Origin of the sequence: Pseudoxanthomonas putridarboris (assembly GCF_038321125.1) — a bacterium.
GTDB lineage: Bacteria > Pseudomonadota > Gammaproteobacteria > Xanthomonadales > Xanthomonadaceae > Pseudoxanthomonas_A > Pseudoxanthomonas_A putridarboris.
The window spans coordinates 635,199-692,869 of the sequence record NZ_JBBWWT010000002.1 but is presented as its reverse complement, the minus strand read 5'-3'; the positions used below and the strand labels follow the sequence as shown (position 1 = coordinate 692,869).

The following is a 57,671-nucleotide window of genomic DNA, read 5'->3' as shown; positions in this document are numbered from 1 at the left end:
CGCCAGCACGCCGAACTCCGACGCCAGCGGTTCCAGCACTTCGGCCAACGGGAAATCGCGCGGCTCGGGCACCAGTCCGCCCGCCTCCAGCCGCGACATGTCCAGCAGGCCGGTCAGCAGGTCGGTGGTGGAATCCAGCGCGCCGCGCACCTGCGCCACCGATTCTCGCTGGCGCGGTTCGGCCAGTTGCTGCGACAGCGCGTCGGTGAACAACTGCGCGGCATGCAGCGGTTGCAGCAGGTCGTGGCCGATGGCGGTCAGGAAGCGGCTCTTGGCGTCGTTGGCGTGCTCGGCCTCGCGCTTGGCGGTTTCCAGCAGCGCGGTGCGTTCGGCCACGCGCTGTTCCAGCGTTTCGTTGGCCTGCTTGAGTTCGCGCTCGGCCCGGCGCGAGGCGGTGACATCGGTGTAGGTGGCGACGAATCCGCCGCCGGGCATCGGGTTGCCCTGGATTTCCACGATGCTGCCATCGGGGAAGACGCGCTCGGTCAGGTGCGGGGTACCGGCCCGCATGAAGGCCAGGCGGCGGTCCAGCGCGCGTTCGTCGTGGCCGCGCTGCGGCATGCGCTGCAGCGCCCAGCGGGTGAGGTCGGCGATCGGCCGGCCCACCTGCAGCAGTTCGGGCGGGAAATCGAACATCTGTTCGTAGCGGCGGTTCCAGGCCACCAGCCGCTGGTCGCGATCGACCACGCTGATGCCCTGGCTCATGTTCTGCAAGGCGGCCTCCAGCACCTGCTGGTTGAAGCGCAGGTCCTGCGAGACCTCGCCGACGATGGCCGCCACGGTCTCGAGATCCCCGCTCTCGCGCCGCGCCGCGTCCAGCAGCAGGCGCGCCGACGCCGAGCCCAGCACGGCCGACAGCTCGCGCTCCAGCCGCGCCTCGATGGCGGCCGGCACGGTGCCGCTGCGCGGCGCGTCGGCCAGCAGTTCCTCCACCCGCTCGCGCGGGAGGAAACGGCGGCCCGCGTCGCGCAACGTCTGCGCATCGAAACCGCGGCTGTCGTGGCGCCGCGGCGCCGCGCCACGCCAGTTGGCCGCCAGCAGGGTCACCACCGTGCCCAGGAACAGGCTCACCCCGACCGCGCGGCCCAGGCGGCTCCAGCCGGTCAGGCCGAAGAAGCCGTCCGGCGACAATCCGGCGATGCCGAATGGCCCGCTCTGCAGCCAGCCCGGCGCCACGCCGCGCGCATCCATCGTCACCGGCAGCAGCAGCAGCCAGGCCCACACCAGGAAACCCGCCACGATGCCGGCGATCACCGCACGCGGCGACGTCTGCGGACGCCAGATCGCGAACGCCAACGCCGGCGCCAGCGTGGCCAATGCCGAGAACGACACCGCGCCCACGTCGGCCAGCGCATCGTTGCCGGCGATCAGGCGGCTGTAGGCCCACGCCAGCAGCATCACCGCGACGATGCCCACGCGCCGCTGCGCCAGCACCGCGCCACGCAGGTCGCCTCCCGTGCCGCGCAGCCAGCCGCCACGCAACAGGCCCGGCGCCAGCCAGTGGTTGCCGATCATCAGGCTCAGCGTCAGCGTGCTGACCACCACCATGCCGGTGGCCGCGCTCAGTCCGCCCAGGAACGCCAGCAGGGCCAGGCCGTGCTGGCCCTGCGACAACGGCAGCGCCAGCACGTACAGGTCGGACGGCACGGTATCGCCGAACATCGCGCCGCCGGCACGCGCCAACGGCAGCAGCGGCGCGGCCATCAGCACCATGTACAGCGGGAACAGCCAGCGCGCCGTGCGCACGTGCTGCTCGTCGCGGCACTCGACCACGCCCACGTGCACCTGGTGCGGCAGCGTGAACATCGCCAGCACGCCCAGCGCCACCAGCGGCAGGAAACCATAGGTGGTCGATGCCGGCGCGGGCGGCGGTGGCGCGGCCACCACGTCCGGCAGACCGAACCAGACGAACAGCCCCAGCGCCAGCATCGCCGCCAGCTTGAACAGCGACTCGAACGCCATCGCCAGCACCAGCCCGCGGTTGTGCTCCGCCGCGCTGGCCCGGCGCGTGCCGAACAGCATGGCGAACACCGCCATCGCCAGCGCCACGTAGAGCGCGCTGTCCTGCCAGGCCGGCAGCGCCTCGTTGCCCGGCGAGCGCGTCAGCAGCGCGAAGCTCATCGCCACCGCCTTCAGCTGCAGGGCGATATAGGGAATCAGGCCCAGCGCCGCCACCAGCGTGACGGTGGCGGCCAGCCAGCCGTCCTTGCCCAGCCGCGTGGCGATCAGGTCGGCCAGCGAGGTGGCGTTGGACTCGCGCGCCATCCGCACCATCCGCACCAGCAGCACCGCGCCGAACGCATACAGCAGGATGGTGCCGACGAAGGTGGGCGGCAGCGGCCAGCCGTAGCGCGCGGCCTGCGTCACCGTGCCGAAGAACGTCCACGACGTGCAGTACACCGCCAGCGACAGCGCGTAGATGTAGGGCCACTGGATGGCCAGCACGCGCGGGTGGCGCTCGGCGTACAGCGCCGAACCGAACAGCACGCCCAGCCACAGCAGCGCGGCCAGCACGACGACGCCGACGCTCAGCATGGCGTCCCCTGCGGGAGCGATGCCTGTGGGAGCGGCTTCAGCCGCGACAGAAAACTCTCCGGGCCATCGCGGCCGAGGCCGCTACCCACGCCTGTAGGAGCGGCCTCGGCCGCGATGCTTTTGGCGGGGCGTTCGGGAAGAGCATCGCAGCCAAGGCCGCCCCCACAGGGGAACACGGTCTTTCCTATCGCTTCACCGGAGCACGCGGATACGGGCATCGGATCAGCATAACGCAGCAACGGCGGGCTTTCGCCCGCCGTTGCCGGTCCGTCCCTGTCCGCGGTCAAGGCACTCAGAAATCGTAGCGCGCGGTCAGGCTGTACTGGCGCGGCGGACCGTAGAAGCCGGTCAGCACGCCGTAGGCGGCGATGTTGTAGCCGGTGGTGCGGTATTCCTTGTCGGTCAGGTTGGTGCCCTGCAAGGAGAACGACCAGGCATCGTTGGCGCGCCAGATCACGCCCGCGCCGAGCAGGCCGTAGCCTTCCTGCTTGATCAGCGGGCTCAGGTCGGTGGTCGGCCAGACCGCGGACTGGTACGAATAGCCCACCCGCGCCGACAGGTTGCCGCCGTTGGCCAGATCGGTACGGTATTCCACGTTCAGCGCACCGGAAAATTCGGGCGCGTTGGTGAATTCCTGGCTGTCGGCGATGTTGACCCCGGCGTCGATGAACTCGTCGTACTTGGCGTCCAGCCAGGCCAGGTTGCCGCTGATCAGCCAGTTGGCGGTCGGCAGGAACTGGTACTCCACTTCCACGCCCTGCACCGTGCCCTTGCCGGCATTGGTGAAGTCGCCGAAGAAGCTGGAACTGCCGTCGGGCAACGTGTACGAGGTGAACACCGACAGCTGGATGTCCTCGTACTTGTTGTAGAAGTACGCCAGGTTCAGGAACATGCGCTGGTCCAGGAACGACATCTTGCTGCCGATTTCGTAGCTGTCGACCTTCTCGTCGTCGAACGGCTCGCCAGAGCGCGGCACCGAGGTGGTGTTGGCCCGGATGTTGTAGCCGCCGGACTTGAAGCCGCGCGAGGCCAGGCCATAGACCATGATGTCCGGGGTGATCTGATAGTCCAGCGAGATCTTCGGCGAGACGTTCTTGAAGTTGACCGTCTTGTCGAAGTTCGCCGCCGTGCCCCACGATGTGTCGTAGTCCAGACCGGTGTAGAACCGGTTCAGCGCGACGGCATGCTTGTCCTCGTCGGTGTAGCGCGCGCCGACGTTCAGCGCGAGCCGGTCGGTCAGGTCGAACGTCCAGTCGGCATAGACCGCGATGCTCTCGGTGTTGACCACGCCCTGGGTATCGCCGAACAGCGGATTGGTCAGGCTGGGGGCCAGCAGCGGGTTGTAGAAATGGTTCAGCACCTGGCCGCCGGCATCGCCGTTGAACCAGTAGAGGCCCATCACGCCGCGCGCGCGGCCGCCGCCATCGAAGTTGGCCTGCAGTTCCTGGCTCACCTGGTTGTCGTGGTAGAACGCGCGCACGTCCACCAGCGTCAGCGGCGTGACGTCGAAGTCGATGCTGGTTTCCGTGTCGGACTCCCGCTTGGCGATGATGTACTTGAAGGCCCAGTCCTCGTTCGGACGCCAGTTGACGGTGGCCGAGGCACCCTTCATCTCGGTGTCGTTGACGTTCCTCATGGCGCTGCGGATGTCGTAGCGGTCGCTGGTGGGCGGGTATGCCGGGGCCAGCGGATTGGGCGCGAGCATCTTGGCGCCGCGCACGCCGGACTGGTCGTCCAGGTAGTCGAAGGCGAACTGCACGTCGAAGTCGTCCTGCGAGTACGCGCCCAGTTGCAGGCGGGCGGCGTTGATTTCCTTGTCGCTGACGTCCTGGCCGGTGTAGGTGTTCTTGCCGAAGCCGTCGCGGTTCATGCTGGCCACCGAGACGCGCCCGCGCAGGCCGCTGTCCGGGCCGCCGATGGAGCCGCCGAGCGCGGCCTTGACGTCGAGCTGGTTGTAGTTGCCCACCGTGACCGAGGCGAAGCCCTCGGTTTCGGTCGGCAGGCCGCGCGAGATGTACTTGATCGCGCCGCCGATGGTGTTCTTGCCGTACAGCGTGCCCTGCGGGCCGCGCAGCACTTCGATGCGCTCCACGTCGAACACGTCCAGCAGCGCGCCCTGCGGGCGGGCGATGTAGACATCGTCCAGGTAGATGCCCACGCCCGGGTCCACGCCCCACAGCGGATCGGCCTGGCCCACGCCGCGGATATAGGCGGTGACCGTGCTGGTGGAACCGCGCGCGGCGTAGATGGTCAGGTTGGGCACCTGCGCGCCCAGATCGCCCAGGTCCTTGATGTTGAGCTTGTCCAGCGTTTCGGGGGTGAACGCGGTGACGGCGACGGGCACATCCTGCAGGGTTTCCTCGCGCTTGCGCGCGGTGACCTTGACCGAGTCCAGCGTGGTGGCGGAACTGGCTGGCTGGTCGCCGGCTCCGGCCTGCTCCTGCGCCGATGCCAACGGCATGGACGACAACAGGACACAGCCGATCGCCAGGCTCAAATGCTTGCGCTTCATGGGTCTCCCCTCCTCCCGGGTATGACATGGCGGCGGACGGATGCCGCCGATTGCAGCGAACGTTAGGCCCCGGGCCGCGCCGGCGGCATCGTACCTTCGTACAGTGGGACGGCCGGCGTGCCGCTGCGGATACTCGCCGCACCTGCAACCGGCGCTGGCCGAGGAGTCGCGGATGTTAAGGAGTAGCGGATGTCGTTCCTGATCGTGCTGGCCGCGCTGTGCTTCCTGATGTTCGTGGCCTACCGCGGCTACAGCGTCATCCTGTTCGCGCCCATCGCGGCGCTGGGCGCGGTGCTGCTGACCGACCCGTCGCTGGTGGCGCCGATGTTCACCGGCCTGTTCATGGACAAGATGGTCGGCTTCCTCAAGCTGTACTTCCCGGTGTTCCTGCTGGGCGCGGTGTTCGGCAAGCTGATCGAGATCTCCGGCTTCTCCAAGGCGATCGTGGCGGCCACGATCAAGGTGGTCGGCGCGCAACGGGCGATGCTGTCCATCGTGCTGGTCTGCGCGCTGCTGACCTATGGCGGCGTGTCGCTGTTCGTGGTGGTGTTCGCGGTGTACCCGTTCGCGGCGGAACTGTTCCGCCAGAGCGACATTCCCAAGCGGCTGGTGCCGGGCACCATCGCGCTGGGCGCCTTCACCTTCACCATGGACGCGCTGCCGGGCACGCCGCAGATCCAGAACATCATCCCCACCTCGTTCTTCGGCACCACCGGCTGGGCGGCGCCGGTGCTGGGCACGATCGGCGGCGTCTTCATCCTGCTGGCGGGCATGAGCTACCTGGAATGGCGCCGCCGCGTGGCCGCGCGCAACGGCGAGGGCTACGCCGGCATGGAGGAACTGCGCAACGAGCCGGAACCCTTCCGCGGCGACAAGCTGGCGCACCCGCTGGTCGCGATCCTGCCGCTGGTGCTGGTGGGGGTGGCGAACTTCCTGTTCACCCGCTGGATCCCCGGCTTCTACGGCGAGAGCCAGTCGTTCGTGCCGGCGGTGATCGGCAATCCCGCGCCGGTGGTGCAGGAGGTGTCCAAGGTGGCCGCCATCTGGGCCGTGCAGGGCGCGCTGCTGGTCGGCATCGTGGCGGTGATCGCGTTCGCCTGGAAGCCGGTGTTCGCCAGTTTCGCCGAGGGCACCAGGAGCGCCATCGGCGGCGCGCTGCTGGCCTCGATGAACACGGCGTCCGAATACGGCTTCGGCGCGGTCATCGCCGCCCTGCCCGGTTTCCTGGTGGTGGCCAACGCCTTGCAGGCCATCCCCAACCCGCTGGTCAACGAGGCGATCTCGGTCACCGCGCTGGCCGGCATCACCGGCTCGGCCTCCGGCGGCATGAGCATCGCGCTGGCGGCGATGGCCGACAGCTTCATCGCCAACGCCAACGCGGCCGGCATCCCGATGGAGGTGCTGCACCGGGTCGCCTCGATGGCGTCCGGCGGCATGGATACCCTGCCCCACAACGGCGCGGTGATCACCCTGCTGGCGGTGACCGGGCTGACCCACCGGCAGTCCTACAAGGACGTCTTCGCCATCACCCTGATCAAGACCATGGCCGTGTTCGTCATCATCGGCGTGTTCTACGCCACAGGTTGGGTCTGAAAGCCGGGGCCTGTTGACCGGCCTGTGCACGCCGTCGCATTCCCGCCATCGCGCTTCGCCAATACTCTGCGCTCATCGGGGAGAATCGGGGCAACAGCATGGCGCGACATACGGTCCTGTGGCGGCGGGTGAAACCGCGCGGCCCGGTCAGGCGCACGTCCGGTCCGTTGGTCCAACGCAGCGACGGCATCGGCACGGCCGATGGCACGCCTACCAAGCCCACGGCCGCCGCGCCGGACCTGCCCGCGCAGGTGCGCGCACGGCTCAACCGGCTGTACGGCTGGAAAGGCGGCGAGCGCCCCAGCCCCAAGGACACCACGCCCGCCCCGGCGCCCGAGGAAACGGCCGTGGCCGCCGCTGGCCGCGTGATGATGGGGCAATCCAACCCGCGCCTGCTGACGCTGGCCAAGCCGCCGTTCGCAGTGCAGATACTCAACCACCTCAGCTACGGCGCCACGCCCACCACCATCGCCGAGTTCAACGCGCTGGGCGGCACCGACAAGCAGCGCCTGGCCAACTACGTGGACTGGCAGCTGGACTGGAACAACATCAGCGATGCCGCCGTGGAAAGCCGCCTGAGCGCCGCCGGCTACACCACCCTGGGCAAGTCGCTGCCGCAGCTGTGGGCCGACCACGTGGTGCCGGACCCGGAATACAGCATCCGCATCCGTCCGGCCAACGAGGTGCAACGCGCCGCGTACGTGCGCGCGGTGTACTCGCGCCGGCAGCTGCGCGAGGTGCTGGTCAATTTCTGGCACGACCACTTCAACGTGCTGGGCAACGACTTCAGCGTCGGCCCGGTGTTCGTGCACTACGACCGCGACGTGATCCGCGCCCACGCCAAGGGCAATTTCCGCACCATGCTGGAGGAGGTGGCCAAGAGCACGGCGATGCTCTACTACCTGGACAACCTCAACAACTCGCGCTCCGGCCCCAACGAGAACTTCGCCCGCGAACTGCTGGAACTGCACACGCTGGGCGCGGAGAACTACCTGGGCTTCATGGATCCTTTCCAGGTGCCGCCCTGCCCCGAGGATCCCAGCTATCCCATCGGCTACACCGATATCGACGTGTACGAGACCTCGGCCGCCTTCACGGGCTGGTCGGCGAAGGTCGGCCACTGGCAGTTCCCCACCGAGAACGACGGCACCTTCGTCTACCGCCAGTCCTGGCACGACGCCGGGCCGAAGTTCCTGCTGGGCAAGCTGTTCTATCCGGAACAGCCGGCGATGAAGGACGGCCGCGACGTGCTGGACCGCCTGGCCAGCCACCCGCGCGTGGCCAAGTTCATCTGCAGGAAGCTGATCCGCCGCTTCATCAGCGATACGCCCAACCAACGGCTGGTCGACAGCGCGGCAGCGATCTTCCGTGCCAACTGGCAGCAGCCCAACCAGATCGAGGTGACCCTGCGGCACATCCTCAACTCGGACGATCTTTACAACAGCTGGGGCCAGAAGAACCGCCGCCCGTTCGAGGCCACCGTCGCCGCGATGCGCGTGCTGGGCCACGACTGGACGCTGCGGCTGGGCCACGCCAAGAGCGACGAGTTCATGTGGCGCTACGGCTTCACCGGCCACACGCCGTACAACTGGCCGGCGCCGAACGGCTACCCCGACACCGGCCTGGCGTGGTCGGGTTCCAACTCGTTCGCGATGACCTGGAAGCTGCTCAACTGGCTGACCGACACCACGGACGGCACGGTCCCGCTCAGCCCGATCCTGGACATCACCCGCAGCGGCGTGCCGGTCGCCAACTGGACGGCCAACAACCTGGTGACGTTCTGGTGCACGCGCATCCTGGGCTACCAGCCGGACGCGGCGCGCAAGCAGGTGCTGGTCGGCTTCATGGCGCAGAACGGCGACCCCAACAGCTACGTGATCCTCGACAACGACGTATGGCAGCAGGGCGACCTGAAACGGCACTACAACCACCAGCGCCTGCGCAGCCTGGTGTCGCTGATCCTGATGTCCCCCGAATTCCTGAGCCGCTGAGGAGCCCGACGTGAGCGATTTCAGACTGACCCGCCGGGAATTCGTCAAGGGCTGCAGCGCCGCCGCGGTGGTCGGCGCCGCCGGCGGCAGCATGCTGTTCGCCGAAGACGTCGGCGCCGCCGCCAACGCCTACGACACCGTGGTGCACCTGTTCCTGCGCGGCGGCATCGACGGCCTGAACCTGGTGGTGCCGACCAGCGGCGCGGACCGCACGCATTACGAGGAAGCCCGCCCCAACCTGCAGATCGCCGCCAGCGGCGCCTACGGCGCGTTGCCGCTGACGCTGGCCAACGGCACCGACACCCGCTTCGGCCTGCATCCGTCCGCCACCGGCCTGCGCGACCTGTGGAACGACGGCAAGCTGGCCATCGTGCATGCGTGCGGCATGGCGACCACGGTGACGCGCAGCCATTTCGATGCGCAGCTGTACATAGACCTGGGCACGCCGGGCAAATACGGCTCGGCTACCGGCTGGATGACGCGTGCCTGGGAAACCCGCGCGGGCAGCACGCCCGCGGCCTCCCTGCCCGCGCTGGGCGTCAGCGGCACGCAGCCGGCCGGCCTGATGGGCGCGGTGGATGCGCTGACGATGAGCAGCCCGTCGGACTTCGCGCTCAACGCCGGTTCGTACGCCTGGCAGATGTTCCGTTCCGGCGCGCCGGCCGGTTTCCGCGGCGTCAACGAAACGCTGGCCGACCTGTGGAATGGCCGGACCGGGGTGGAAAGCACCGGCCGCCGCGCCGATGGCGCGCTGCGCCTGGTCAACCAGCAGGGCTATGCCAACCTGCCGGCCGGTTGGCCGGACAACAATTTCTCCCGGCAGTTGTGGACCATCGCCCAGACCATCCGCTTCAACCTGGGCCTGCGCTACGCCACGCTGGACCTGGGCGGCTGGGACACGCACGAGGGCCAGGGCACGGCCGGCACGGGTTACCACTACTACCAGAACAAGATCAACGAACTGTCCGCGGCGCTGTACGCGTTCTTCAACGAACTCAACGGCACCGGGCAGATGGCGCGCACCACGGTGATCGTGCAGTCGGAGTTCGGCCGCCGCGTGCGCGCCAACGCCAACGGCGGCACCGACCACGGCTACGGCAATCCGCTGCTGGTGCTGGGCGGCGCGGTCAACGGCCGGCGCTTCTATGGCCAGTGGCTGGGGCTGGACCCCACCGTGCTGTCGCCCACCTTCGGCGACATCCCGGTGACCACCGACTACCGCCGCGTGTTCTCGGAAATCCTGATCCGCCGCATGGGCAACCCCAACCTCAGCCAGATCTTCCCCGGCTACACCGGCTACGCCCCGCTGGGCATCGTGCAAGGCACCGACATCACCGCGCAATCGCAACCGCAGGTGGCGCCTTCGATCCCCACGCTGGAAGTCCCGGCATCCACGACGGCCCCGGATGCGGGTGGAAGCCCTGCAGTGCCGCAACGCGCCGTGCCCGACTGGCAGCGCCGCGGACCGGTGGACCGGACGATCCTGCGGCGGGAGCGTTGAGCAAAAGCCTCTGCAGGAGCGGCTTCAGCCGCGACGACCGCGCGCTCGAGTCTCCGGAAATCCCGGGGCGGTTCAGGGAGTCGCCTCCAGGAAGCTGTCCAACCTCCGCAAGTGCTCATCGAGTGCCGCCTCGTCCAGGAACGCCCCGAGAAAGCTGTTCCGTGCGACCTGCGCCAGGCGGTCCCGTCCCAGCAGCGGGGCGACGGCGAGATAGTTATCGTTGATGTACCCGCCAAAGTAGGCGGGATCGTCCGAATTGATGGTGGCGCGAAGCCCCTGCTGCAGCATGTGCGGTATGGGATGCCTTGCCACGTCTTCGACGATGCGCAGTTTCAGATTTGACAGCGGGCAGACCGTCAACGTCATGGCTTCCCGTGCAAGCCGCGCAACCAGCAAGGGGTCTTCCATGGCGCGATTCCCGTGGTCGATCCGGTCGACCTGCAACAGGTCCAGCGCCTCCCGTACGTAATCCGGCGGCCCCTCTTCGCCGGCATGCGCTACCCGCATGAGGCCCATCTGGCCGGCACGCGAGAACACGCGCGTGAATTTTCCCGGCGGATGTCCGACCTCCGATGAATCCAGGCCGACCCCGATGATGCGGTCCAGCCAAGGCTCGGCCTCGGCCAAAGTACGACTGGCGGAATCTTCGTCCAGATGGCGGAGGAAACACATGATCAGGCTGGACGTCATGCCGTGCCGCTGCCGCGCATGGGCGATGCCAGCGAGCAACCCCTCGACGGCGACCGAGAACGGGACCCCGCGTGCCGTGTGTGTCTGCGGATCGAAGAATATCTCCGCATGGCGTACGCCATCGGCCGCGGCGCGGTCGAAATACGCAACGGCCAGGTCGCGGAAATCCTCTTCCGTCCTCAGCACATCCGCGCCTTGGTAATAGATATCGAGGAAGTCCTGCAGTCCGGAAAAGCGGTAGGCCGCACGTACTTGTTCGACGCTGGCGAAAGGAAGTTCCACCCCATTGCGTTTGGCAAGCGCAAACATCATGTCCGGCTCGAGGCTGCCCTCGATGTGCATGTGCAATTCGGCCTTCGGCAGGCTGGCGACGAAATCCGCCAAGGATTCTCTTGAATCGGTCACGGGCGTTCTCCACTTGCATCGATGGAGGCGGTGCGATCCCGGCCCCGGATGGCGGTCCGCTCCTGCAACATCCGATGGGCGGCCCCGATGCCATGGGCGACTGCGTCCAAGGGATCCGTTCCGCCAGCAACAAGACGCGCCAGCGTCGCGCCGGCGAGGGTATCCCCGGCACCCGTCGCATCCAGCACGTCGAGCGGTCTGGCCGGCAGCAGCTCGCGGCCACCGGGCCACTCGACCAGAGCGCCGTCGGCGCCGCGTGTCTCCACGACCGTCTGGCGCGCAACCGATTCCTGTGTGCGGAACTCATCGACCAGGTCGCGTTCCCCCCGATTGCAGAAGATGACGTCGGCACGACGGGCCAAGTCCTTGCGCAGTCCGTCCGGAAAGCTGTGTCCATCGCGCTTGGCGATCCAGGCCAGGCGCTGCTGCGGGTGCAGTTCCATCAACACCGATTGCGTTGTCGCTGGAGCGGCGGCGGCGATCACGACGAATTCGGCCATGTGCAGCAGGCCTTTCTGGGATGCCGTCAATGCCGCCTGTGCCCCGGCGCCGGGATCGAGCAGGCAGGTGTGGTTTCCATCGCGGTGATACGCCAGCACGCAGACCGGAGTCCGTGCGTCGCGGTATTGCACGATGCCCTCGACGGCGAGACCCGCCTGTTCGCATTGCCGCAGATACTCGATCCCGTGTGCATCCGTGCCCACCGTTACGATCGGCGCCGCGAAGTGCCCGGCGGCGGCGATCTGGCGGGCCGCATACAAGGCGGCGCCCCCGGCACGAGGCCAGCCATCGGCGACGATGCGTCCGGAGCAGGTTCCCGAAATGCCGTCGCCGGATGCCTGCGTGACCATGACGTAGTCCAGCGTCGCGAATCCGCTCAGGACGACGCGCTTGACGGTCCCATGCGCCCCTTGGGCACTCATCGGCAACCCGTTGCGGATCATGGCGCGTCCTCTCCCGGGCAATGCGTCCGCAGCCACGCCTCGTCCCGGGCACGCGAACTGGCCAGCAACACGAAAACCGTGCCGTCGTTCGGGTCGAAGTTGTTGTCCGAAACCAGCAGCAACGTCGCACGGCCATCGTCCAGCACCGGGCCCCAGGCCATGCCTTCGAAGTTGGCTTGCGGGACGTCGGGCAACTGCGCCAGGTCCAGCATCAGACGCTTGCTGGCAGGCCGAACGGCTCTCCCCGCGAGCGTAGGCACCCGCGAGATCTCCTGACCAGCGTCCACTGACGCGCAGTACAGGCGCACATGGAACCGGAACCCGCCGGATTCCCGCTGCACGCCCGAACGCTCCATGACGAGCAGTTGCCCGCCCCCCAGATCGAGGATTTCGCTTACCCCGTTGTCGGCCAATCGGCCTGGCGGATGTTCCGGCACCGGATCGGTCCGGTAGGCACGCTGCATCAGCAGGGCGCCATCGCGCGAAAGCAGGCTGAAACGCACCAGTGCGCCCTCGCGAGTGTCGGCCAAGGGCCCGTCCTGCAGCAGCGGCGCTTCCATGGCCAGCCAGAGTCCCTTGCCATCCGCGCTCCAGTCCAATCCCTCAAACGACAGATTCGGCCTTGCGCCCGACGACAGCGCCGGGTTCAGCACCAGCATCCGTGTGAGCGACACTTCTCCCCGCCAGTAGCCATCCGGTGCCATCCGGCGCAACGCCGGGCTGGCCATCGAACTCGCATCCCCTTCCGTCGTCCACCACAGTTCGCCCGATGCCGGATCGAATCGGATGGCTTCGGCGTCGATGGCCTCTGCCCCGCTGCCGGGTGATGGATAGAGAGCGCCTGCCCGGGTCCGGATCGGTATCGCCTTGCGAACCCGGATTTCCGCTATCCCGTTGCGATCCAGATCGATGTCTCCGACATGGAATCGGGCCGGCGCATGCTCGGACCGGTCATCGCTGACCAGGAACCAGTCCCCCGTTCGGGGATCGCGGTCGATCCCCGAAATGCCGCCGAAGAGCGTTCCCTCCACCTCGTGGGTCGGAGGCAATTGCGTATATCCCAACACCTCGAAAGCGAGCGCAGGCGATGCCGGCGAACGCATCGTTGCCGTCTGGCTGCAAGCCGTCAGGATTGCCGCTGCGGCCATGACCGCCAGCAATCCGCGTTGGTGTCCCCCCAACGCCATCATGCCGTTCACATGCCCCATGACCGCATGCCGGATACGGATGCCTGCATCGTGTTGTCGACGATGCGGCCGCAATACATCGATACCACGCTGGCGGCATCGACGCCGACGCAGATCCGCTGCACAGGCGCCTCGTCCGAAGGGCCTGCGATGGATCGGCGGTCTTCCGGCCTGAATACCGTCTGGCCGATGGCGACGCCTTCCGTCGTCGCGCGGATGTGGCCCGAAGCGATATCGAACAGTTCCGGGGCGACCGCATAAGCCACTGCGGCGACGTCGTGCAGGCAACTGCCGGCGAGCCCATCCTGCTCGCGGTAGATGGCCTCGTAGCGCCGGGAAATCTCGTACAGGAAGCGGGCATCGCCGCCGAACTCCCGCGCCAGCCTTTCCGCGATACCGGCATCCAGGACGCAGTCCAGGGTGACGTCCAGACCGACCACGGTCATCGGCCAGGAAGCGCCGAACACGATATCCGCGGCATGCGGGTCGTTCCAGACGTTGGCTTCGGCCACCGGGGTCACGTTGCCGGAACGCCCATGCCGCCCGAACGCGCCGCCCATCACGACGACTTGCCCGATCAGTCCTGCGATACTTGGGTCGATCGCCAGTGCCGCCGCGAGGTTGGTCAATGGCGCCAATGCGAGAATGCTTATCTCGCCCGGATGCGTGCGGGCCATCCGCACGATCGCCTCTGCCGCGCCCTCGCCCGCCGGGACGTCCGCGCGCGATGCGGCGATGCCGCCCGCATCTCCCAGTCCATCCACGCCATGGACATGGACGGGGCTGGGCCGGCGCTGCATCGCCAGCGGTTTCGCCGCGCCGGCATGCACCGGCGCCCGGATGCCGAAACGCCGGCACAACGCCAGCGCATTGCGCGTGGTCGTGCCGACATCCGCATTGCCGAAGCAGGTGGTGACCGCAACGATGTCGAGTTCCGGGCTGGAGGCAGCGAACCTCAGCGCCATCGCGTCGTCGATCCCCGGGTCCGTATCGACGATGAACCTCATGCCGGTGTCCTTGCCGTCGCGCTTATCCATACACCGCCCGGCAGACCGCTTCGCACTTGTCCAGATCGAACCGTCCGCCACTGCGCACGCCCGATTCCATGTCGATCCAGTACAGCGTCCCCTCCGGGGCGGCAATCCTTTCCAGCACGGTCGCGACGTTATCCGGCGCAATGCCGCCCGAATATCCGCAGAACGGTCCGTCTTGCGGAATCCGCGGCCAACTCGCGGGAGCAACACCGGTTCCGAAGGAAACGTCGAACAGCCAGTCGACCCGCATGTCCCGTGGAAAGCCGTCGGAGCACTGCAACATGCTGCGAACGCCGTGCCGGCGCCCGAACCATGCCGTGTTGCCGATCTGCTCCGGCGTGCTGCCTGTCGTGCCGTGGTTCACCTGCACCCGGGTGACGCCGGCGATGTCCACCGTCGCGGCGACCGGATGGTTGGCGATCAGGCGTGCCTGTTCGCCGCAGACGTGCGCAGCCCAGCGCAGCCCCGGTCTTGCGAGCAACCGGGCGCGCGCGTCTGCATCCGGAAACAACGGCAGATGCGTCTGCGCGTCGTCGACCAGCAGCCCCCATTCGATCGGGTAGCGCGTCGATAGCAACGTCATGCCGTCCAGCAGGCCTGGATCGTCAACGCCGGTGAATGCGATGAATGCGGGTAATTGCAGCATGGTCTGTCGCTAGATGAGGGAATGAAGAATGCCGATGACGGTCGCCGTGGTGCACGAGGTCAGGAACGCGGCGGCCAGCGCCTTGAATCCGAGGCGCACGACCACGCCGGCCTTCTCCGGCGCGAGCGAAGTCAGCGTTCCGATCAGGATCGCGACGCTGCCGATGTTGCCGAAGCTGCACAGCGCATAGGTCATCATCAACGTCGACTTGTCGGTCATCGCGCCTTGCGGCATGCCCGCCAGCTGGACATAGGCAACGACCTCGTTGAAGGCGATCTTCGTCCCCAGCAGCGTTCCCGCTTCCTGCAGGTCCGGCAACGGGATACCCATCAACCAGGCGATCGGCGAGAACAGCCAGCCGAACAGCGTCGCCAGCGTGAGCGGGGCGCCCGTGTGCGGCAGCCAGCCCAGGAACCGGTCCACCAGTGCGACCATGCCCACGAACACGATCAGCAGGGCCGCGATGTTCACGACCATCCTGACCGCCTTGAGCGTTCCGCTGGTCAAGGCGTCCAGGCTGCTCTTGTATTCGTTGTGAAGCTCCAGCGGCTGCGCCGCCATCGCCGGGTCGGAAGGCACGATGGCCCGCGCCATGCCGATCGCCAACGGCGTGCTGATCAGCGACGCGATCAACAGGTGCGAGAACGCATCGGGCATGCGCGAGGCCAGCACCGAGGCCAGCACGATCATCATCGAGCCTGCGATGACGGACATGCCGTGCACCATGAGGATGAACAGGTCGCCCCGCGACATCTGCGGCACCAGGGGGCGCACCAACATCGGCGCCTCGACCATGCCCAGGAAGATGCAGGCCGACGTGGAAACCCCCACGGGGCCGCTGACCCCGAACAGACGGCCGAACACCCGGCCCGAAACCCGCACGAGGATGCGCAGCACGTTCCAGTGCCACAGCAGCGCGGCCAAGGCACTGACCAGCAGCAACGCCGGCAGAGCCTGGAACGCAAAGATGAAGATGCGATCGCCATGCGGATGCGAGATCTCGAAGGGCTGCGCGCCGCCTGCTAGATAGCCGAAGACGAAAGCCGCGCCGTCCACCGCACTGGCCTGCACCGCGTCCACCGCATGGGCCAGGACGCCCAATGCCTGCGTGATCGCGGGAATGCGGGTCAGAATCAGCCCCAGCACAACCTGGCATAACAGGCCCACCAGGATTGGCCGATAGGGAAACCCGCGCTTCCTCTCCGAAAGCAGCCAGGCGAACCCGACAAAGGCGAGCAAGCCGATGCAGGCGCGGATCAGTTCCCAGTTGCCCATGCTCGGCTTGCTCCTGGTGCGCGGGTGTCCGATAGTGTGGCCGGAATATATATGAAACGTTTCACTTTGGCAATTTCCTACGCGTCCAGCGTAAGTGTCTTCTTCCTTGCCCCGATATGTCGGCCCCACCTGCGGACAGGCAAGCCATTGCGGAGGTGTCCAGCCTGCGACGAGGCTTGCCGGTCACCCACGTTTCCTCTTCTGCGGATGAAACGTTACGCTACCGCGACAATTCCGCTCGCAGAACGGCGGCCAACGGATACATGACCGACACCCACAGCAAGCGCCCGACGCTCAAGGACCTCGCCAAGGCGGCGAGCGTGTCCCTGGCCAGTGCGTCCTACGCGATCAACGGTACCGGCTCCCTCGGCGAACAGACCCGGCAGCATGTCCTGCGCGTGGCCGAGGACATCGGCTACCGGCAGAACCTCAACGCCCGGGCCATGCGAACCGGTCGCACCAGGGCGATCGGCCTGGTACTCCCGGACCTGAGCAATCCCTTCTTCCCCAGCCTTGCGCAATCGGTGATCCAGACGGCGCGACGGTGGGGCTTCAGCGTCTACGTCACCGATACCGAAGGCTCCGAGGAACTGGAACGCGACACGCTCAAGGAACTCGTCGGCCGAAACGTCGATGGGCTGATCTGGTTCCCCATTCGCGACGTCGATACCGCCGGCCCGCTTATCGGCAACGTGCCGACCATCGTGCTGGACCGTTCGCTTCCCGGCTTTGAATGCATCCAGGCGGACTATGCGCTGGGCGGCCAGCGCGCGGTCGAGCATTTGCTCGCCGCGGGACACCGCCGCATCGGCATCGTATCCGGCCCGACCGACATCGCCAGCATGCGCCAGCGTTGCGAGGCCGCCGCCGCCCAGATCGGCCGTCATGGAGAACTCGCTTTCCAGGTGTCCAATGCCTTTTCCACGGATCTGGAGCCGGCGGTGGCGGCGGCCATCGACAACCGTGCGGCCACCGCGGTCTTCGTCGGAGCTGATGTGATCGCCATGGGCATCCTCGGCCATGCGCAGACGCATGGCCTCAAGGTTCCCGATGATTTGTCCATCGTCGGTTTCGACGACATTCCCTGGGCGAATTTTTCGTCTCCCCCGCTGACCACCATCGAGATGCCGCTCGAACAGATGGCCAGCGAGGCCGTCGAGGCGTTGGCGCAACGCATCGACGGCAACCCCAGAGCGTCCCGCCGCATCATTCTGGATACCCCGCTCATTTCGCGCCGCTCGGTGGCTCGGCCTGCCGCCGCCTGAGCCTGACCGCTCGAACCCTTCCATCCCGATCTTCGCCGGAAGTGAATCCAGGTGATGCCATGGGCATTGGCCCGTTCGGGACTCGAGTCTTGGGTGAAGCGCCAACGCATGCCCGGTTTCACTGGATGCGTTCGATCCTGAGGTGTTTTACCGCACGAAGCGACGGCCGAAGATCGATTCAATAAAAATCGTTTCATTTTCACAAAAATCCCGTTGACAGCATGTTTTTAGGCACTGTATAACTTGCCGCGTCGGGCCTGCGCCCTTTTTTTGGTGAAATTAAATGAAACGTTTCACTTGTATGAAAATGGCGTTACTGCCTTATGTCATTGGTATGTCACTGCAGGCTGCGGCGCAGGAACCGGATGGCGCCGATGCCGGACAATCGGTCCAGGAACTGGACAAGGTCACGGTCACGGCCCAGAAATTCGGTATCGGCCAGGCGCGCGCCGCGTTCGAGGTCGGCAAGGAGGAGATCGAGCAGCGCCCGATGGGAGCGGATATCTCCCAGAGCCTCGCCAGGGTCCCCGGGGTGCAGGTTTCCACCGGCGATGCGCGCGGCGGCAGCTTCTCGTTCGAGATGTACATGCGTGGCCTGACGGACGAGCAGATCGGCCTGACGCTGGACGGCATCCCCACCGGCGACTCCCGTTTCAACGGCGGTTCGCCGCCGGCCAGGTTCATCGAGAGCAGCAACATCTCGCGGATCGAGGTATCGCAAAGCTCCGGCGAGATCGGTGCGCCGTCGCGCTTCGCACTGGGCGGCTTCATCAACTTCATGACCGACGACCCGGCGACGGAGTTCGGCGGCACGACCGAATTCGGCATCGGCCAGTACGGTTTCCGCCGCGCCTTCGCTCGGCTGGACACCGGGGAAAGCCAGAGCGGCTGGTCCGCCTATCTGACCGCGTCCAGGCAGGAGAGCGACAACTGGGCCGGCCCCGACAGCCGCTCGTCCGAGCGGGATCATTTCGAACTGAAGGTCCTCAAGACGTTCTACAGCGGCTCCCGGATCAGCGCGCGCGTGTCCTACAACGACCAGCGGGACAACGACTACAACATCGTCACCAAGGGCGAGTTCGAGAACAATCCGAATACGGACCGGGCGACGGACGCCATCAGCGGCATCCCCGCCATCGACGTGGACTACGGCGGCGCGCTGGGAGGCGAACGCAAGGACTGGCTGGCCTACGTGAACGGCGACTTCCTGCTGGGGGAAAACGTCACCCTGAAGGTCAACCCCTACTTCCAGTCGCTGAAGGGCGAGTCGTACCGCTACCAGGACCGTTCCAGAATCCTGTCCGGTGGCGACCCGCGCGCCGTGCTCGGCTACAACGCCAATGGCGGCGCGATACGCCCCAGCCTGACCACGCTCCGGGACAGCAATGCCTATGGGGGCCCGGCCGACATGCGGGTCACGCCGCGCGACCGCGACCGTTATGGCGTGACGGCGGAAGTGGTCCTCGACGACATCATCCAAGGGCACAGCTTCCGCCTCGGCGGTTGGTACGAAGACAGCAAATCCTCCGAAAGGCGCAACTTCCATCCCTTGTCGAACCCGGCCACCAGTGTGGCGTACGACCGTGGCCTGTTGAACTACGTCGAGTACGAACGCCATGCGAACCTGGATACGACCATGTTCTATCTCCAGGACCGGATGCGGTTCCTGGACGAACGGCTGAAGGTGGACCTGGGCGCGACCTATTACGACGTGGGCTACGAAGCATGGTCGCCGCTGGAGTATTCGTCGCGGTTGAGGTTCAACCAGACTTCGGGCCTGAACGCGAAGCTGGGGACCGCATACGAACTGTCCGACGGACTGGAACTGTTCGGCGGTTATGCGCAGAACTTTTCCGGCATCCCGGAAGACGCCTTCCTGGGATCCACCGCGATCATCAATCCGGGGACGCTCAAGGCGCTGGAATCGGAGAATGTGGATCTCGGCCTGCGCTACGCCAAGGACGACTACGCCTTCTCGGTCCAGCTCTACCAGGTGAAGCTCAAGAACGGCGTCGGCATCGTGCCGAGGGCGACCGCTGATGAGATCGAACCGGACGAGATCGTGCGCGGCAACGTGGCCACGGAGGCGGTCAACACCGCGGGCCAGCGCAATCGCGGCGTCGAACTGACCGGCTTCGCGGATTGGGGCGCACTCGATCTCTATGCCTCGTACGCCTACCAGGATGCGAAGCACGACGATCCGCCGGTCGGCAGCGAGGCGCGCAAGCGACTGGCGGCAATAGGCATCATCGGCGGGGCGCGGGTCCGGGATATCCCCCGGCACAGCGTGTTTACCCAACTGGGCTGGGAGCCGGGCGAGCACCTGCGCTTCGATCTGAACGCCAGCTACGTGGGCAAGCGTGTCGGCGGCCATATCATCCACCCGACCACCTTCGAGGAAGTGGCCATCGAGAACCTGGACAGCCACGTCGTGGTCGGCTTGGGAGCGCGCTATGCGATACGCCGCGAAGGATGGCCCGAAACGGACATCGTGCTGAATGTCGACAACCTGTTCGACAAGGACTACCTCGGCTCGGTAAGCGGCGCCACCGCGACCCAGCCGGAATTCGGACTCCTGTCCGGTACGGGCATCTACACGCTGGACCGGTACTTCATCGGTTCGCCGCGCACCTGGACGCTCTCGCTGCGCCTGCGTTTCTGAATCAGAGGAAACAGCCCAAGCCGACCCTGACACACTCGCTGCTTGACACCGATCACCGAGACTCAGGTGTCGGGTATTTACCCAACTTGTACATCCCGTGCAAGCCATGCTGGATGCGCTACACCGGCTCTCGCCAGAAGCCAGTCAGAACATGGCGTTCTCAGCATGAAAACGTGGGGAAACCTCAGCCTCCGTCCCCTTTAGCCCCTCGCTGTCATAGCCGGGCTCTTGAGATCACTTAGTAAGATTACTTACAGCTCGCTTTGTAGTTAGCGAGCGACTCGCGATTAGACTTCTCGCTGGCCTTGCCGAGCCCCCCCACTTGGAGCGCCCTCTCAAGCCAGTAATTTGCCCTGCGACAGTCAAGGTCTCGAGTGGCAATTGCCATATGCGTCATGCCGATCGCATCGCCGTTCTCAGCTGCTATGCGATACCAGAAACGCGCTTCGGTCAGTCGATTCGCATTTGCAAACTCATCGCCAATCGCTACTGCAGTCGGACCATCACCGTTCAACGCAATGGATATATCAGCATCATCAACTCCAACGAGCGCGAGCCTATCTATATCCAAATACCGATCAATTAGATCGACCTTCTGCTCATCTATGTCCAGCTTAACTACCAGCCCGGCTTTCGGTGAATCTACCTGCTGACTGCAGCTGACAATCAGGACACATTGCAATGCAATGACACTAACGAGAAGACAGTGGCCACATCGATCTTTCATCGCTGCCTCCTCGGATCTACGGTAACTGAGTCTTTTATGCGCGACCCGACTGAGGCTTCGGCCGCCTTAAAAGTCACTTTACCATCCGATCGCATGCTGATGGAACCAATCCGACCAGAGTTCTTTCCAGAAGAATCGGTCATCTGGAACCAGCGAGCCTGACCTTTGCCATCGGCACGACTATTTGCGGTGAATGTCAGATCTCCATTCTTGGACTCACTCATCTTCACGTAGCCGGTTGCCGATATCACCTTCGTGTCGAAATCTTGAGCAAGCTTTGCTGGAACATTCCCCAAGCCGAGGTTACATCCACCGAGGTAAATGTAACCACTGTCCCCAGTCTCCGATCGGGACCGTGCTATGTCGGCCTTGAGAGAGTCATAACTTACTGGTGGCCCATGGCTTGGCTGGTCTCTATTGTCTTGAAACCCAGTCGCCCACGAATGGCCCGTTACGGTAGTCATGCCCGGAATGTCAAAACGACTGGTCCCCTTGTAAAAATAATCATACTTGTAGTTGTACTGTACATCCGACCGTCCATCTGGATCGACGAATCTATAAGGATTGTTCGCCGCGTACCTGTAGCGATGGAACTGCCCGACCGGGTTTGAGTAGGCCGTCACCGGATCAACACTGAGGAATAGCCCGATCTGTGGGTCCATATAGCGCTGCTGCATGTACGTCAGCCCCGTGGCCGCGTCCTGCACGTGACCCGTATACCCCGGCCCATCCTGCACCGCCGGCGTCAGCTGCAACCCGTATGGCTCGTACTCCCGTGTCGTTTCCACCACTGCGCCGATGGCGTCGGTCATCGCCACCACGCTTCCCAGCGCATCGGTGTGCACGTACTTCACCGTCGTCTGCGCACCTGCAACTGCAGGCATGACCGCAGCAAGTACGACCAGCAACCACCGCGCCACCAGCAGCTTTGTCAGGCGACCCATTCCGGCCCCCCTTCCCAATCCCGCCCCTCGTGCCGGCACCATGATCACGACCCCCATCCAGAACACCCGTAGGCATTGCACGCCGCTACCCGCAGCGAGGTCGGGCATAGCCCGTCCCAGATGTACATCGGCCCTGGCGCCGTCTCGATTGTCCCGTCCAGCGACACCTGGTAGTGCGTCGCCCCCGCCACCGCATTCCACGTGATCCGGCACCTCTGCCCACCCATCTGCTGCATGTTGATCCCGGTCGGCATGCCGGGGACGGGAACCGGCCTCTGCACAATCACCGTCTTCGGTGCCGAGTACCCCGCGCATCCAGCGAAGTTGCAAGCCCGCACCCTGTAACCGTAGGTGCCGTCGGGTATGTCCGCGAATGTTTGATTGGTCGCGCTTTTATTGACAACGAGTGCCCAGCCGCCGCCGTTGACCTGCCGCTGCAGTTCATAACGTGTGGCCGTGGGCACGCTGGTCCAGCTCACCGTGTAATTGCCATTCACACTGCTCGACGGTGCGGTAAGGGTGGGTACTCCAGTCGGTGCCACCGCCACCTCGATCGTCTTCACCGCCGAGTACCCTGCACAGCCTCCCGCATTGCAGCCGCGAACCTGGTACTCGTAAATGCCTACCGCCTTGCCCGACACCGCTTTGCTGGTGGCGGACCCTTCATGAATCAGGCTCCAACTGCCGCCGCTTGAGCGCTCCTGCAGTTCATAGCGCGTCGCCGCGGCCACCGCGGTCCAGCTCGCACTGTAGCTGCCGGTGCTGTTCGTTGCCGGCACCGTCAGGGTCGGCACGCCCGTCGGCGGCAGGGTCACCGCCACGGTTTTCATCGCGGAATACGCGCCGCATCCGGCGTCGTTGCACGCCCGCACCCGGTAGCCCCAACTGCCCGTGGCCTTGCCACTGATCGCCTTGCTGGTCGCCGCCGCGTTGTGGATCAATGCCCAGCTACCGCTGTTCAGTTGCTCCTGCAACTCGTACCGGTTGGCCGTGGCCACGCTGGTCCAGCTCGCACTGTAGTTGCCGGTGCTGCTCGTCGCCGGCACCGTCAGCGTCGGCACGACCGTCGGCGGATAGAGCACGTTGACGGTCTTGATCGTCGACCAGCCGCCACAGCCGGCGGCGTTGCAGGCCCGCACCTGGTAGCTCCAGTTGCCGGCGGCCTTGCCGCTGATGGAGTGGGTCGTCGCGGAGGCGTCCGGGTAAGAACTCCAGTTGCCGCTGCCCTGGCGTTCCTGCAACTGATAGTGCGTCGCCGCGGATACGCTGGTCCAAGCCGCCATGAAGCCGCCGTTGAGCGCCGTCTCCGGCACCGTCAGGGTCGGCACGCCGGTCGGCGGCAACTGCACCGTCACCGTCTTCTCCACGCTCCAGCTGCCGCACGCCGTCGCGCTGCACGCCCGCACCTGGTAGCCCCACACCCCCGCCGCCTTGCCGCTGAGCGCCTTGCTGGTCCCGGCCGCATCGTGGATCGTGCTCCAGCTGCCGCTGTTCAACCGCTCCTGCAGCTGGTACTTCGTCGCCACCGGCGCCGTCGTCCAGCTCACCGTGTAGCTGCCGGTCATGCTCGAACCCGGCGTGGTCAGGGTTGGCGTCGATAGCGCGATCGCGTTCTCCACCTGCGCTACCAGGCTGCCGTTGAGGTGCACGTAGTCGATCGTCTTGCCGGTGCGCTCGTCGCGCTGGAACCGCAGCGTGCCATCCTGCCCGTAGACCGAGTACAGGTTCTGGCCATTGCGCACCGCCAGCACCCGGCGGCCGTGGCCGTCGTAGCGGTACTGCTCCACCCCCGTCACCTCGCGCAGCCGGTTGCCCTGGTCGAAGATGTGGACCACGCCGTTGCGGTTGGCCAGGTTGCCCTGCACATCGTAGCCCAGCCCCACCACCGTGGCCCCGCCCACCGTGTTCTTGATGTTGCCCAGCCGGTTCTCGGCATCGTACACGTAGGTGTGGTCGCGGGCGTGGCTGCCCCCGGTCACCTTCACCGTGATCAGGTTGTCCAGCACGTTGTAGCCGTAGTCGGCCGTGCCGAACATCGGCGACACGGTCTTTGTCAACCGGTCCAGCGCGTCGTAGGTCATGGTGCGATCGCCGCGGTGATTGGTGCGCCCGTCGCTGATCCCCATGACGTTGCCGTGGCCGTCGTAGTCGTAGCCGTCGTTGAGCACCGCGCCGGCGCCACAGCTGCTGCCGGCGAAGTCGCAGCTGGTGTCCGGCAGGCCGCGCGGGTTCTGGGTCAGGGTGTGCTTGATCCCGTTGCCGTAGATGAACTGCTTCATGCCGCCGTTGGGGAAGTAGCCCACCGCGGTGGCATAGGTGCCGGCCCGGGTCGGCTGGCCCAGGGCGTCGGGGGCATAGTCCACCGCCAGCCCGGGAGAGGTGTGGCTGCCCAGATGGCCGTTGCGGGTGTAGCCGTAGGCCAAATTCCACAGCTGGCCGTTGACCCCGAAGGTCTCGGCCTCCAGCAGCCGACGCTTGTTGTAGCCGTAGCTGTTGGTGACGACATCGCCGCCATTGCTGTTGTTGGTCGAGATCGTGTTCGGCAGGCCGTCCTTGGTGTAGGTCCAGCTCTGGTTGCCCCGGCCGTCGGGGAAGTTCAGTGTCGTCAGCCGGTTGCGCCCGTCGTAGGTCCGGGTGGTGCGCTGGGCCACGGGGATGTCCCCCGTGTTGCAGCTGCCCGTGCCGGTCTGCGTCGCGCCGGACTTGCTCCACAGTAGGTTGCCCGCGCCGTCGTAGTCCATGATCGTGGCGCCGGTCTCGGGTTCGACCGACTTGCACAGCTGCTGGTACCCGTCGTAGACGTAGCTGCGGTTCAGCGTGATCGTGCCGCCGCTGTTGCGGCGGGTGATCGCGGTGGGCTTGCCGAACACGTCGCGGGCGATGTCGGTGAAGGCCCCGGCCGGGTGCGCGATGGCGATCGGGAAGTCCGTCGTGGGCTCGTCCCAGGCCAAGTAGCTGGTGGTCGTGCGCGAGGCGGTGCCCCGCGGCGGTGTCACGCGCGTCTGGAGGCCGGGCAGGTACTCGGTCGTCGTCGTCAGTGAGCCCAGTTCCGAGTCCTGGGTGGTCTGGACCGGGCGGCCCAACGCGTCGTAGTAGGTCCACATGCCGCTGGTCAGCGCATCGCTCGTGCCCGGATATGAGGCGAACGTCGTCCGGCCCTCGTGGTCGTAGGTGAACCGGGTGAAGCGCTGGGTCCCGGCCACGTTCGCAGTGTCGTACTCGCGCACCACCAGCGGCCGCCACAGGGCGTCGAAGTAGCTCACCTTGCGTGCGTTGCCGGTGCTGATCGTCTGTCGCCAGTGGCCGGCCCCGATGCCGTACTCAGTGCTGGCCACCGGCTCGAAGACCAGCGTGGTGTTGAACCAGTCCACGGTGTCGCTGTTCGGGTAATCGATCAGGATCAACCGGCCCATGGCGTCGTAGCCGTAGACGGTGGTGAAGCCGTTCTCGTCGGTCACCGAGGTGATCCAGCCGTGGTCGTTGACGGCGGCTGTCTTCATTGCACCGGAGGAGGCCTCCGGCGTTCCGGGGTACTTGATGCTCTGCGGGATGCCCCGCTTCCAGCTGGATAGCATGATCGTGTTGTTGTTGCCGTCCTTGACCGTGGCCACGGTACCATCGGCATTCCAAGTCAGCGTCTGCACCGTCCTGCCGAAAGACTTCTGTACCGTAGGCAGCGCGTTGGCATTGTAAGCAGTCTCCGAAGCCACAATGCCGTTGACGGTCAATTTCGATTGCTGTCCCAACACCCACTTCGACAAAATATCGTGGTAGGCGGTGACTTCCGTGCGGCTCGGATTGCCGGGCAGCACGCTGGATTTCGTTGCGCTCGACGGCCTCGCAAAAGCGTCGAAGCTGTTGACAGACCTCGAGAACGTCACGTCCTGCTGTACGATCGCGACGTGTTTGACCGGGCGAATCTTGGTCGTTGCGCCATCGTCTGTAGAGAACGATGAACCATACATGTCGGGGAAAGGCGCGCTTGCCGCTTCGGCATCGGTCACGTAGGTATTGATTTCGGAGCGCAACAGGACACCGGAAGCACTTTTGATGTTCGTACGCAGCAACCGCCCACTGTTGTCGCGATAGCGGTTGCCGAAAACGTGCTCGTGACGGCTGCCGTCCGGCTGGGTCACCACGACTGGTTTCTCGCCTGGACAACCCATGCATGGCACCGGCTGCGTGGTGCGGCCGCCTACACTTGAATAGCCGTATTGCCACTGCAACGATGGCAAACCCGGGCCTGTGATGGTCTTGCGGATCAGCGCATACAGGTCAAAATGATCAGGAATGCCCAATACATAGTTGCCATCTCCCCGACGGTTACAGGCGTTGGCGGGCGTGCCGCTTCGGTACTGCCGCGTGTACTGGAAATCGAAGACCCCCTTCGCACCGGCCGGATGCGTCACTTCCAGACTGAAGCTGTTCGCATGGAAGGGAGGTGGTTCGCACAGATGCGATGCCCCATCCCATCGCTCGTAGAAGGGATTCAGTCCACCCTGTCCCGAGTTCGCAAGTCCGTACTGATACCCCCACTTCGAACTGTCCGGCAGGGTGACCTGCGACAGCAAGGGCACCCGCCGCATGCCCAGCGCGCTGAGATCGCTGGTATATGCATAGTTCCATTCCCGTCCGTGCGCCGTTGCCTTGACGATCCGGTTGCCGCTGTAGGTCAGGGTAATGGCCCGGCCGTCGCTGGATGAAATTCCCGTCAGTCGATCGCCGGTGTACTGGTAGGCGACCCAGTTGCCGTGCCGGTCCTCAACACGGCTGGCCATCAGGTAGACCTTGGTCCGGCCACGCCCGACGCCGGATGAGTCCTTCATGAATCCACCGCTACGCTCGATGCCGACATCGAAGAAGTAGCGGTTGCCGGACGTATCGATCGCGATGAATCCTTCGCCCGGATAACCGTTGGCCGTGGAGGGCTTGCAGGTGAGCCGGTGCAAGCTGCTGGTCCCCCACAAATAGGTCGCACCATCGGACGGCACGGCACCGCCTGAGGGCGGCAGATAGAGCAGTTCGCCACCGCCCCCCTCCGGGAGATGCATGTGATTGCCGGCCCAGATGTCGGTGATCTCGAAGGGAGTCGACGTGCGGGGATACCAGAGGCTTGAACAGCGCGCCGTGGATCCGCTTGAAGACGTATTCCACTTGTAGGCTGCATCGAAGGTGCCGTGCAGGTAGGGAACATCGATGTCCCAGTTGCCGAAGCCCCCCAGTGGCTCGACCTCCTTGAACGACTCCACCTTGAATCGCCGGCGGAGCTGCACCGGCAAGCTGTTGTTGCCGGGCAGATCGATGTCCGTGACCGCGAACTCGCTCGCGCCGTTGTAGAGACTGACACTGTCGCCGAACAAGTCGGACTTCAGCGGTCCCACTTGCTCGGCGGCCCGCAGCCGTTTCTCGTGTTCCAAGTGCGGCGTTAGTGAAGAATCACTCTGGGCGTGCGCCTGCCCGCACAACGCCATCGCCAGCAAGCAGCCGCCTGTCCGGAGTGCCGGGTTCACCCCCGTCGCCTTCCGCACATTGCAACCGGATTCATCGCGCCCATCGAAAGGCTGGAAATGCGACCCTCGGGCAGAGAATGCCAGAGGCATTTCCCGGCGGCGCCAGAAACGCTGCCACCACACACACAAAGCAAGCATCGGGACCAGCATCAGCGCCGCCATTGCTCCCAGGCGCCACACCCCAAGCATCATTCCCTGCATGTCGTACTCCTTCCCTTTCGACCGCTACGGGCCGAATTCCTTGATTCCCTGCCCCTGCCGCCTCCGCCTGCGGCAGGACCCTATGGATCGAACCATATCGCCGAAGTGTGGCATTGGGAAGATCACATGCCAGGTAAATGCACTAATGTGAAATCACATTGCCGCCACGACCAACAACGGCGGCGCCGCAGGAAACTCATTGCCGCCATAGCGTTTGACGATCACGGCCTCGGCTCACGCCGCTCCTACACTAGAGATTCCTCGACCCGACGGCATGGGCCGCATCGCTTCGCCTCCAGCCTATGCCGTCGGGAAACACCCAAACAAAAAGCGGGCCGAAGCCCGCTTTTTTGTGACACGCGAATGTGACTATGCGGCGGCTTACTCGGCCGGCACGCCCTCGCCTTCTTCCACGGCCTTGATCGACAGGCGGATGCGGCCCTGCTTGTCGACTTCCAGCACCTTGACCTTGACCACGTCGCCTTCCTTCAGCTTGTCGCTGACTTTCTCCACGCGCTCGCTGGAGATCTGCGAGACGTGCACCAGGCCGTCCTTGCCCGGCAGGATGGTGACGAACGCGCCGAAGTCCATGATCTTGGCGACCTTGCCTTCGTAGATGCGGCCCGGCTCCACGTCGCTGGTGATCTGCTCGATGCGCGCCTTGGCGGCCTGGGCGGCGGCGGCGTTCACCGAGGCGATGACGATGGTGCCGTCGTCCTGGATGTCGATCTGCGTGCCGGTTTCCTTGGTGATGCCCTGGATGGTGGCGCCGCCCTTGCCGATCACTTCGCGGATCTTGTCGGGGTGGATCTTGATGGTCAGCAGGCGCGGGGCGAACTCGCTCAGCTCCTGGCGCGGCGCGGTCAGCGCGCTGGCCATTTCGCCGAGGATGTGCAGGCGGCCGGCCTTGGCCTGCGACAACGCCTGCTTCATGATCTCTTCGGTGATGCCTTCGATCTTGATGTCCATCTGCAGCGCGGACACGCCGTTCTGGGTACCGGCCACCTTGAAGTCCATGTCGCCCAGGTGGTCTTCATCGCCCAGGATGTCGCTCAGCACGACGAAGTTGTCGCCTTCCTTCACCAGGCCCATCGCGATGCCCGCCACCGGCGCCTTGATCGGCACGCCGGCGTCCATCAGCGACAGCGAGCTGCCGCAGACCGAGGCCATCGAGGAGGAACCGTTGGACTCGGTGATTTCCGAGACCACGCGGATGGTGTACGGGAATTCCTCCAGCGTCGGCATCACGGCGAGCACGCCGCGCTTGGCCAGGCGGCCGTGGCCGATCTCGCGGCGCTTCGGGCCCATCATGCGGCCGGCTTCGCCCACCGAGTACGGGGGGAAGTTGTAATGGAACAGGAAGTTGTCCTTGTACTCGCCCGACACGGCGTCGATCACCTGGCCGTCGCGCGCGGTGCCCAGCGTGGTGACCACGATGGCCTGCGTTTCGCCGCGGGTGAACAGCGCCGAGCCGTGGGTACGCGGCAGCACGCTGACCTTGGAGCTGATCGGGCGCACGGTGTCCAGCGCACGGCCGTCGATGCGGACCTTGGTGGCCAGCACGGAACCGCGCATGGTCTGGTATTCCAGCTCGCCGAATTCCTTCGACAGTTCGCCGGTGCTCCAGCCGTCGGCTTCGGCGCGGCCGGCCAGTTGCTGCAGCACGTCCTTCTTGATGGCGGCGATGGCGTCGCGGCGCTGCAGCTTGTCGCGCACCTGGAAGGCGGTTTCCAGCTGGGTGCCGACGGCTTCCTTCAGCGCGGAGATCAGCGCCTCGTTCTTGGCCGGGGCCGACCAGTCCCAGTTCTTGGTGCCGGCTTCGACGGTCAGCTCGTTGATGATGTTGATGACCTTCTGCATCTCGCGATGGCCGAACATCACCGCGCCCAGCATCACGTCCTCGGACAGCTCGGCGGCTTCGGATTCCACCATCAGCACGGCGTTGGATGTGCCGGCGACAACCAATTCCAGCTTGGAGTCCTTCAGCTCGCTGACGGTCGGGTTGAGCACGTACTCGCCGTTGATGTAGCCGACCTTGGCGGCGCCGATCGGGCCGTTGAACGGCGCGCCGGTCAGGGCGACGGCGGCGGAGGCGCCGATCAGCGCCGGGATGTCGCCGTCGATTTCCGGGTTCAGCGACATCACCGTGGCGATGACCTGCACTTCGTTGCGGAACTCTTCCGGGAACAGCGGGCGCAGCGGGCGGTCGATCAGGCGGGAGATCAGCGTCTCCTTCTCGGTCGCGCGACCTTCGCGCTTGAAGAAGCCGCCGGGGATGCGGCCGCCGGCGTAGAACTTCTCCTGGTAGTCGACCGTCAGCGGGAAGAAGTCCTGCCCCTCGCGGGCCGACTTCGCCGCCACGGCGGTGACCAGCAGCACGGTGTCATCGAACTTGACGATGACGGCACCGCCGGCCTGGCGGGCGATCTCGCCGGTTTCCAGGGTGACCTGGTGCTTGCCGTACTGGAAGGTTTTGGTGATTTTTGCCACGTTGATTCCTTGGGAATATGCCTGTTCGGGTTGGCCGGGCGCAGCCCTTGCCGCGCGCGGATGGCCGGAAGCTCCGGCCGGTCGTTCATGGGTGGCGGGCCCGGTACGGCCCGCGGGTCATGCGCATTCCGATCCCTGAAATGCGAACCGCGGCGCATCTCTGCGCCGCGGCGGGGGGTGCATCAGCGACGCAGACCGAGCTTTTCGATCAGGGTCTTGTAGCGCTCGTTGTCTTTCTTCTTGAGGTAGTCAAGCAGGCTGCGGCGGCGGTTGACCAGTTGCAGCAGACCACGGCGGCTGTGGTGATCTTTCTTGTGGGTCTTGAAGTGGCCGCTGAGATGCTCGATGCGGGCGGTCAGCAGGGCGACCTGGACTTCCGGGGAGCCGGTGTCGTTGGCGCCGCGCTTATTGTCTTCAATGACTTTCTGGGTATCGATGGACATGTATTTTCTCGTGATGCGTGGTCAGCAGGAACGCCGGAGATACCGGGGGTAAGCCGGGGCACCGCTTGACTCGCCGTGAAAAGGATGGGGATTTGCCGGGCAAAACCGGCGGCGTAGTGTAGCCGCGGGGGCCTTGTGAAACAAGGTTTTATTGCGGACCGGCGGGGTTCCGGGCGCTGCCGGCGATGGCCCAGGCGAACAGCCGCTGCGGGGAAAGCAGCCCCTCCGCATCGACCGTCGCCAGCCCCAGCACGCGCCCGTCCGGCCCGTACACGGCCACGGGGCCTTCGCTGGGGGTGTGGCCGCGCAGCCGCTGGCCCATGCCCAGCCTGCGGGCTTCCTCGGCCTGCAGGTCGATGCGGGGGAATCCGGCCAGGCCGTCCTCGATGGGCAGCAGGCAGGCGTCCAGCGCCGCTTCGCCACCCTGTTCAGCCAGCGCCTGCAACGCTTCCAGCGTGAACATGCGCGGCTGCCTGAACGGCTCCACCCACAACCGCCGCAGCTCGGCCACGTGCGCGCCGCAGCCCAACGCCTCGCCCAGGTCGCGGACCAGGCTGCGCACATAGGTGCCGGAACCGCATTCGACCCTGAGGGAAACCTGGCGCGGTCCCACGGCCAGTACCTCGATGCCGTGCACCTCGACCTCGCGCTCCGGCGCCTCGATGGCTTCGCCGCGGCGGGCCTTGGCGTACAACGGCTCGCCACCCTGCTTCAGCGCCGAATAGATCGGTGCGCGCTGGCGGATGCGGCCGTGCAGTGGCGCCAGCGCGGCCTGCAGCGTGGCGGCGTCGAACGGCGGGACGTCACGCTCGACCAGCACCACGCCATCGGCGTCGTCGGTATCCGTGGTGGCGCCCAGCGCGGCCACGGTGTCGTAGGCCTTGCGCGAGCCCAGCAGCAGCCCGGCGATCTTGGTGGCTTCGCCGAAGCACAGCGGCAGCAGGCCGGTGGCCAGCGGGTCGAGGCTGCCGGTATGCCCGCCCTTCTCCGCCCGGAACAGCCGGCGCGCGGCCTGCAATGCCGCGTTCGAACTCATGCCCTGCGGCTTGTCCAGCAGCAGGATGCCGTCGAGTCGGCGGAATTGGATGCGTCCAGCCATGGTTCCCTTGAATTCGACCCTTACCCGATCACAGTGAGTGGCGGGAGCGGTGGGAGCGGCGTCCCGCCGCGAGCTTCGCCCGGGAAATCAAGGGAAGAGTTCGCGGCGGGACGCCGCTCCCACTCCACTCCGGGATCAGTTGTCTTCCGGCTCGCTGGGCGGCGGCAGGTCGCGCAGCAAGTTGTCGATGCGCTCGCCGCGGTCCACGGAATCGTCGTAGTGGAAATGCAGTTCCGGCACGTGGCGCAGCTTCATGCGACGGGCCAGCTCCATGCGCAGTCCCCACGCGAGTTCCTTCAGGCCCTTGACGGCCTCGACGGAACGCTCGGGCAGCAGCGCGGTGACGAAGACCTTGGCATGGGCCAGGTCGCGGGTCACCTCCACGTCGGAAACGCTGACCGAAGGCAGGCCGTGCTCGCGCACGGCCTCGTGCACCAGCGTGCCCAGCTCGCGGCGGAGCTGGGCGGAAACGCGGTCGGTGCGGTGGAAGGATTTGGTGGGCACGTGATTAAGTGATTCGGGATTGGTGATTCGGGATTGGCAAAAGCGGCAATGGCGACCGGGAAACGTTCCTCGCTTTGACGAATCCCGAATCCCGAATCACCAATCCCGGCCTCAAAGCGTGCGCTGCACTTCGATGCGCTCGAAGCACTCGATCTGGTCGCCCGGCTTGACGTCGTTGTAGGCCTTCACGCCGATGCCGCATTCGGTGCCGTTGCGGACTTCGTCCACGTTCTCCTTGAAGCGGCGCAGCGATTCCAGTTCGCCCTCGAAGACCACGGTGCTGTCGCGCAGCACGCGGATCGGCTTGTTCCGCTTGACCACGCCCTCCACCACCATGCAGCCGGCCACGGCGCCGAACTTGGAGCTGCGGAAGACGTCGCGGACCTCGGCGATGCCGATGATCTCTTCGCGGATCTCCACGCCCAGCAGGCCGGACGCCACCTGCTTCACCTGGTCGATCACGTCGTAGATGATCGAGAAGTAGCGCAGGTCCACGCCGTTGGCCTCGATGATGCGGCGCGCGGACGCGTCGGCGCGCACGTTGAAGCCGATGACGGTGGCCTTGGAGGTGACCGCCGAATTGGCGTCGGACTCGGTGATGCCGCCCACGCCGGAGTTGATGATGTTGATGCGGATGGCGTCGTTGGACAGCGCGGTCAGCGAATGGCGCAGCGCTTCCACCGAACCCTGCACGTCGGCCTTGACGATCAGGTTGAGGCTGAGCTGGCCTTCGCCCTTGCCCAGCTGCGCCATGATGTCTTCCATACGGCTGCCGGCGGACTGCACCAGGCGCGATTCGCGGCGCTTGGCGTCGCGCTGCTGGGCGACGTCCTTGGCCAGGCGCTCGTCCTCGACCACGACGAAATCGTCGCCGGCCTCGGGCACGCCCGACAGGCCCAGCACCTGCACCGGGATGGACGGGCCGGCCGACGGCGGCTGGTTGCCGGTCTCGTCGAACAGCGCGCGCACGCGGCCGTACTGCACGCCGCAGACCAGGTAGTCGCCCTTCTTCAGGGTGCCCTGCTGCACCAGCACGGTGGCGACCGGGCCGCGGCCCTTGTCCAGCGAGGATTCGATGACCACGCCGGTGGCGCGGCCGTCTTCCACGGCCTTCAGTTCCAGCACTTCGGCCTGGATGGAGATGGCGTCCAGCAGGTCGTCGACGCCCTGGCCCGTCTTGGCGGAGATTTCCACCATCTGGGTGTCGCCGCCGAAGTCCTCGGCCACCACTTCCTCGGCCAGCAGCTCGTTCTTCACGCGCAGCGGGTCGGCGTCGGACTTGTCGATCTTGTTGACCGCCACGATCAGCGGCACCTTGGCCGCCCTGGCGTGCTGGATGGCTTCGCGGGTCTGCGGCATGACGCCGTCGTCGGCCGCGACCACCAGCACCACGATGTCGGTCAGCCTGGCGCCGCGGGCGCGCATCGCGGTGAACGCGGCGTGGCCCGGGGTGTCCAGGAAGCTGATGACGCCCTTCGGCGTTTCCACGTGGTAGGCGCCGATGTGCTGGGTGATGCCGCCGGCTTCGCCGCTGGCGATCTTGGTGCGGCGGATGTAGTCCAGCAGCGAGGTCTTGCCGTGGTCGACGTGGCCCATGATGGTGACCACCGGCGGACGCGCGACCTTGTCGCCCTGCACTTCCTCGGTGTGCGCCAGCAGTTCGCTTTCCACGTCGTCGGCGTCGGCGCGCACGGGCTTGTGGCCCAGCTCTTCGGTGATCAGCGCGGCGGTGTCGTGGTCGATGGTCTGGGTGATGGTGGCCATCACGCCCATCTTGAACAGCGCCTTGACCACGTCGCCGCCCTTCAGCGCGAGCTTCTGCGCCAGGTCGGCCACGGTGATGGTCTCGCCGATCGCCACTTCGCGCACCACCGGTGCGGTCGGGCGCTCGAAGCCATGGGCGCCACCACCGCCGCGGCTCTGCTCCAGGTGGCGCTTGGGCTTGGGCTTGCCGCGCGAGGCGCCGCGGCGGGCGCGGTCGGCGGCGGACAGGTGCAGCTGGCCGGCGAAGCGGCTGGTGCTGTCGTCGTCCTCGACGCCGGCGACCATCGCGTGCGAACCGCGGGTCTTGTGCTTGTTGGCGGCGGCATTGCGGTCGTCCACGCGCGGCGGGTCCTTGCGGACCGGCGGCTTGGGCACGTGGTGGCCGGGAGCGGGCTTGGCCGGGCGCGGCGTCTCGTCGGCATCGACGGGAGCGGCGCCGGCGGCCAGGGCGGCGGCCTCGGCTTCGGCCTGCAGGCGGGCGGCTTCGGCCTCGGCGCGGACGGCGGCCTCTTCCTGGCGGCGGCGCTCCAGTTCCTCGGCGCGGCGGGCGTCTTCCTGCGCCAGGCGCTTCTGTTCGTCCAGGTTGCGCTGGCGCGACTCCTCCAGCTTGCGCAGGATCTCGGCGCGCTCGGGGTCGGCTTCGTTCTGCCAGTTGGTGCTGACCGACTCGGCGTCGGTCGGCTTGACGTAGGTGCGCTTCTGGCGCACTTCCACGTTGACCGTGGTCTTGGTGCGGCCGGCGGCCACGGTCACTTCCTGCACCTTGCGGCGGGCCAGGGTGATCTTCTTGGGCGCAACGTCATCCGTGGCGGTGTCGGCCTTGCCGTGCGAGCGCTTCAGGAAGCCCAGCAGCTTCACTTTTTCCATGCTGGTCACGACCTGGTCGGGACCGCTGAAGCTCATGCCGGCCTCGGCCAGCTGCTCCAGGAGTTTCTCGACCGGCGTATTGACCAGTTCGGCGAGCTTGCGGATGGTGGTTTGCTGCGACATTCGGATCCTAGGTTCTGTGTTGCGCCCCTCCATCGGCGGAGGGAACGCGGATTCTACGCCCTGCGGGTACCAGGGCGGCGTTCATTGGCGGCTCATGCGCCGCGTTCCAGCCGGGCCAGCGCGGCGCTCATGCGCCACGCTCCAAACGAGCGATCTCCTCGGCGCGGGCGGCCAGGATCAGCGCCGCGGCGCGACCCTCGTCCAGCCCCTCGATGCCGAATTCCACCACTTCGTCGGCGGCCAGGTCGGACAGGTCCTCGCTGGTACGGACGCCGTGCGAGGCCAGCGCGAACGCGGTTTCCTCGTCCATGCCCTCCAGCGCCAGCAGGTCGTCGGCCGGGTGGTTCTCTTCCAGGCCCTCTTCTTCGGCCAGCGCTTCGTTCAGCAGCGCGTCGCGGGCGCGCGAGCGCAGCTCCTCGACGATGTCCTCGTCGAAGCCTTCCACCGCCAGCAGTTCGCCGACCGGCACGTAGGCGATTTCCTCGACCGTGCTGAAGCCTTCGCTGACCAGGATGGCGGCGATTTCCTCGTCCACTTCCAGCTTGTCCATGAACAGCTGGCGGGCGACGGCCTGTTCGGCCTCGGACTTGGCGGCGACCTGGTCCTGGGTCATCACGTTGAGCTGCCAACCGGTCAGGCGACTGGCCAGGCGCACGTTCTGGCCGCCTTTGCCGATCGCCTGGGCCAGGCGGTCTTCCGCCACGGCCAGGTCCATCGAATGCTTTTCCTCGTCGACGATGATCGACTGCACTTCCGCCGGCGCCATCGCGTTGATGACGAAGGTGGCCGGGTTGTCGTTCCACAGCACGATGTCCACGCGCTCGCCGTTGAGTTCGTTGGACACCGCCTGCACGCGCGAGCCGCGCATGCCGATGCAGGCGCCGATCGGATCGGTGCGGGTGTCGTGCGCCAGCACGGCGATCTTGGCGCGGTCGCCCGGATCGCGCGCGCAGGCCTTGATCTCGACCAGGCCCTGGCCCACTTCCGGCACTTCCAGCTTGAACAGCTCGATCATGAACTCCGGGGCGGCGCGGCTGATGAACAGCTGCGGGCCGCGCGGCTCGTAGCGCACGTCGAACAGGTAGCCGCGCACGCGGTCGCCGGCGCGCAGCACGTCGCGCGGGATGCCCTTGTCCTTCGGGATGAACGCCTCGGCGTTGCCGCCCAGGTCCACGTAGATGTTGCCGCGCTCGGCGCGCTTGACCACGCCGGTGACCAGCTCGCCCACGCGGTCCTTCCACGCATCGACCACCTGCGCGCGCTCGGCCTCGCGCACGCGCTGCACGATGACCTGCTTGGCGGCCTGCGCGGCGATGCGGCCGAAGTCGGGGTTCTCGATCTTCTCCTCGATCCAGTCGCCCACTTCGGCGCCGTCGCTTTCGTCCACCGCGTCCATCAGGCGGATCTGGCGGTCGGGCGATTCCATCACCACGTCGTCGGCCACCACTTCCCAGCGGCGGAACGTCTCGTAGCTGCCGTCCTTGTGGTCGATGGTGACGCGCACCTGCACGTCCTGGTCCATGTAGCGCTTCTTGGCGGCGGACGCCAGTGCGGCCTCGATGGCATCGAAGATCACTTCACGCGGCACGCCCTTCTCGTTGGCGACCGCATCCACCACCAGCAACAATTCCTTACTCATTGATCACTCCGCGCGCGGCTTGTCGGCCGCCGGTTGGTTGGGTTTGCTCTTGCTTTTCTTGGCCGGCGCGCGCTTGGCGGCACCGGGCCTGGAATCCGGTTTGGCGCCGGCCTTGGGCTTGCGGCCCGCGCCGGCCCCGGGCTTTTCGGGCGCCAGGCCCAGCGCGGCCCAGTCGGGGACCAGCCGTCCCTTGTCGATATTATCGAACGAGACCGCCAGTTCGGCATCGTCGACGGTGAAGACCACGTTCTCGCCGTCGATCCGGGCGATCCCGCCCTGCAGACGGCGGCGGCCGTCCTGCGGCAGCTTCAGCACCACCTTGGCCGACTCGCCGACGAAGCGCGCGTAGTGGTCCAGGCTGAACAGCGGCCGGTCCACGCCGGGCGAGGACACCTCCAGCGTGTAGTTGCCGGTGATCGGGTCTTCCACGTCCAGTTGGGCCGACACTTCGCGGCTCACCGCCTCGCAGTCGTCGATGTTGACGGAGCGGCTTTCGCGCTCGTCTTCGCGCACGTCGATGTACAGGCGCAGCGTGGCGCTGCCGGGAGCCGGCAGGTATTCCGCCCCCAGCAGTTCCAGGCCGAGGGCCTGCACGGTGGGGGCAAGCAGAAGGGCGATTTGGTTGGCCTTTTCGCTCACGGTTGTCCTGTGCCAGGTGTTCAGATTGCGGAAACGACAAGGGGCCCGCTGGGCCCCTTGTCCGATACGCTGGATTTCGGTTGGAAGACGGGAACATGCGTCTTCCTTTGCCCGAGCCTTCAGGGTGGGAAGCCTCGGATGACGAGGCTTCCCGAACTTGAAAACTTGGTAGCGGGGGCAGGATTTGAACCTGCGACCTTCGGGTTATGAGCCCGACGAGCTGCCAGACTGCTCCACCCCGCAGCAGAAGCGGAATTATGCTGAATACGCCGGTTCATTGCAAGCCTTGATTGGCAATGAAACAAAACGGCGCGTTCATCGACGGTACGTTCGCCGGCGATGGCGACGCCGGCGGAAGGCGAACGGATGATGCCTGCCTCAGCCCGCGAACGCCAGCTTGCACCACGCCATGATCGGGTTCCAGGCGATGCCCAGCGCCAGCAGGCCCAGCGCGTTGACGCCGAACACGATCGGCACCACGCGGTCCGCGCGCGGCGGCGGCACTTCGCCCACCGGTTCGTCGAAGTACATGACCTTGATGATGCGCAGGTAGTAGTACGCACCGATCACCGCGCAGAGCACGCCGACCAGCGCCAGCCACAGGAAGCCGCCGTTGACGGCCGCGCCCAGCACCACCAGCTTGGCCCAGAAGCCCAGGAAAGGCGGCACGCCGGCCAGCGAGGCCATCACGCACAGCACCAGGCCGGCCTGCCAGGGGTTGCGCGCGTTGAGGCCCTTGAAGTCGTCGATCCGGTCGGCCTCGAAGCCTTGGCGCGACAGCACGATGATGGCGCCGAACGCCGCCGCCGACATGATCGCGTAGCTGATCGCGTAGAACAGCGCCGCCGCGTAGCCGGTTTCCCCGCCGCCGGCGAAGCCGACCAGCAGGAAGCCCACGTGCGAGACCGTCGAATAGGCCAGCATGCGCTTGAGGTTGGTCTGCGCGATGGCGATCAGGTTGCCGATCACCAGCGATGCGGCCGCCAGGCCGGCCAGCAGCCACTGCCACTGCGCGCCCGCCGGACCCACGCCGTCCTGCAGCAGGCGGAACGCCATGCCGAACGCGGCCAGCTTGGGCGCCGAGCTGATGAACAGCGTCACCGGCGTCGGCGCGCCCTGGTACACGTCGGGCAGCCACATGTGGAATGGCGCCGCGCCCAGCTTGAAGGCCACGCCGGCGACCATGAACACCACGCCCGTCAGCAGCAGCAGGCGGTCCTCGCCGCCATCCAGCGCCTGGCCGGTGGCGTCGAAGATGGCCGGCAGGTGCAGCGACCCGGTCGCGCCGTAGACCAGCGACATGCCGTACAGCAGCAGGCCCGAGGCCAGCGAGCCCAGCACGATGTACTTCATCGCCGCTTCGGCCGACAGGCCGTCGTCGCGGTTCAGCGCGACCAGAGCGTAGGAACACAGCGCCAGCAGCTCCAGGCCCAGGTAGACCATCACCAGGCTGCCGGCGGAGACCATCATCATCATGCCCGCGGTGGCGAACATCACCAGCACCGGCACTTCGCCCGGATACAGGTTGCGCTCGCGCAGGTACGGCCAGCCGTAGACCAGCGACAGCCCGCTGACGGCCACGATGACCACCTTGCTGACGTCGGCCAGGGTGTCGCGCACGAACATGCCGCTGAACACGCTGCCCTGCCCGCCCACGCCCGTGGCCAGCATCCACACCACCACCGCCAGCACCAGCAGCGACAGCGCATGGGTGATCACGCGGCGGGAGTTGTCCAGGAACAGGTCCAGCATCAGCAGCGCGAACGCGCCCCCGATCAGGATCAGCTCCGGCAGCAGCGGCTGCAGGTCGGCGGCGGAGATTGGCATCGGCGTCGTCATCGTTCGTCCTTACAGCTTGCTGTTGGCGAGCTGCATCGCCAGTTGCGCGATCGAGGGCTCCATCAGGTCGGTCAGCGGCTTGGGATACACGCCCAGCGCCAGCACGCCCGCCGCGAAGCCGCCCAGCACCAGCGCCTCGCGCAGGTTGATGTCCTTCAATTCCGCCACGTGCGCGTTGGCCACTTCGCCGAAGATCACGCGCTTGACCAGCCACAGCGTGTAGGCCGCGCCGATCACCAGCGTGGTGGCGGCGAAGAAGGCGATCAGCGGGTGCTTCTGGAAGCTGGCCAGGATGACCATGAACTCGCCGACGAAGCCGCTGGTGCCCGGCAGGCCGGAGTTGGCCATGCCGAACAGCACGAAGAACGCGGCGAACCACGGCATCGTGTTCACCACCCCGCCGTAGTCCTTGATCATGCGGGTGTGCATGCGGTCGTACAGCACGCCCACGCAGGTGAACATGGCGCCGGAGACGAAGCCGTGGCTGATCATCTGCACCATGGCGCCCTGCAGGCCCAGGCGGGCGCCGTCCAGGTTGCCGTAGTCGCGGACCAGGCCGAAGGCGATGAAGATGCCCAGGGTGACGAAGCCCATGTGCGAGACCGACGAATAGGCGATCAGCTTCTTCATGTCGTCCTGCACCAGCGCCACCAGGCCCACGTAGACCACCGCGATCAGCGACAGCACGATGACGAAGGTGGCCCACTCGTGGCCGGCGTCGGGCACGATCGGCAGGCTGAAGCGCAGCAGGCCGTAGCCGCCGATCTTCAGCGCGATCGCCGCCAGGATCACCGAGCCGGCCGTGGGCGCCTCCACGTGCGCGTCCGGCAGCCAGGTGTGCACCGGGAACATCGGGATCTTCACCGCGAACGCGATCAGGAAGGCGAAGAAAAGCCAGGTCTGCTCCTTGGCGTTCAGCGGCATCGCGTACAGGTCGGCCAACTGGAAGCTGCCGCCCTTGACGTACAGGTAGACCAGTCCCACCAGCATCAGCACCGAGCCGAGGAAGGTGTACAGGAAGAACTTCAGCGACGCGTAGATGCGGCGCGGGCCGCCCCAGACGCCGATGATCAGGAACATCGGGATCAGCATCGCCTCGAAGAACACGTAGAACAGCACGGCGTCGCTGGCGGCGAAGATGCCGTTGGTCAGGCCTTCCAGGATCAGGAACGCCGCCACGTACTGGGACACCCGCTTGTTCACCGAACCCCAGGCGCCGGCCAGCGTAAGCACGGTGATCAGCGTGTTCAGCAGCAGCAGCGCCACCGCGATGCCGTCGGCGCCCACGTTGTAGTGGATGTCGAAGCTGGGGATCCACGCGTGGCTCTCGACGAACTGCAGGCCCGGGTTGGCGTAGTCGAAGCCGGTCAGCAGGCCCACGCTGGAGACCAGGGTCAGCACCGCCACCGCGAAGCCCAGCCAGCGGGCCGCGTTCGCGCGGGCGTTGCCCAGCGCGAGCACCAGCACGCCGCCCAGGATGGGCAGCCAGATCAGAACACTAAGCAAGGGCCAGTTCGACACGTTGTGGTATCCGTTTAGTTCATCGCCAGGACAGTCATTGCCACGGCATCGCTGTCAGGTCGTTCGTTACCGCCAGAACCGGATGATCACGGCCAGCAGCGCGATCAGGCCGAGGATCATGGCGAAGGCATAGTGGTACAGGTAGCCGGACTGGGTGCGACGCAACAGGTGCGCGCCCAGGTCGATCAGCTTCGCCGTGCCGTTCACCGCCGCCCCGTCGATCACGTGGCTGTCGATGGCGCGCGACACCTTGCCCAGCTTGATGCCGCCGCCGGCGAAACCGCCGATCCACAGGTCGTCCATGCCGTACTTGTTCTCCAGGATCCGCACCGGCAGCGCGAACACCTTGCGCAGCCTGGCCGGCCATTCGGTCTTCCACAGGTACAGCACGGTCGCCAGCGCGAAGCCCGCCAGCGCCAGCCAGAACGGCCACGCCTTCATGCCGTGCAAGGCGTACGCCCATGGCCCGTGCCAGAACTCTTCCTTCAGCGCCCTGACCGTGTCGCTGGCCGAGAACGCGGCGTTCGGATCGGTGTTGATGAAGTCGATCGCGCCCAGGAAGAACGGCAACTGCTCGTGGTGGCCGCTCCAGTCGGTGCCGAACAACATCGGGCCGATGGTGAAGTAGCCGATGAAGATCGACGGGATCGCCAGCAGGATCAGCGGCAGCGTCACCACCCACGGCGATTCGTGCGGCTCGTGCGCGCCGTGGTGGCCATGACCGTGGTCGTCGTCGCTGGCGTGGCCAGCGTGCGCGTGATCGTCGTGCGCATGGTCGTGGTGGGCATCATGGCCATGACCATGGTCGGCATGGGCGTCGCGGAAGCGCTCCTTGCCATGGAAGGTCAGGTACAGCAGGCGGAAGCTGTAGAAGCTGGTCACGAACACGCCCAGCAGCACCGCCCAGTAGCCGTAGGTGGCCACCCACTCGCTGGGGCCGGAGATGCCCTGCGGCGCCATCGCCCCCAGCTCGGCCAGCCTGCCGTTGAACTCGTGCGCCACGTGCTGGTGGTGCTTGGCCGCCTCGATGATGGTGTCCTTCGAGTAGAAACCCGAGAAGAACGGCGTGCCGACCAGCGCCAGCGTGCCGATCCACATCGTGGCGAAGGTGATCGGCATGTACTTGCGCAGGCCGCCCATCTTGCGCATGTCCTGCTCGTGGTGCATCGCGATGATGACCGAGCCGGCGCCGAGGAACAGCAGCGCCTTGAAGAACGCGTGCGTCATCAGGTGGAACACCGCCGCCGAATAGGCCGACACGCCCAGCGCCACCGTCATGTAGCCCAGCTGCGACAGCGTGGAATAGGCCACCACGCGCTTGATGTCGTTCTGCACGATGCCGATCAGGCCGGTGAACAGCGCGGTGGTGGCGCCGATGAACAGCACGAAGTCCAGCGCGGTCGGAGACAGCTCGAACAGCGGCGACATGCGCGCCACCATGAAGATGCCGGCGGTCACCATCGTCGCGGCGTGGATCAGCGCCGAGATCGGGGTCGGGCCTTCCATCGAGTCGGGCAGCCACACGTGCAGCGGCACCTGCGCCGACTTGCCCATCGCGCCGATGAACAGGCAGATGCAGGTCAGCGTGGCGACCGACCAGATCATCGGCTCATCGAGGACCTGCCAGGTCTGGCCGAACAGGCTGATCGCGCCGGACCACACCGGGATGGCCTTGCCGGCCAGCAGCGGCGCGTTGGCGAACACGGTGGCGTAGTCCAGCGTGCCGAACATCAACAGCACGCAGCCGATGCCCAGCAGGAAGCCGAAATCGCCCACGCGGTTGACCAGGAACGCCTTCATGTTGGCGAAGATCGCGGTCGGGCGCTTGAACCAGAAGCCGATCAGCAGGTACGACACCAGGCCCACCGCTTCCCAGCCGAAGAACAGCTGCAGGAAGTTGTTGCTCATCACCAGCATCAGCATGCTGAAGGTGAACAGCGAGATGTAGCTGAAGAAGCGCTGGTAGCCCGGATCGTCGGCCATGTAGCCGATGGTGTAGACGTGCACCAGCAGCGAGACGAAGGTCACCACCACCATCATCATCGCGGTCAGCTTGTCGATCATGAAGCCGACATGGCCGCTGTAGTCGCCCACCTCGAAGAAGGTGTAGATGTTCTGGTTGAACGGCGGGGCGCCCTGCCCCACCAGTTGGTAGAGCACCCAGCCGGACAACGCGCAGCTGATCGCCACGCCCAGGATGGTGACGGTATGCGCGCCGGCGCGCCCCACCTGCCGCCCGAACAGGCCGGCGACGATGCTGCCCAGCAGCGGCGCCAGCACGATGGCCAGCAGCACGTTCTTGGAGAGGACTACTTCCAGACCAGTCATCGGTGCATCAGCCTTTGAGCGTGTCGACTTCGGCGACGTTGATCGTGCGCCGGGTGCGGAACAGGGTGACCAGGATCGCCAGGCCGATGGCGGCCTCGGCCGCGGCCACGGTCAGGATGAAGAACACGAAGATCTGCCCGGCCGCGTCGCCCAGCTCGCGCGAGAAGGCGACGAAGTTGACGTTGACCGACAGCAGCATCAGCTCGATCGACATCAGCAGCACGATGACGTTCTTGCGGTTCAGGAAGATGCCGGCCAGGCTGATGCAGAACAGCACCGCGCCCAGCGCCAGCAGGTGACCTACGGTGATCATGGCGTGCCCTCCTCTCCGCCGGGTTCGCCGCCGGAGGTTTCGCGTACGGGTTTCTCGGCCGCCATCTTCACCATGCGCAGGCGGTCGCCGGCCTTGACGCGCGACTGCTCGCCCGGGTCCTGCGTCTTGATGCCGGTGCGCTTGCGCAGCGTCAGCATCACCGCCGCCACCACGGCCACGGTCAGGATCACCGCCGCGAACTCGAACGGCAGCAGGAACTCGGTGAACAGCGTTCGCGCCAGCCAGGCGGTGTTGGACACTTCGGCGGCGGCGGATGCGGCGTTGTCGGGGAACGGCGTGGCGGTGCGCGCCTTGATGCCGATCAGCACCAGCATCTGCGCCAGCATCACCACCGCCACCAGCAGGCCCAGCGGCAGGAACTTCACCCAGCCCTCGCGGATCTTGACGATGTCGATGTCCAGCATCATCACCACGAACAGGAACAGCACCATCACCGCGCCCACGTAGACGAGGATCAGGGCCACGCCCAGGAACTCCGCGCCCACCAGCAGCCAGGTGCAGGCCACCGAGAAGAACGTCAGGATGAGGCACAGCACGGCATGCACCGGGTTGCGCACGCTGATCACCGCGCCGGCGGCGACGACCGCGACGGCGGCGAAGGCGTAGAAGCTGATCAAGACCCAATCCATTCTTCTGACCTCAGCGGAAGGCGGCGTCGGCGGCGCGGCGTTCGGCGATCTCGGCTTCCAGCCGGTCGCCGATCGCCAGCAGCTGCGGCTTGGTGACGATGTTCTGCCCGCGCTTGTCGAAGTGGTACTCCAGCACGTGCGTCTCCACGATCGAATCCACCGGGCAGCTTTCCTCGCAGAAACCGCAGTAGATGCACTTGAACAGGTCGATGTCGTAGCGCGTGGTGCGGCGGGTGCCGTCCTCGCGCGGAGCCGAGTCGATGGTGATGGCCAGCGCCGGGCAGACCGCCTCGCACAGCTTGCAGGCGATGCAGCGCTCCTCGCCGTTCGGGTAGCGGCGCAGCGCGTGCAGGCCGCGGAAGCGCGGCGACTGCGGGAACTTCTCCATCGGGTACATCAGCGTGTACTTCGGCTTGAAGGTGTACTTCAGCGTCAGCCACAGGCCCTGCATCAGTTCCAGCAGCATCAGGCTCTTGAAGTAGTGCACTACCTTGCTCATGTCTTACACACCCTTCTCGAACACGCCGAAGAACACCATCAACGCCGTCACCGCGATCCACGCGATGGTCAGCGGAATGAACACCTTCCAGCCCAGCCGCATGATCTGGTCGTAGCGGTAGCGCGGGAAGCTGGCGCGGAACCAGATGTAGGCGCTGGCGAAGAACAGCACCTTCAGCAGCAGCCACGGCCAACCGCCGGTCCAGATCCAGTCGACCCACGGCGACACGTCGGCGGTGATCCAGCCCTGCAGCGGGCTCAGCCAGCCGCCCAGGAAGAACAGCGAGACCAGGAAGCTGACCAAGATCATGTTGGCGTATTCGGCCAGGAAGAACAGCGCGAACGCCGCGCCGGAATATTCCACCATGTGGCCGGCCACGATTTCCGACTCGCCCTCCACCACGTCGAACGGCGCGCGGTTGGTCTCGGCCACGCCGGACACCCAGTAGACGATGAACAGCGGGAACAGCGGCAGCCAGAACCACTCTAAGAAGCCCGAATCGCCAGCCTGCGCCATCACGATGTCGGTCAGGTTCAGGCTGCCGGCGGCGATCATCACGCCGACCAGCGCGAAGCCCATCGCGATCTCGTAGCTGACCACCTGCGCGGCGGAGCGCATGGCGCCGAGGAAGGCGTACTTCGAGTTCGACGCCCAGCCGGCGATGATGATGCCGTACACGCCCAGCGAGGTCATCGCCAGCAGGTACAGCAGGCCGGCGTTGGCGTTGGACAGCACCAGCTTGTAGTCGAACGGCACCACCGCCCACGCGGCGAAGGCCGGCGCCAGGGTGATCAGCGGCGCCAGGATGTACATGGTCTTCTGCGCGCTGCTGGGCTGGATGATCTCCTTGAACAGCAGCTTGAAGACGTCGGCGAAGGCCTGGAAGATGCCCATGCCCACGTACATCGGCCCGTGGCGCACGTGCATCCAGCCGATCAGCTTGCGTTCCCACACCACGTAGAACGCGACCGCGATGATCACCGGCATGGCGATCAACAGTATCTTCAGCACGATCCACAGCACCATGCCGATGTCGCCCAGCCCGAAGAACCACTCGCGCAGGGGGCCGACGGCGTTGATCAACAGCTCGTTCATGCGCTCACCATCGTGACACGTCCGGCGCCCAGCGGCGCGGTGGCGCCGTAGCCGCTCTCGATCCATGCGGCGCCCGCGGCGACGCGGGCGTCCACCACCACCGGCAGGGTCGCGGTGCCGCTGCCATTGGCGACCTTGGCCACCTGCCCGTCGACCACGCCGGCGGACTGCGCGTCGGCCGGGTTCAGCACGATGCGGGCGCCGACGTTGAGCGGATGCGCCTGCAACGCCTTGGCGCGGCGCACGGTGCCGTCGGTGCGGTAGATCGCGGCGCTGACTGCCAGTTGCAGGCCTTCGGTCGATGCGGCCGGCGCGGCGGACGTGGCCACCGTGACCGCCTTGCCACCCGCGATCGAGGCGCGCACGCCCGCGAGGTCGGTGAATTCGAAACCGGCCAGTTGCAGTTCGCCGCCCAGCGCGCGCAGCACGCGCCAGCCTTCACGCGCCTCGCCCGGCAGCTTGCCGGCCGCCTGCGTGCGCTGGTCCACGCCGTCCAGGTTGGTCAGCGTGGCGTCGATCTCGGGCAGCGCACCGATCGGCAGGATCACGTCGGCCACGTCGCGGGTGGACTTGCAGGCGAAATGGCTGAACGCCACGACCTTGGCCGACACCAAAGCTTTTGTGGCGGCCGGCGTATCGGCGAAATCCAGGCCCGGCTCGATGCCGTAGATGACATAGGCGCTGCGCGGTTCGGCGAACATGCGCGCCACGTCGCGGCCGGTCGGCAGCACGCCCTGGCGGGCCAGGCCCACCGCGTTGGCGCCTTGCGGGATGCGGCACAGCGACGCACCGGTGGCCGCGGCGAACTCGGCCGCGGCGGCGCGCAGCGCGGCGGCCTGCGGATGGTTCTCGACGATGCCGCCGACGATCACGACTGCACGGTTGGCCGCCTTGGCGGCGTCGCGCAGTGCGGCGCCGTTCAGCGCCTCGCCCAGCTGCGACGGCGCGACGATCTGCTTGCCGGCCAGGCTGAAGGCGAAATCGAAATCCACCGGGTTGACCGCGTGCACCCTGGCGCCAATGCGGACGGCCTTGCGGATGCGCTGGTGCAGCAGCGGCAGTTCGTGGCGGATGTTGCTGCCGAACAGCACGATCACGTCGGCCTGCTCGATCTCCGCCAGCGGCAGCGCGAACGGCTCGGCCACGGCGCCATCGGAGAAGTCGCGGTTGTTGATGCGGTGGTCCAGGTTGCCGGTGCCCAGGCCTTCGGCCAGCTTCGCCAGCAGGCCGCCCTCCTCGTTCGACACGGCCGGATGCGCCAGCACGCCCAGGCTGTCGCCCTGGTGGGCGCGCAGGATCTCGGCGGCGGCGGCCAGGCCTTCGGCCCACGACACTTCGCGCCATTCGCCATCGACCTTCTGCAGCGGCTTGACCGCGCGGTCGTCGGCGTAGAGGCCCTGGTGCGAATAGCGGTCGCGGTCGGACAGCCAGCATTCGTTGACCGCTTCGTTCTCGCGCGGCACCGCGCGCAGCACTTCGCCGCGGCGCGAGTGGAAGAACAGGTTGGACCCCATCGCGTCGTGGTAGGCAATGGATTCGCGCGCGATCAGTTCCCACGGACGGGCGCGGAACTGGAACACCTTGTTGGTCAGCGCGCCCACCGGGCACACGTCGATGACGTTGCCGGAAATCTCGGTGGTCAGCGGCTTGCCGTCGTAGGTGCCGATCTGCAGGTTCTCGCCGCGGTACATGCCGCCCAGTTCGTAGGTGCCGGCCACGTCCGCGGTGAAGCGCACGCAGCGGGTGCACTGGATGCAGCGGGTCATCTCGGTGGCGACCAGCGGACCGATGTCCTCGTCCGGCACCACGCGCTTGCGTTCCTGGAAGCGGCTGACCGAACGGCCGTAGCCCAGCGACAGATCCTGCAGTTCGCACTCGCCGCCCTGGTCGCAGATCGGGCAGTCCAGCGGATGGTTGATCAGCAGGAACTCCATCACGTTGCGCTGCGACTTCAACGCCTTCTCGCTGCGCGTGGCGATCTTCATGCCGTCCATCACCGGCGTGGCGCAGGCCGGCGCGGGCTTGGGCATCTTCTCCACGTCGACCAGGCACATGCGGCAATTGGCCGCGATCGGCAGCTTCTCGTGGTAGCAGAAGCGCGGGATCGGGATGCCGGCCTTGTCGGCGGCCTGGATGATCATCGAACCCTTCGGCGCGGCCAGTTCCTGCCCGTCGATGAAGACGGTGACGTGGTCCGGCGGCAGGTTGGGATTCACGGGTTGCGCGCTCATGCACGGGCTCCTTCGGAGCCGGGATTGGGGATTGGAGATTGGGGATCGGGGAGTGCTCCACGCGAACGATCGCGTGCTTGTTCCGGTCCCGAATCCCGAATTGCGAATCCCGGCTTCATGCCGCAGCCTCCACCTTCGCATCGACAATGGAATGGCCATTGGCGATGTAGTACTCGAACTCGTGCCAGAAGTGGCGCAGCATGCCCTGCACCGGCCACGCGGCGGCTTCGCCGAACGCGCAGATGGTGTGGCCTTCGATCTGGCCGGCGGCCGCCTTCAGCGTATGCAGGTCCTCCAGCGTGGCCTTGCCGTCCACCACGCGGGTCAGCATGCGGTACATCCAGCCGGTGCCTTCGCGGCACGGCGTGCACTGGCCACAGCTTTCCTTGAAGTAGAAGCGGCTGATGCGCTGGCAGGCGCGCACCATGCAGGTGGTCTCGTCCATCACGATGACCGCGCCCGAGCCCAGGCCGGAACCGGCCTTCTGGATACTGTCGTAGTCCATGGTCAGGCCCATCATGGTGTCGCCCGGCAGCACCGGCATCGACGAACCGCCGGGAATGACCGCCTTGATCTTGTGCCCGTTGCGGATGCCGCCGGCCATCTCCAGCAGGTCGGCGAACGGCGTGCCCAGGCGGATCTCGTAGTTGCCCGGACGCGCGACGTGGCCGGACACCGAGAAGATCTTCGGGCCGCCGTTGTTCGGCTTGCCCAGGTTGAGGAACCACTCCGCGCCGTTGCGGACGATCGCCGGCACCGAAGCGTAGGTCTCGGTGTTGTTGATCGTGGTGGGCTTGCCGTACAGGCCGAAGTTGGCCGGGAACGGCGGCTTGAAGCGCGGCTGGCCCTTCTTGCCTTCCAGCGATTCCATCAGCGCGGTCTCTTCGCCGCAGATGTAGGCGCCCGCGCCCAGCGCGTTGAAGATGTCGATGTCGATGCCGGAGCCCAGCACGTTCTTGCCCAGCCAGCCGTGCTTGTAGGCCTCGGCGGTGGCTTCCTCCAGGTGCTCGAACGGTTCGTGGTGGAACTCGCCGCGCAGGTAGTTGTAGCCCACGGTGGAACCGGTGGCGTAGCAGGCGATCGCCATGCCCTCGATCACCGCGTGCGGGTTGAAGCGCAGGATGTCGCGGTCCTTGGCGGTGCCCGGCTCGGATTCGTCGGAGTTGCAGAGGATGTACTTCTGCATGTCGCCCTTGGGCATGAAGCTCCACTTCAGGCCGGTCGGGAAGCCCGCGCCGCCGCGGCCGCGCAGGCCGGACTGCTTGACCATCTCGACCACGTCGGCCGGCGGGATCTTCTCCTCGATGATCCTGCGCAGCGCGCTGTAGCCGCCGGTCTTCAGATAGTTCTCGTACGACCACGGCTTGTCGAAATGCAGCGTGGTGTAGACGACCTGGTGCTCCCTGGGGGCCGGGCCGACCGGGCCGTAACCCTCGGATGCGTGCGGATGATGTGCCATGCGCTTACTCCAGCCCGTCCAGCAGCTCGTCCACCTTCGCGGGCGTGAGCTTCTCGTGGTAATGGCCGTTGATGACGACCACCGGCGCGCCGCAGCACGCGGCCACGCACTCTTCCTCGCGCTTCAGGTAGACGCGGCCGTCGGCGGTGGATTCGCCCAGCCGGCAGCCCAGCTTCTTCTCGGCGTGCCTGACCAGGTCCTCGGCGCCGTTGAGCCAGCAGCTGATGTTGGTGCAGAACGCCACGTTGTTGCGGCCGACCTTCTCGGTCTCGAACATCGAGTAGAAGCTGGCGACCTCGTACGCCCACACCGGCGGCAGGTCCAGGTACTTGGCGACCGCGGCGATCAGCTCGTCGGTCAGCCAGCCGTCGTTCTGCTCCTGCGCGGCGTGCAGGCCCTGCAGCACCGCCGAACGCTTGCGGTCCGGCGGGAACTTGGTCAGCCAGTGGTCGATGTGCGCGCGCGTCCTGTCGCTCAGCGCCACCAGAGGATCGACGTGCTGCGCCGCTTCGAAATTACCCGTGGCCCTCATCGGTCCACCTCACCAAAGACAAGATCATAGGTACCGATCATCGCCACCACGTCGGGCAGCATGTGGCCCTTGACGATGGCGTCCATCGAAGAAAGATGCGCGAAGCCCGGCGCGCGCAGCTTCAGCCGGAACGGCTTGTTAGCGCCGTCGCTGACCAGGTAGCAGCCGAACTCGCCCTTGGGCGCTTCCACCGCGGCGTAGGTCTCGCCGGCCGGCACGCAGTAGCCCTCGCTGAACAGCTTGAAGTGGTGGATCAGCGCTTCCATGTCGTCCTTCATCTCCTCGCGGGACGGCGGGGCGACCTTGAAGTTCTGCACCATGACCGGGCCGGGATTGGCCTTCAGCCACTTCACGCACTGCTGGATGATGCGGTTGGACTGGCGCATCTCGGCCACGCGGACCAGGTAGCGGTCGTAACAGTCGCCGTTGACGCCGACCGGGATGTCGAAATCCACGGTGTCGTACTTGGCGTAGGGCTGCTTCTTGCGCAGGTCCCACTCGATGCCGGAGCCGCGCAGCATCGCACCGGTCATGCCCCAGGCGCGGGCTTCCTCCGGCGAGATCACGCCGATGCCCACGGTGCGCTGCTTCCAGATGCGGTTGTCGGTCAGCAGCGTTTCGTACTCGTCGACGCGCGACGGGAACGTGTGGGTGAAGTCTTCCAGGAAGTCCAGCAGCGAGCCTTCGCGCGCCTGGTTGAACTGCTTCAGCGTCTTGCCCTTGCGCCAGGGCGATTCCTTGTACTTCGGCATACGGTCCGGCAGGTCGCGATAGACGCCGCCCGGACGGTAGTACGTGGCGTGCATGCGCGCGCCGCTGACCGCCTCGTAGCAGTCCATCAGCTCTTCGCGCTCGCGGAACGCGTACAGCATCACCGCCATCGCGCCCAGATCGAGCGCGTTGGAGCCCACCCACATCAGGTGGTTCAGGATGCGGGTGATCTCGTCGAACATGGTGCGGATGTACTGCGCGCGCTCCGGCGCCTCGATGCCCATCAGGGTCTCGATGGCGCGCACGTAGGCGTGCTCGTTGCACATCATGGACACGTAGTCCAGGCGGTCCATGTAACCGATCGACTGGTTGAACGGCTTGGACTCGGCCAGCTTCTCGGTGCCCCGGTGCAGCAGGCCCACGTGCGGGTCGGCGCGCACGATGGTCTCGCCGTCCATTTCCAGGATCAGGCGCAGCACGCCGTGCGCGGCGGGATGCTGGGGACCGAAGTTCAGCGTGTAGTTGCGGATTTCCTGCTTGCTCTCGGCCGCGTTGCTGGCGAAGGCGATGCCGGACGGTTGGCTGCTCATGGCTGGGTGCCCTCGCGCGCCGCGGCTTCGCCGGCGGCGGTCTGGTAGCGGGCGTCGTCGCGGATCACGCGCGGCACGCCGACGCGCGGCTCCACCGAGGTGACCGGTTCGTACACCACGCGCTTCTTCTCCTCGTCGTAGCGGACTTCGACGTTGCCGATCAGCGGGAAGTCCTTGCGGAACGGATGGCCGACGAAACCGTAGTCGGTCAGGATGCGGCGCAGGTCCGGATGGCCCTCGAAGATGATGCCGAACAGGTCGAACGCCTCGCGCTCGAACCAGTTCGCGCCCGGCCAGATGTCGGTGACCGAGGCGACCACCGGCAGGCCGTCGTCCGGCGCGAAGCAGCGCACGCGCAGGCGGCGGTTGTGCCGGTACGACAGCAGGTGCGCGACCACGGCGAACCGGCGCGGCTGCTGGGCGCCACCCTGCGGGCGCTGCGCCCAGTCGAAGCGGCCGGGGCCGAAGCCTTCGACGCCGCGGCTGAAACCTTCGGACGACACGTCGGCGGTGTCCCACTCGTCGCTGCCGTAGCCCAGGTAGTCCACGCCGCAGACGTCCACGGCCTGTTCGAAACCGAACTCGTCGCGCAGCGCCAGGCAGACCGCGTGCCAGGACGGCGACGGGACTTCCAGCGTCGCTTCGCCGCGCGGTTCGGCGACGGTGACCACCGCATCCGCGAAACGCGTGCGCAGCTGGTCGGTGAAGTTTGCAGCTTGCTCTGCCATGGGGCGTGGCGTGCTCTGAAGGGGGATGTCGGGGGCTTCGGGGGAAAGCGGATCAGCGCGCGATGGTCTGCGTGCGCCAGATCTTCTTCTGCAACTGCAGGATGCCGTACACCAGCGCTTCGGCCGTGGGCGGGCAACCGGGCACGTACACGTCCACCGGCACGATGCGGTCGCAGCCGCGCACGACGGAGTACGAATAGTGGTAGTAGCCGCCGCCGTTGGCGCAGCTGCCCATCGAGATCACCCACTTGGGGTCGGGCATCTGGTCGTAGACCTTGCGCAGCGCCGGGGCCATCTTGTTGACCAGCGTGCCGGCCACGATCATCACGTCGGACTGGCGCGGCGACGGGCGGAACACCACGCCGTAGCGGTCCAGGTCCAGGCGCGAGGTGCCGGCGTGCATCATCTCCACCGCGCAGCAGGCCAGGCCGAAGGTCATCGGCCACATCGAGCCGGTGCGCGCCCAGTTCATCAGCGCGTCCACGCTGGTGGTCACGTAGCCCTTTTCCAGCAGCGGGTTGTCGCCTTCGGGGCGCAGGATGTCGTCCACCCGCCCTTCCGGGATCGGGTTGGTCATCAGGCGGTCGATGGTCTGGATCACTCCCATTCGAGCGCTCCCTTCTTCCAAACGTAAATGAAGCCGAGGAACAGCATGCCCACGAACAGGCCCATCGTGACCAGCGCACGCGGACCCAGTTCCTGGAACACCAGCGTCCACGGAACGATGAAGATGATTTCCAGGTCGAAGACGATGAACTGGATGGCGATCAGGTAGTAGCGCACGTCGAACTTCATGCGCGCGTCTTCGAACGCTTCGAAGCCGCATTCGTACGGGGACAGCTTGCGCATGTCCGGGCGGCGCGGACCAAGGAAGCGGCCGGCCACCATCAGCGCGATGCCGATGCCGGTGGCGACGATCAGGAACAACAGGGTGGGCAGGTAATTGGCCAGCACTCGCTCGTCTCTTCTTGTCCTATCCGCCCCGCGCGAAGTCTACACGCTGCATGCGTGCGGCTCGCGAAGGACTCGCATTTCGCCAGGGACCGGGCAACCGCCGCGGCCTTGCGCGGGTGCGCATGGAAGGCCGGTTGGCCGGACTTCCCGACAGCATCCACCTCGGAATCCACCGTCGGCGTACCGGCGCATGGACGCGTTCCGTCGCCGCCCTTCCGCAACACGTACCGGGCCGGCAACGAATCGACGGGATTGTAACGGTTGGTGAACTCGCTAGTAAACGATTACCCGCCGTCGCCGTCGCATTCCGCACAACAAAAAGCCCGCCATGCGGCGGGCTTTCGACAACGAGCGGCGGTTTGCGCCGTTCTCCGCGATGACGGTCGCGGATGCCGTTGCAACTGGTGCCCAAGAGGGGACTCGAACCCCTACGACTTTCGTCGCTACCACCTCAAGGTAGTGCGTCTACCAATTCCGCCACCTGGGCAATGAAACCTGCTCGGCGCCTGCGCGCCGCGCCATTGTAGCTGGGGTCAGTCGCCCTGCGGCGGGGCGACCGGCGCCTGCTCGCCCGTCGCGGGGGCGGCCTCCTGCGGAGCGGCCGGCACGGTCGACGGCACGGCCGGAACCTCGATCGGCGTGCTGGGCACGGTGGACTGCCTGGGCAGTTCGCCGACCGGCGCGGCGGGCGCCGGGGCGGCCTGCTGCGACATCACGCCGAGGTTCTGCTGGGTGGTCGGGCGCGCGCTGTGGGTGGCGTACCAGGCCATGAACAGGCTGATGCCGAAGAACAGGATCGCCAGCCACTTGGTGCTCTTGGACAGGAAATTGGACGCGCCGCGCGCGCCGAACACCGTGCCGGAGGCGCCCGCGCCGAAGCCCGAGCCCGCCTGGGCGCCGGAACCCCGCTGCATCAGCACCAGCGCGATGATCGCGATGGCCACCAGCACGTACACCACATTCAGGATCAACATCCACATTTGCAATCAGTCTCAACCGGTTGAGTCGTCCAGCCCCCGCGGGGCGGACCGTACCGGGGTTCATCCCCGGCGGGCCGCCGCCTGCGCGATGGCCAGGAAATCCCGGGCGACCAGCGAAGCGCCGCCCACCAGCCCTCCATCGACATCGGGCTGCGCGAACAGTTCCGCGGCGTTGTCGGGCTTCACGCTGCCCCCGTACAGCAAGGGAAGCGAATCGGCGATTCTAGCATCGCGCGCGGCCACTTCGCCACGGATGAAGGCGTGCACGGCCTGCGCCTGCGCCGGCGAGGCGGTCTGGCCGGTGCCGATGGCCCAGACCGGCTCGTAGGCGACCACCGCGCCCTCGAAGGCCTGCGGGCCGGCCAGGTCGAACACCGCCTGCAACTGTTTCTGAATGCGGAATTCGGTCTGGCCGTCCTGGCGCTGCTGCTGGGTCTCGCCCACGCACAGCACCGGGACCAGCCCGGCGTGCCTGGCGGCCAGGAATTTCTTCGCGACGAGTTCGCTGCTCTCGTTGTGGTACTGGCGGCGCTCGGAATGGCCGACCAGGCCGTAGCGCGCGCCGACGTCCACCAGCATCGAAGCGCAGACTTCGCCCGTGTAGGCGCCCTTCTCGTTGCTGCTCACGTCCTGCGCGCCGAACTCGACGCCGCGCGGGCCGTATTCCTCGATCAGTTCGCCCAGGTACGGCAACGGCGGCAGGACCAGGATCTCCACGCCCTCCAGCGGCAGGCCGGCGGCCAACTCGTCCATCAGGGCGTGGGCGAACCTGCGGTCGCCATGGAGCTTCCAGTTTCCGGCCACGATCTTGCGGCGCATAAGACCAATTCCTGTCCAGTTCGGCGCGCAAGTCTAGCCGATGTTCGCCACGGCGGCCTCCCCGACGGACTGCGCCGTTGCTTCCGGCACGCTATGGTGCCGGCCAACGCGCACCCGCGCCCGCGAGGAAAACCGCCCCATGACCTCCCCTTCCGCCATCGCCCCCTCCACCGGCCACGCGCTGGTCACCGGCGCTTCCAGTGGCATCGGCGCGCAGATCGCGCGCGAATACGCCCGCCGCGGCGTCCCGCTGGTGCTGACCGCCCGGCGCGCGGACCGGCTGGAAGCGCTGGCGCAGGAACTGCGCGCGCAGGTGCCGGTGGAGGTGATCGCGGCCGACCTGGCGGACCCGGCCGCGCCGGCGCTGCTCGTGGAGGAGATCGGACGGCGCGGGGCGAAAATCCGCATCCTGGTCAACAACGCCGGCTACGGCGTGCCCGGCCGCTACCTGAAGAGCGACTGGAAGATGCATACGGACTTCCTCCAGGTCATGGTCGGCGCGGTCAGCGAACTGACCTGGCGCCTGCTGCCGTCGATCCGCGATGCCGGCGACGGACGCATCCTCAACGTCGCCTCGTTCGCGGCGCTGATGCCCGCCGCCGACGGGCAGACGCTGTACGCGCCCGCGAAAAGCTTCCTGCTGAAGTTCAGCGAGGCGCTGGCGCTGGAGAACGCCAACCGCGGCGTGCACGTCACCGCGCTGTGCCCGGGCTTCACCTACTCCGAGTTCCACGACGTCACCGGCACGCGCGCGAAGATGCGCGTCTCCCCGAGGATGTGGCTGGACACCGCCGAGGTCGCACGCGCCGGCATCGACGGCAACGAACGCGGCGACGTGCTGGTCGTGCCCGGCTGGCGCTACCGGCTGATGCACGCCGTCGTGAAGCTGCTGCCGCACCGGACGGCGATGGGATTGATGGCGCGCAACTCGCGCAAGGTGCGGCCGCTGGATTGAGCGGCCCTCCCCGCGATGCCTTGCATCGCCGGAACGGAAGGCATCGCGCCCGAGGGCACTCCTACAGGATCATCGGCGCCTTGTAGGAGCGGCCTTGGCCGCGATGCCCTTGCATCGGCGGCATGTAAAGCATCGCGCCCTAGGGCGCTCCTACTTCAGTTTGATCTCGCGCAGGCGCTCTTCCAGGTACCCCTGCGCGGTGATCGCTTCGGGATAGCGCTTGGGATTGTCCGCGGTGACCGTGGACGGCAGCACGTCGATCAGGAAATCCGGGTTCGGGTGCAGGAAGAACGGCACCGAGTAGCGCGGCTGGCGCGCCTGCTCGCCCGGCGGATTGGTCACGCGATGCGTGGTGGACGGGTACACGTGATTGGTCAGGCGCTGCAACATGTCGCCGATGTTCACCACAATGGTGTCGGCGTCGGAGGTGAACGGCACCCACTCGCCCTTCTTCGACAATACCTCCAGTCCGGCCGCGCTGGCGCCCACCAGCAGGGTGATCAGGTTGATGTCCTCGTGCGCGCCGGCGCGCACGTTTGGAATGTCGTCGGCGGTGATCGGCGGGTAATGGATCGGACGCAGGATGGAATTGCCCGAATTCGTTTTGTCGGCGAACCAGTGCTCCGGCAAGCCGATGTGCAGGGCCAGCGCCGACAGCACCCGCGAACCCAACTGGTCCAGCGCTTCGTACAGGCCGTAGCCGTGTTCGCGGAAACCCGGCACTTCGTCCGGCCAGAGGTTGGGCGGCATCACCTCGCGGTATTTGGAGTCGTCCGGGATCTCGCGGCCGATGTGCCAAAACTCCTTGAGGTCGAAGTGCTTGGAATCCTTGGCGGTCTCCACGCCGAACGGCGTATAGCCGCGCGCGCCGCCGCTGCCGGGGACGTGGTACTTGCGCTTGGTTTCCTCCGGCAGCGCGAAGAACTTCTGGAACACGTCGTAGGCCGCGTCGATCCGCGATTGCGCGATGCCGTGGTTGCGGATGCCGGCGAAACCCCATTCGCGGTAGGCCGCGCCCAACTCGGCCACGAAGGCCTCGCGATCGCTGTCGAAACGGGTGATGTCGAGAGTGGGGATGCGTGCGGTCATGCGGGACTCGTCGGTTCATGCCTTCCCCACGGGAGGCGCTGGCGTCTTGCGCCGGGAAGGTCGTAGGTACGGTGATTATCGCCCAGCCATGGGCAACCTGGGGCAACAGATGACAGTAGGAGCGGCCTCCGGCCGCGAGCTTTCCGGCAGTCCGGCAACCCATCCAAGAAAGAGCTCGCGGCCGGAGGCCGCTCCCACGGGATTCAGTGCGCCGCTGCGGTACGCACCGCGTCGGCCAGCGTTTCCAGCGTGGCCTGCACCAGCGCCTCGTCGTCGGCCTCCACCGTGACCCGCACCACCGGCTCGGTGCCGGAGGGACGCAGGAACGCGCGGCCGCGGCCGGACACCGCCGCCTGCGCCTGCGCCAGCGCGGCCTGCACGCTGGCCGCCTCGGTCGGCCTGGCGCCATTGGCCAGCTTCACGTTGACGGTCTTCTGCGGCACCTTGCTGAGGCCTTCCAGCGACTGCCGCAGCGACTGCCGGTTGCGCTTCAGCGCTTCCAGCACCTGCAAGGCGCTGACGATGGCGTCGCCGGTGGTGGCGCGGTCCAGGCACAGCAAATGCCCGGAGGCCTCGCCGCCCAGCACGCCGCCGCCTTCGACCAGCGCCTGGTGCACGTAGCGGTCGCCGACCTTGGCGCGCAGGAACGCGATGCCGTGCGCGGCCAGCGCGCGTTCCAGCCCGTAGTTGGTCATCAGGGTGCCGACCACCGCGCCGCGCAGTCGCCCGCTGGCCTGCCAGTCGCGGGCCAGCACGTACAGCAGATCGTCGCCGTCGACCGCATTGCCCTGGTCGTCGGCCATCAGCACGCGGTCGCCGTCGCCGTCGAAGGCGATGCCCAGGTCGGCGCCGGCCTCGCGCACCTTGCGCGACAGGTTGTCGATATGCATCGAACCGACGCCGGCGTTGATGTTCAGGCCATCGGGCTCGGCGCCGATGGCGGTCACCTGTGCGCCCAGTTCGCGGAACAGCAGCGGCGCGATGTGGTAGGTGGCGCCGTGCGCGCAGTCCAGCACGATCTTCAGCCCGCGCAGGTCGAAGCCGCGCGGCACGCTGGCCTTGCAGAATTCGATGTAGCGGCCGACCACGTCGCGGCTGCGGATGGCCTTGCCCAGGTTTTCCGATTCCACGGTGACGAAGTCGGCGGCCAGCGCCGCCTCGATGGCCGCCTCGGTGGCGTCGTCCAGC

The 57,671-nt window shown here is 66.5% G+C and carries 42 protein-coding genes and 2 tRNA genes (2 of these 44 cut by a window edge); 6 read left to right on the top strand and 38 right to left on the bottom strand.

What is annotated here, in order from left to right:
- A protein-coding gene (locus AAD027_RS07055) for a hybrid sensor histidine kinase/response regulator (RefSeq protein ID WP_341725299.1) crosses the window boundary here: on the bottom strand, nucleotides 1–2,535 show its 5' portion. It extends 810 nt beyond the left edge of the window; 2,535 of the gene's 3,345 nt are visible here — the first part of the coding sequence; it begins with the start codon at nucleotides 2,533–2,535; its stop codon lies off the left edge, out of view.
- Between the two features lie 292 nt (nucleotides 2,536–2,827).
- On the bottom strand, nucleotides 2,828–4,996 hold the full coding sequence (locus AAD027_RS07050; RefSeq protein ID WP_425605413.1) for a TonB-dependent receptor: 2,169 nt from the start codon (nucleotides 4,994–4,996) through the stop codon (nucleotides 2,828–2,830).
- A gap of 240 nt (nucleotides 4,997–5,236) precedes the next feature.
- On the opposite strand from AAD027_RS07050, the gene AAD027_RS07045 reads away from it, so the two are divergent.
- The 3 genes from AAD027_RS07045 to AAD027_RS07035 all read left to right on the top strand — a co-directional run bounded on the left by AAD027_RS07045 (nucleotide 5,237) and on the right by AAD027_RS07035 (nucleotide 10,132).
- Nucleotides 5,237–6,640: a GntP family permease gene (locus AAD027_RS07045; protein WP_341725297.1), complete on the top strand. Its 1,404-nt coding sequence runs from the start codon at nucleotides 5,237–5,239 to the stop codon at nucleotides 6,638–6,640.
- A 98-nt stretch (nucleotides 6,641–6,738) separates the two neighbouring features.
- The gene (locus tag AAD027_RS07040; protein ID WP_341725296.1) at nucleotides 6,739–8,631 is read left to right on the top strand and encodes a DUF1800 domain-containing protein; all 1,893 of its coding nucleotides are present in this window, start codon (nucleotides 6,739–6,741) and stop codon (nucleotides 8,629–8,631) included.
- Between the two features lie 10 nt (nucleotides 8,632–8,641).
- Nucleotides 8,642–10,132: a DUF1501 domain-containing protein gene (locus AAD027_RS07035; protein WP_341725295.1), complete on the top strand. Its 1,491-nt coding sequence runs from the start codon at nucleotides 8,642–8,644 to the stop codon at nucleotides 10,130–10,132.
- Nucleotides 10,133–10,204: 72 nt separating this feature from the next.
- Here AAD027_RS07035 and AAD027_RS07030 read toward each other — a convergent pair whose 3' ends face one another.
- From AAD027_RS07030 to AAD027_RS07005, 6 genes are read right to left on the bottom strand one after another with little or no spacing between them, the layout of a single operon-like run.
- Nucleotides 10,205–11,227, bottom strand: a complete 1,023-nt coding sequence (locus tag AAD027_RS07030; protein ID WP_341725294.1) for an adenosine deaminase — start codon at nucleotides 11,225–11,227, stop codon at nucleotides 10,205–10,207.
- Entirely contained in the window at nucleotides 11,224–12,171 is a 948-nt protein-coding gene (locus AAD027_RS07025) for a carbohydrate kinase family protein (RefSeq protein WP_341725293.1), read from the bottom strand. The genes AAD027_RS07030 and AAD027_RS07025 overlap by 4 nt, the downstream gene beginning before the upstream one ends.
- Nucleotides 12,168–13,379: an esterase-like activity of phytase family protein gene (locus AAD027_RS07020; RefSeq protein ID WP_341725292.1), complete on the bottom strand. Its 1,212-nt coding sequence runs from the start codon at nucleotides 13,377–13,379 to the stop codon at nucleotides 12,168–12,170. The genes AAD027_RS07025 and AAD027_RS07020 overlap by 4 nt, the downstream gene beginning before the upstream one ends.
- A complete protein-coding gene (locus AAD027_RS07015; protein WP_341725291.1) occupies nucleotides 13,367–14,365 on the bottom strand; it encodes a nucleoside hydrolase in 999 nt (332 codons plus the stop codon). The genes AAD027_RS07020 and AAD027_RS07015 overlap by 13 nt, the downstream gene beginning before the upstream one ends.
- Nucleotides 14,366–14,387: 22 nt before the next feature.
- Entirely contained in the window at nucleotides 14,388–15,038 is a 651-nt protein-coding gene (locus tag AAD027_RS07010; RefSeq protein ID WP_341725290.1) for a beta/alpha barrel domain-containing protein, read from the bottom strand.
- Nucleotides 15,039–15,047: 9 nt separating this feature from the next.
- A complete protein-coding gene (locus AAD027_RS07005; RefSeq protein WP_341725289.1) occupies nucleotides 15,048–16,442 on the bottom strand; it encodes a NupC/NupG family nucleoside CNT transporter in 1,395 nt (464 codons plus the stop codon).
- A 134-nt stretch (nucleotides 16,443–16,576) separates the two neighbouring features.
- Between AAD027_RS07005 and AAD027_RS07000 the strand changes: the two genes are divergently transcribed.
- Together AAD027_RS07000 and AAD027_RS06995 are read left to right on the top strand one after the other, a co-directional pair.
- The gene (locus tag AAD027_RS07000) at nucleotides 16,577–17,578 is read left to right on the top strand and encodes a LacI family DNA-binding transcriptional regulator (protein WP_341725288.1); all 1,002 of its coding nucleotides are present in this window, start codon (nucleotides 16,577–16,579) and stop codon (nucleotides 17,576–17,578) included.
- A gap of 334 nt (nucleotides 17,579–17,912) precedes the next feature.
- The gene (locus tag AAD027_RS06995; protein WP_341725287.1) at nucleotides 17,913–20,240 is read left to right on the top strand and encodes a TonB-dependent receptor; all 2,328 of its coding nucleotides are present in this window, start codon (nucleotides 17,913–17,915) and stop codon (nucleotides 20,238–20,240) included.
- A 247-nt stretch (nucleotides 20,241–20,487) separates the two neighbouring features.
- Here AAD027_RS06995 and AAD027_RS06990 read toward each other — a convergent pair whose 3' ends face one another.
- The 28 genes from AAD027_RS06990 to tpiA form a co-directional block, all read right to left on the bottom strand.
- Nucleotides 20,488–20,967 (bottom strand): hypothetical protein, encoded by a 480-nt coding sequence (locus tag AAD027_RS06990; RefSeq protein WP_341725286.1) that lies wholly within the window; start codon nucleotides 20,965–20,967, stop codon nucleotides 20,488–20,490.
- The gene (locus AAD027_RS06985) at nucleotides 20,964–21,911 is read right to left on the bottom strand and encodes an RHS repeat-associated core domain-containing protein (protein WP_341725285.1); all 948 of its coding nucleotides are present in this window, start codon (nucleotides 21,909–21,911) and stop codon (nucleotides 20,964–20,966) included. Before AAD027_RS06985 ends, AAD027_RS06990 begins: the two co-directional genes overlap by 4 nt.
- Nucleotides 21,912–21,955: 44 nt before the next feature.
- Nucleotides 21,956–27,622, bottom strand: coding sequence for an RHS repeat protein (locus AAD027_RS06980; protein WP_341725284.1), 5,667 nt, complete (start codon nucleotides 27,620–27,622; stop codon nucleotides 21,956–21,958).
- A gap of 381 nt (nucleotides 27,623–28,003) precedes the next feature.
- A complete protein-coding gene (gene pnp, locus AAD027_RS06975; RefSeq protein ID WP_341725283.1) occupies nucleotides 28,004–30,112 on the bottom strand; it encodes a polyribonucleotide nucleotidyltransferase in 2,109 nt (702 codons plus the stop codon).
- A gap of 182 nt (nucleotides 30,113–30,294) precedes the next feature.
- Entirely contained in the window at nucleotides 30,295–30,555 is a 261-nt protein-coding gene (gene rpsO / locus AAD027_RS06970) for a 30S ribosomal protein S15 (RefSeq protein ID WP_341725282.1), read from the bottom strand.
- Nucleotides 30,556–30,703: 148 nt separating this feature from the next.
- Nucleotides 30,704–31,654 (bottom strand): tRNA pseudouridine(55) synthase TruB, encoded by a 951-nt coding sequence (gene truB / locus AAD027_RS06965; protein WP_341725281.1) that lies wholly within the window; start codon nucleotides 31,652–31,654, stop codon nucleotides 30,704–30,706.
- Between the two features lie 135 nt (nucleotides 31,655–31,789).
- Complete coding sequence (gene rbfA, locus AAD027_RS06960; RefSeq protein WP_341725280.1) at nucleotides 31,790–32,158, bottom strand: 30S ribosome-binding factor RbfA; 369 nt, start codon at nucleotides 32,156–32,158, stop codon at nucleotides 31,790–31,792.
- A 111-nt stretch (nucleotides 32,159–32,269) separates the two neighbouring features.
- Nucleotides 32,270–34,912, bottom strand: a complete 2,643-nt coding sequence (infB, locus tag AAD027_RS06955; protein ID WP_341725279.1) for a translation initiation factor IF-2 — start codon at nucleotides 34,910–34,912, stop codon at nucleotides 32,270–32,272.
- 127 nt (nucleotides 34,913–35,039) lie between these two features.
- Nucleotides 35,040–36,551: a transcription termination factor NusA gene (gene nusA, locus AAD027_RS06950; RefSeq protein ID WP_341725278.1), complete on the bottom strand. Its 1,512-nt coding sequence runs from the start codon at nucleotides 36,549–36,551 to the stop codon at nucleotides 35,040–35,042.
- 3 nt (nucleotides 36,552–36,554) lie between these two features.
- Nucleotides 36,555–37,190 carry a ribosome maturation factor RimP gene (gene rimP, locus AAD027_RS06945; RefSeq protein ID WP_341725277.1) on the bottom strand — a complete coding sequence of 212 codons (636 nt, stop codon included), beginning with the start codon at nucleotides 37,188–37,190 and terminating at the stop codon, nucleotides 36,555–36,557.
- Nucleotides 37,191–37,356: 166 nt separating this feature from the next.
- A tRNA-Met gene (locus tag AAD027_RS06940) sits at nucleotides 37,357–37,433 on the bottom strand.
- Between the two features lie 135 nt (nucleotides 37,434–37,568).
- Complete coding sequence (gene nuoN, locus AAD027_RS06935) at nucleotides 37,569–39,029, bottom strand: NADH-quinone oxidoreductase subunit NuoN (RefSeq protein WP_341725276.1); 1,461 nt, start codon at nucleotides 39,027–39,029, stop codon at nucleotides 37,569–37,571.
- A gap of 9 nt (nucleotides 39,030–39,038) precedes the next feature.
- Entirely contained in the window at nucleotides 39,039–40,550 is a 1,512-nt protein-coding gene (locus tag AAD027_RS06930) for an NADH-quinone oxidoreductase subunit M (protein WP_341725275.1), read from the bottom strand.
- 66 nt (nucleotides 40,551–40,616) lie between these two features.
- Nucleotides 40,617–42,869, bottom strand: a complete 2,253-nt coding sequence (gene nuoL, locus AAD027_RS06925; protein ID WP_341725408.1) for an NADH-quinone oxidoreductase subunit L — start codon at nucleotides 42,867–42,869, stop codon at nucleotides 40,617–40,619.
- A 16-nt stretch (nucleotides 42,870–42,885) separates the two neighbouring features.
- A complete protein-coding gene (gene nuoK / locus AAD027_RS06920; RefSeq protein ID WP_341725274.1) occupies nucleotides 42,886–43,191 on the bottom strand; it encodes an NADH-quinone oxidoreductase subunit NuoK in 306 nt (101 codons plus the stop codon).
- The gene (locus AAD027_RS06915) at nucleotides 43,188–43,841 is read right to left on the bottom strand and encodes an NADH-quinone oxidoreductase subunit J (RefSeq protein WP_341725273.1); all 654 of its coding nucleotides are present in this window, start codon (nucleotides 43,839–43,841) and stop codon (nucleotides 43,188–43,190) included. The genes nuoK and AAD027_RS06915 overlap by 4 nt, the downstream gene beginning before the upstream one ends.
- Before the next feature lie 10 nt (nucleotides 43,842–43,851).
- Entirely contained in the window at nucleotides 43,852–44,340 is a 489-nt protein-coding gene (gene nuoI, locus AAD027_RS06910) for an NADH-quinone oxidoreductase subunit NuoI (protein ID WP_341725272.1), read from the bottom strand.
- 3 nt (nucleotides 44,341–44,343) lie between these two features.
- Nucleotides 44,344–45,435, bottom strand: coding sequence for an NADH-quinone oxidoreductase subunit NuoH (gene nuoH, locus AAD027_RS06905; protein WP_341725271.1), 1,092 nt, complete (start codon nucleotides 45,433–45,435; stop codon nucleotides 44,344–44,346).
- Nucleotides 45,432–47,666, bottom strand: a complete 2,235-nt coding sequence (gene nuoG / locus AAD027_RS06900) for an NADH-quinone oxidoreductase subunit NuoG (protein WP_341725270.1) — start codon at nucleotides 47,664–47,666, stop codon at nucleotides 45,432–45,434. The genes nuoH and nuoG overlap by 4 nt, the downstream gene beginning before the upstream one ends.
- A 115-nt stretch (nucleotides 47,667–47,781) precedes the next feature.
- Nucleotides 47,782–49,125, bottom strand: a complete 1,344-nt coding sequence (gene nuoF, locus AAD027_RS06895) for an NADH-quinone oxidoreductase subunit NuoF (RefSeq protein ID WP_341725269.1) — start codon at nucleotides 49,123–49,125, stop codon at nucleotides 47,782–47,784.
- 4 nt (nucleotides 49,126–49,129) lie between these two features.
- Nucleotides 49,130–49,657: an NADH-quinone oxidoreductase subunit NuoE gene (gene nuoE / locus AAD027_RS06890; protein ID WP_341725268.1), complete on the bottom strand. Its 528-nt coding sequence runs from the start codon at nucleotides 49,655–49,657 to the stop codon at nucleotides 49,130–49,132.
- Entirely contained in the window at nucleotides 49,654–50,958 is a 1,305-nt protein-coding gene (locus AAD027_RS06885; RefSeq protein ID WP_341725267.1) for an NADH-quinone oxidoreductase subunit D, read from the bottom strand. Before AAD027_RS06885 ends, nuoE begins: the two co-directional genes overlap by 4 nt.
- Entirely contained in the window at nucleotides 50,955–51,686 is a 732-nt protein-coding gene (locus AAD027_RS06880) for an NADH-quinone oxidoreductase subunit C (RefSeq protein WP_341725266.1), read from the bottom strand. The genes AAD027_RS06885 and AAD027_RS06880 overlap by 4 nt, the downstream gene beginning before the upstream one ends.
- 52 nt (nucleotides 51,687–51,738) lie before the next feature.
- Nucleotides 51,739–52,293, bottom strand: a complete 555-nt coding sequence (locus AAD027_RS06875; protein WP_097122440.1) for a NuoB/complex I 20 kDa subunit family protein — start codon at nucleotides 52,291–52,293, stop codon at nucleotides 51,739–51,741.
- Nucleotides 52,284–52,640, bottom strand: coding sequence for an NADH-quinone oxidoreductase subunit A (locus AAD027_RS06870; protein WP_341725265.1), 357 nt, complete (start codon nucleotides 52,638–52,640; stop codon nucleotides 52,284–52,286). The genes AAD027_RS06875 and AAD027_RS06870 overlap by 10 nt, the downstream gene beginning before the upstream one ends.
- A gap of 402 nt (nucleotides 52,641–53,042) precedes the next feature.
- Nucleotides 53,043–53,127, bottom strand: a tRNA-Leu gene (locus AAD027_RS06865).
- A gap of 46 nt (nucleotides 53,128–53,173) precedes the next feature.
- A complete protein-coding gene (gene secG, locus AAD027_RS06860; RefSeq protein WP_341725264.1) occupies nucleotides 53,174–53,620 on the bottom strand; it encodes a preprotein translocase subunit SecG in 447 nt (148 codons plus the stop codon).
- A gap of 60 nt (nucleotides 53,621–53,680) precedes the next feature.
- Nucleotides 53,681–54,439 carry a triose-phosphate isomerase gene (gene tpiA / locus AAD027_RS06855; protein WP_341725263.1) on the bottom strand — a complete coding sequence of 253 codons (759 nt, stop codon included), beginning with the start codon at nucleotides 54,437–54,439 and terminating at the stop codon, nucleotides 53,681–53,683.
- Nucleotides 54,440–54,596: 157 nt separating this feature from the next.
- Between tpiA and AAD027_RS06850 the strand changes: the two genes are divergently transcribed.
- Nucleotides 54,597–55,394 carry an SDR family NAD(P)-dependent oxidoreductase gene (locus AAD027_RS06850; protein WP_425605412.1) on the top strand — a complete coding sequence of 266 codons (798 nt, stop codon included), beginning with the start codon at nucleotides 54,597–54,599 and terminating at the stop codon, nucleotides 55,392–55,394.
- Nucleotides 55,395–55,544: 150 nt separating this feature from the next.
- Here AAD027_RS06850 and AAD027_RS06845 read toward each other — a convergent pair whose 3' ends face one another.
- Both AAD027_RS06845 and glmM read right to left on the bottom strand, forming a co-directional pair.
- Nucleotides 55,545–56,483 carry an isopenicillin N synthase family dioxygenase gene (locus AAD027_RS06845; RefSeq protein WP_341725261.1) on the bottom strand — a complete coding sequence of 313 codons (939 nt, stop codon included), beginning with the start codon at nucleotides 56,481–56,483 and terminating at the stop codon, nucleotides 55,545–55,547.
- A 203-nt stretch (nucleotides 56,484–56,686) separates the two neighbouring features.
- Nucleotides 56,687–57,671: the 3' portion of a phosphoglucosamine mutase gene (gene glmM, locus AAD027_RS06840; protein ID WP_341725260.1), read on the bottom strand. The gene runs 362 nt beyond the window's last position; only the last 985 of its 1,347 coding nucleotides appear in the window; the start codon falls outside the window, past its right edge; its stop codon occupies nucleotides 56,687–56,689.

Coding starts and splice junctions, on each gene's coding strand:
- AAD027_RS07050 (WP_425605413.1), bottom strand. CDS start 4,996: ATGCCGTTGGCATCGGCGCAGGAGCAGGCCGGAGCCGGCGACCAGCCA.
- AAD027_RS07045 (WP_341725297.1), top strand. CDS start 5,237: ATGTCGTTCCTGATCGTGCTGGCCGCGCTGTGCTTCCTGATGTTCGTG.
- AAD027_RS07040 (WP_341725296.1), top strand. CDS start 6,739: ATGGCGCGACATACGGTCCTGTGGCGGCGGGTGAAACCGCGCGGCCCG.
- AAD027_RS07025 (WP_341725293.1), bottom strand. CDS start 12,171: ATGATCCGCAACGGGTTGCCGATGAGTGCCCAAGGGGCGCATGGGACC.
- AAD027_RS07020 (WP_341725292.1), bottom strand. CDS start 13,379: ATGGGGCATGTGAACGGCATGATGGCGTTGGGGGGACACCAACGCGGA.
- AAD027_RS07015 (WP_341725291.1), bottom strand. CDS start 14,365: ATGAGGTTCATCGTCGATACGGACCCGGGGATCGACGACGCGATGGCG.
- AAD027_RS07010 (WP_341725290.1), bottom strand. CDS start 15,038: ATGCTGCAATTACCCGCATTCATCGCATTCACCGGCGTTGACGATCCA.
- AAD027_RS07000 (WP_341725288.1), top strand. CDS start 16,577: ATGACCGACACCCACAGCAAGCGCCCGACGCTCAAGGACCTCGCCAAG.
- AAD027_RS06995 (WP_341725287.1), top strand. CDS start 17,913: ATGTCACTGCAGGCTGCGGCGCAGGAACCGGATGGCGCCGATGCCGGA.
- AAD027_RS06990 (WP_341725286.1), bottom strand. CDS start 20,967: ATGAAAGATCGATGTGGCCACTGTCTTCTCGTTAGTGTCATTGCATTG.
- AAD027_RS06985 (WP_341725285.1), bottom strand. CDS start 21,911: ATGGGTCGCCTGACAAAGCTGCTGGTGGCGCGGTGGTTGCTGGTCGTA.
- AAD027_RS06980 (WP_341725284.1), bottom strand. CDS start 27,622: ATGCAGGGAATGATGCTTGGGGTGTGGCGCCTGGGAGCAATGGCGGCG.
- rpsO (WP_341725282.1), bottom strand. CDS start 30,555: ATGTCCATCGATACCCAGAAAGTCATTGAAGACAATAAGCGCGGCGCC.
- truB (WP_341725281.1), bottom strand. CDS start 31,654: ATGGCTGGACGCATCCAATTCCGCCGACTCGACGGCATCCTGCTGCTG.
- infB (WP_341725279.1), bottom strand. CDS start 34,912: ATGTCGCAGCAAACCACCATCCGCAAGCTCGCCGAACTGGTCAATACG.
- nusA (WP_341725278.1), bottom strand. CDS start 36,551: ATGAGTAAGGAATTGTTGCTGGTGGTGGATGCGGTCGCCAACGAGAAG.
- nuoN (WP_341725276.1), bottom strand. CDS start 39,029: ATGACGACGCCGATGCCAATCTCCGCCGCCGACCTGCAGCCGCTGCTG.
- nuoK (WP_341725274.1), bottom strand. CDS start 43,191: ATGATCACCGTAGGTCACCTGCTGGCGCTGGGCGCGGTGCTGTTCTGC.
- AAD027_RS06915 (WP_341725273.1), bottom strand. CDS start 43,841: ATGGATTGGGTCTTGATCAGCTTCTACGCCTTCGCCGCCGTCGCGGTC.
- nuoI (WP_341725272.1), bottom strand. CDS start 44,340: ATGAGCAAGGTAGTGCACTACTTCAAGAGCCTGATGCTGCTGGAACTG.
- nuoH (WP_341725271.1), bottom strand. CDS start 45,435: ATGAACGAGCTGTTGATCAACGCCGTCGGCCCCCTGCGCGAGTGGTTC.
- nuoG (WP_341725270.1), bottom strand. CDS start 47,666: ATGAGCGCGCAACCCGTGAATCCCAACCTGCCGCCGGACCACGTCACC.
- nuoF (WP_341725269.1), bottom strand. CDS start 49,125: ATGGCACATCATCCGCACGCATCCGAGGGTTACGGCCCGGTCGGCCCG.
- nuoE (WP_341725268.1), bottom strand. CDS start 49,657: ATGAGGGCCACGGGTAATTTCGAAGCGGCGCAGCACGTCGATCCTCTG.
- AAD027_RS06885 (WP_341725267.1), bottom strand. CDS start 50,958: ATGAGCAGCCAACCGTCCGGCATCGCCTTCGCCAGCAACGCGGCCGAG.
- AAD027_RS06880 (WP_341725266.1), bottom strand. CDS start 51,686: ATGGCAGAGCAAGCTGCAAACTTCACCGACCAGCTGCGCACGCGTTTC.
- AAD027_RS06875 (WP_097122440.1), bottom strand. CDS start 52,293: ATGGGAGTGATCCAGACCATCGACCGCCTGATGACCAACCCGATCCCG.
- secG (WP_341725264.1), bottom strand. CDS start 53,620: ATGTGGATGTTGATCCTGAATGTGGTGTACGTGCTGGTGGCCATCGCG.
- tpiA (WP_341725263.1), bottom strand. CDS start 54,439: ATGCGCCGCAAGATCGTGGCCGGAAACTGGAAGCTCCATGGCGACCGC.
- AAD027_RS06845 (WP_341725261.1), bottom strand. CDS start 56,483: ATGACCGCACGCATCCCCACTCTCGACATCACCCGTTTCGACAGCGAT.